Below are 42,996 nucleotides of genomic sequence, written 5' to 3'. Positions count from 1 at the left end.
CGGCAGGAGCCGTCGAGTGCGGCCAGGAAGGCGCGCTCGCAAGCCAGCGCCTGTCCGGTCGGCACGTCATGGATCGCCACCAGCATCTTTTCGACATCGCGGTCGCCGATGCGGGTCTCGATGCCGATCGCGCCTTGTCCGGGTGCCGGCGGAAAGATGTCGAGCGGCATCAAATCGGTGGCGACATGCTCCAGCCCCAGCCGCTTCAGCCCGGCATAGGCGAGGATGGTGCCGGCGGCGATCCCTTCGTCCAGCTTGCGCAGTCGCGTCTGCACATTGCCGCGGAACATCACCACGTCGAGATCCGGCCGCATCCGGCGGATCAGCGCCTGCCGCCTGAGCGAAGACGAGCCGATTTTKGTCCCGTGCGGCAAKTCGGCGATYGTCTTCACCGCCTTGCCGACAAAGGCATCGCGCGCATCCTCGCGCGGCAGGAAGGCGGWRAGCTCCAGGCCGTCGGGCAGCTGCGTCGACATGTCCTTCGACGAATGCACGGCGATGTCGATCCCGCCGGCGAGCAGCGCTTCCTCGATCTCCTTGGTGAACAGGCCCTTGCCGCCGGCTTCCGACAGCGGTCGGTCCTGGATGCGGTCGCCGCTGGTCGAGATGACGACGACCTCGAACGCTTCCGCCGGCAGGCCATGCGCGGCCATCAGCCGCGCCTGTGTTTCGTGCGCCTGCGCCAATGCCAGCGGGCTGCCGCGTGTTCCGATTTTCAAGGTTGTTTGCATGGCGCGCCGTCCGTGATAACCCCCGGCAAGCGAGGCGTTCGGGGCTTTCTCCTAAAGGGGAAAGCTTCGCGATACAATCTTCGGGAATAGCGACGAATTGATCCGCGTTCTGGGTATTGAGACGAGTTGTGACGAGACCGCCGCCAGCGTCGTGGCGTTGGAGGGCGATGCCGCGCCAAGAATCCTGTCCAACGTCGTGCTTTCCCAGATCGAGGAACATGCCGCCTTCGGCGGTGTCGTGCCGGAGATCGCCGCGCGTGCCCATGTCGAGGCGCTGGACGGCATCATCGAGGCGGCACTCGCCGATTCGGGCACAGAACTTGCCGATATCGATGCGATCGCCGCCACCGCCGGGCCAGGTCTGGTCGGCGGCCTGATCGTCGGGCTGATGACGGCCAAGGCGATTGCCGCGGCGGCCGGCAAGCCGCTGATCGCCATCAACCACCTCGAAGGCCATGCCTTGACCGCAAGGCTGACCGACGGGCTCGATTTCCCCTATCTGCTGCTGCTGGTCTCCGGCGGCCACACGCAGATCCTGGCCGTGCGCGGCGTCGGCGACTATCAGCGCTGGGCCACCACCATCGACGACGCGCTCGGCGAAGCCTTCGACAAGACCGCCAAGATGCTCGGCCTGCCCTATCCCGGCGGGCCGAATGTCGAGAACGCGGCACAGACGGGCAATGCCACGCGCTTCGCCTTCCCGCGCCCCATGAAAGGCTCGGCTCAGCCCGATTTCTCCTTCTCCGGTTTGAAGACCGCCGTGCGCCAGGCAGCAACGGCGATCGAGCCGCTGAGCGACCAGGATGTCGCCGACATCTGCGCCTCATTCCAGGCGGCGGTCGCCGATGCGCTGGCCGACCGCGTTTCACGCGCGCTGGCACGATTCAGCCAGACATTCCCCGGCACGAAAAAGCCCGCGCTGGTGGTTGCCGGCGGCGTCGCCGCCAACCGCACCATCAAGGCAACGCTGGAACGGCTCTGCACCGACGCCGGTTTCACCTTCGTCGCGCCGCCGCTGAAACTTTGCACCGACAATGCGGCGATGATCGCCTGGGCCGGCATCGAGCGGTTGCGTGAAGGCATGGCGCAGGAGAACGGCTTCGATTTCGTGCCGCGCTCGCGCTGGCCGCTGGACAGCATCTCGGCGCCGATGGTCGGCTCCGGCCGGCGCGGAGCCAAGGCATGACCGGTCTAGCCAAGAACACCCCAGACAAAAGCGGCTGGCGCGTCACCGTGCTCGGCGGCGGTGCCTGGGGCACGGCGCTGGCGCTGGCCATGCTGCGCGCCGGCCATGCGGTGCGGTTGTTCGCGCGCGACCCGGAAACCGTTGCCGCGATCGGCCGTGGCGAGAACCCGCGCTATCTGCCCGGCATTGCGATTGCGCCCGGCATCGAGGCGACATCAGACATTAAGGCAGCGCTCGCGGGCGCCGATTGCGTGCTGGCGGTGACCCCGGCGCAGTCCTTGCGGGCGACGCTAACAGCCGCGAAAGACCATATGCCTCCTGGCATCCCGCTTGTCCTTTGCGCCAAGGGCATCGAGCGCGACACYGGCGCSYTGCTGTCGGCAATCGCTAGGGAGATCCTGCCGCAAAATCCGATCGCCGCGCTGTCCGGCCCGAGCTTCGCCACCGATGTTGCCCGGGGCTTGCCGACAGCGGTCGTGGTCGCCGCCGGCGACGAGGCGCTTGCCGCCGACCTTGCCGCCCGCTTTTCCGCGGAGAACCTGCGCTGCTATTCGAGCGACGACCTGATCGGCGTCGARATCGGCGGCGCCTTGAAGAATGTCTTTGCCATYGCCGCGGGYGCCGTCACCGGCGCCGGGCTCGGCGCCAGCGCCCAGGCCGCCATGGTGACGCGCGGCTTTGTCGAGCTGCGCCGCATCGGTGCCGCCTTCGGCGCCAGGCCCGAGACCTTGATGGGGCTTTCCGGCCTCGGCGACCTTTTATTGACCTGCTCGTCGGCGCAATCGCGCAATTTCGCTTATGGGCTGGCGCTCGGGCAAGGCAAGGCGCTTGCCGGACTGCCGCTGGCCGAGGGCGTGCCGACGGCGGCGATCGCCGCCCGCATCGCAGCCGAGCGCGGCATCGATGCGCCGATCATCGCCGCCGTGGCAGCCATACTGGACGGCACCATCACCATCCGCCAGGCCGTGACCGCCTTGATGACCCGGCCGCTGAAAACCGAAACCAACGATTGATCCGCAATCTCAATCCCAAGACCAGGAGAAAGACGATGCTGTTTGCTTTTGTTTGCAAGGACAAGCCCGGAAGCCTGCAGGTGCGCCTCGACACGCGGCCCGTGCATGTCGCCTTCCTCGAAGGACTGAATGCAGAGAAGAAACTGGCCTTCGCCGGCCCCTTCCTCGATGCCGATGGCAAGCCCAATGGCAGCCTGGTGGTCGTCGAGGCGCCTGACCTGGCGGCGGCGCAGGCCCTGTCGGCCGCTGACCCCTATGCCAAGGCCGGCCTGTTCGAAAGCGTCGAAATCCGCCAGTGGAACTGGACGTTCAACAAGCCGGCGGCTAGTTAATTTCCGATAGCCCGCAATTGGCTCGCAAGGAGGAGAAAAAATGAACTACTGGCTGTTCAAATCGGAGCCGTTCAAGTTCTCCTTCGAGATGCTGAAGGCCAAGGGCAAGGCCGGCACGCAATGGGACGGCGTGCGCAACTACGCCGCCCGCAACAACATGAAGGCCATGCAGATCGGCGATCTCGGCTTCTTCTACCACTCCAATGAGGGGCTGAACGTGGTCGGCATCGCTGAAGTCTGCGCGCTCGCCCACCCCGACACCACGWCCGACGACCCGCGCTGGGAATGCGTCGACATCCGCGCGGTTCGCGATGTGCCGACCCCGCCGACGCTGGAACACGTAAAAGCCAATCCAAAGCTTGCCGAGATGGCGCTGGTGCGGCTTGGACGGCTTTCCGTGCAGCCGGTCACTCCGGCCGAATGGAAGGAAGTCTGCCGCATGGGCGGCCTTTCACCTGCTCCGTGACGGCCCTTACGCCGAACAGCGCGCAAAAATTCATTCTCGACAACACGGCGCTGATAGCGCCGCCGCATGTGCCTGAGATTGTTCTGCGCCTCGCCGATGAAGCGCACGATCTTTGGCAGCGGACCGAGGACGAACTGGTCGAGATCGGCCTGCCGCCGCCTTTCTGGGCCTTYGCCTGGGCSGGCGGCCARGGCCTYGCCCGCTATGTCCTGGACAATCCCGATACGGTGCGMGGMAAGCGCGTGCTCGACTTCGCCTCGGGCTCCGGCCTCGTCGCCATCGCCGCCGCCAAGGCGGGTGCTGCTCAAGTGACCGCCGCCGACATCGACCCTTTCTGCGCCACCGCGATCCGCCTCAACAGTGAGGCCAATGGCATCGGCATCGATTTCCTCGGCACGGACTGCATCGGCAGCGATGCGGGCTGGGACGTGATACTCGCCGGTGACGTTTTCTACGACAAATCCTTCGCCGATAGCCTGATGCCGTGGTTCGCGACGCTCAAGGCGCGCGGCGCAGAGATCTTCGTCGGCGATCCCGGCCGGTCGTATATGCCCAAAGCGGGCCTGGAGCCGCTTGCGGTCTATGAGGTCGTTGTCACCCGGGCACTGGAGGATTCCCTGGTCAAGCGCACCACCGTCTGGCGCTTTGCTTGACGCCATCGCCGAAGCGCTTGATACAACGGGCATGCAGTTCGTCCGACCTGCATCTGGAGGGGGAAGCTCATGGATTTTTCAGCAGTGAACTGGCTGGCGGTGATCGCCGCCGCCGTCGTCGCCTGGCTGTTCGGCGCCGCCTGGTACATGGCGTTGAGCAAGCCGTGGCTGAAGGCCGCCAGGCTCGATCCGGCAACGATGAAGAAGTCACCGCTGCCTTTCGTCATCAGCTTCATCGCCGAACTGCTCATGGCCACCATCATGGCGCTGGTTGTCGGCGCGATGACCGGCGGTGAGCCGACATGGCTTGCCGGGCTCATCTTCGGCTTCGTGCTTTGGCTGGGTTTTGTCGCCACGACGCTGTCGGTCAACCATCGCTACGAGAATTTCGGCTGGGACCTGACCCTCATCGATGGCGGCCACTGGCTGGGTGTCCTGCTGATCATCGGCGCGGTGATCGGCTGGTTCGGCGCGGCAGCAAGCTGAGACGGTGCGTTGACGATGGCAGCCGGATTTCCACGCGACCTGGTGTTCACCCGGATCTGCCACGTCAAGCAAGGCTATGACGACCGGCGCCGCCACATCGTCCGCGAATTCGAGCGGCGTGGCGTGCCGGTCTATTTCTACACGGATTGGGATCAGGCCGACATTACGCCAGAAATCCGCAACGAGCTGATCGCGCCCGCCTTTACATACCCGGCGGCTGTCTCGCTGGCGCTGAAACATGTCGGCATCTGGCGCGATTTCCTCGAAACCGACCTGCCCTATTGCCTGGTGTTCGAGGATGACGTCTTCCTAGCCCGCGACTTTGTCGCCAAGTTCCAGCAAGGGCTGGCCGAACTCGGCAGTCCCACGCGCAAGGCCGTCATCTATCTGGGCAATGGCAGCAACTACTACACGCCGAGCTGGAAATTGCGGAAGGGCCAAAAGCTTTACCCGGCACTGCATGCAAGATGCGCCGATTCCTATCTTATTACCCGCCCGGTTGCCGAGGCTCGTTGCGCCTGGATCGCGCAAAACAGGATCTCAACGGCGATAGACCACCAGATCGAGCAGATGGACGAGAAGCTCGGGATTGAAATGCTTTGGTTCGAGCGGCCGATTGCCGAGCAGGGCAGCGAGAATGGAGCATTTCACACCTCCGTCGCCAGCAAAAAGCAGCCACTTTTCTACAAAAAGCTGAAATGGAACCTGAAGAAGTACCGCCGCATGATCTTCGGTCACAACGCCCGGTCGTGACCGAAAGACCGGGCTCGGCGCTGCCGGCTCATGCCTCCGTGCTGTGCGTCTTTGCCGCCTCCTCGAGAAGCCATTCGCGAAACGCGACGATGCGCGCGTCGTCCTTCACGGTTTGCGGATAGACCAGGAAATAGGCGAACTCCGGCGCGACCTTGATGCCGAGCTCGAAGGGACGGACAAGCCGCCCTTGCGACAGGTCGTTGGCGACCATGGCGAAGTCGGCGAGCGCCACGGCGTTGCCGTCGAGGGCCGCCTGCGTGGCATCGGTCGAGGAGCCGAAGACGAGGGTGCGGCTGTCGTCGAAATCGTCGACGCCGGCTGCCTGCATCCACATGCTCCAGTTCGGCCAGGTGACGCCTTGCCGCGACCATTCGATATGCGCCAGCGTGTGCTGGAAGAGGTCGCGCGGTTCATTGAGCGGCGGCCCTGACGCCAGCAGCGCCGGGCTGCACACCGGGATGATGATGTTGTCGAACAGCCGGTGCGCGCAAAGCCCCGCATATTTGCCGGTGCCGAACCGAATGCCGATATCGACGTCGTCGCGCTCGAAGTCCCTGACATCGTAGGTGATGTCGAAGCGCAGCTCGATGCCCGGCTTTTGACGGCGGAAATCGTCGATGCGCCGCATCAGCCATTTTGTCGCGAACTGCGCGTCGAGCGTCACTTTCAGCAGCGCCGTGCCGCGCGTCAGCTTGCGGGCCCGAGACACAGCCCGGTTGAGCAGGTCGAGCGCGTCGATCGACGCCTCGAACAGCACGTTTCCCGCCTCCGTCAGCCGCATGGTGCGGCTGGTGCGCGTGAACAGCACCAGCTCGAGCTGCTCCTCGATTTCCTTGACCTGGTGGCTGACCGCGGCTGGCGTCAGCCCAAGCTCGTCGGCGGCGCGGGTGAAATTGAGATGACGCGCCGCCGCCTCGAAGGTCCTCAGCGCACGCGTTCCGGGCAGCAGGCGGGCCATCAGCGCATAAATTCGAAAGAGCGGATCATGGCGTCTCGATCCTCAAACAAAACTTGATGATTGAGCAAAAACTACTCGTTTCCTCCCAAGATTTCAATCAGGCATGGTGTGAGCATCGAAGTACCATTAAACCGGATTTGAAGTCCGGAGAGAAACGGATCGCATCATGTCTCACATCGCTCTTCACCCCGCATACACCGCCCGGCCGGCCTGGCTTTCGGCAGTCCGCGATTGGCTGCGTCAGGCCAGGGTCGCGGTCAATCTTCCGCACCAGAACGTCGAGGACCTGTCTGAACGGCAGCTGCGCGATATCGGCGCTGGCCGCAAGGATATAGGCCGGGCCATGGACCGCGAGATCGGCCGGCTGGGCCTGCTCGACATCGGCTGGCAGCAGCCGCACCGGAGGGGAATAGGGGAGTAAGGCAATACGGCACTAGGGGAAGTCAGGCAGCTACGGACGACACATCCTACTGCCCTACTGCCCTACTGCCCTACTGCCCTACTGCCCTACTGCCCTACTGCCCTACTGCCCTACTGCCCTACTGCCCTACTGCCCTACTGCCCTACTGCCCTACTGCCCTACTGCCTACTGCCTACCTCACCACCCTCACCACCGTCCGGTCCGACAGCAGCGGCAACAGCCGCGCCATCGTGCGCGCGGTCACCGCGACGCAGCCTTGCGTCGGTGTGAAGCCGGGACGCGCCAGGTGGAAGAAGATGGCGCTGCCGCGTCCCCTGCGGCGTGGCGAAATGTTCCAGTCGAGCACCAGGCAGGCGTCGTAGAGCCGGTCGTCGCGCCGCATGCGTTCATGGCTGGCGCCATAGGGAATCTTGACCGGCCTGTTGTAGTTGCGGTCGTCCGGCACTTCGCACCAGCCGAGATCGGGCCCGATCGGCGTCATCGCCAGCCGCGTCCGGCGGCCACCGGCAAACTGATCTCCCCGAAAATAACCCGACAGGATCCGCATCGAGCCAAGCGGCGTGGCGCCGTCGCCCTCGCGCTTGGCGGCCGAGATGCCGCCGCGCCCCAGCGCGCAGGCAAACACCGCATTTCCTGCCTGCAGCAGGCCCTGGCTGGGGTGGCCGGGCCTTGCCCGCACGGTCAGCACACGCAGCCGTTTCAGCAAAATTGCGCCGGCTGCATTGCGATCGCGTTTTTTCTTGTATGATCGTGCCACGGAACAAATCACTGTGATCGGCTATTGTGTCGGCCAGCTTCMGCATAAATRCGSRGCGGTCAAMTGAATWYWCTTTTCAAAACAACGGATTGATCCATGACWTCACGCACCATTCTGATCGTCGACGACGATGACGACCTGCGCGGCACACTGGTCGAGCAACTCGCCCTCTATGRGGAATTCGACGTGCTGCAGGAAGCGACTGCGGCAAAAGGCGTCACCGCGGCACGCGGCGGCCTCATCGACCTGCTCATCATGGATGTCGGCCTGCCCGACATGGATGGTCGCGAGGCGGTGAAAATCTTGCGCAAGGGCGGCTACAAGGCGCCCATCATCATGCTGACCGGCCATGACACCGATTCGGACACCATTCTGGGTCTYGAGGCCGGCGCCAACGACTATGTCAYCAAGCCGTTCCGCTTCGCGGTGCTKCTYGCSCGCATCCGCGCGCAGCTGCGCCAGCATGAGCAGAGTGAGGACGCTACCTTCTCGGTCGGCCCCTACACCTTCAAGCCCAGCCAGAAGCTGCTCATCGACCCGCGCGGCGGCAAGGTGCGGCTGACGGAGAAGGAAGCCTCGATCATCAAATATCTCTACCGCGCCGACCAGAAGGTGGTGACGCGCGACGTGCTGCTGGAGGAGGTCTGGGGCTACAATTCCGGCGTCACCACGCACACGCTGGAAACCCATGTCTACCGGCTGCGCCAGAAGATCGAGCGCGATCCTTCCAATGCGGAAATTCTTGTGACAGAAAGCGGCGGCTACAAGCTGGTTCCTTAAACATTTCATTATCCAATAAGCGGTCTGGGCGGGGCCGCGTTCGGGTGCGATCCTGTTGGAGGAGATTCAGGATCGGCCCCGCGCATCGGCCCAAAAATCGGATTCGATTTTTGGAAAGCACGATGCGCAGATTGAAGATGTTAGAGCGTCCTTTGCGCGTCCAAGAGGACGCGCGGCGCTCTAAAGGAGGGATTGGACTGACCGTTCGGGGACGCAGCTAGAGATGGCGTTGGATGACGACATCCGCATCCTGTCCGCCGTGAAGCTCTTCCAGGGCTTCACGCAGGAACAGCTGCGCCTGCTCGCCTTCGGCGCCGAGAACACCCTGTTGCAGGCCAACCACAAGCTTTACCGCGAGGACGACGAGGCCGATTCGGCCTATGTCGTGGTCAGCGGACGCATCGTGCTCTATCGCGAGCAGACTGGCGAGCGCATCCCGATCGGCACCGCCGGCCCCGGCACCATCCTGAGCGAACTGGCATTGATCGCCGACAGCAACCGGCTGACCAGCGCGTCGGCCGAAATCGATTCGGAAGTGATCCGGCTGAGCCGCAAGATGTTCCGTCGCATCCTGGAGGAATATCCCGAAGTCGCGGTGAAACTCCACGAGCGCATTTCCGAGGAATTCCAGACCATGATCCGCCGCATCGAGAAACTGGCGCCGCGGTTTTCCGGGTAAATCTAATTGCCGTCTCGAACGGGTTTTGGCCTGAACAGGCACCAGAATGGCTTCCCGGGCGCAAGTTCACCTTGGCCGAGGAGTTGAAACCCCCAACGCTCATAGAAAGCCAAATTCTTGCGTTGAGCGGTTTCGAGAAACGTTCCTGCCGAGACAGGATCTCTTTCGGCAAGATCGCAATAGGCCTTGATGAGCGCGCCGCCAGCCCCCTTTCCCTGCATCGAGGGGTGAACGCCCAGGACGCCAAGGTAGAAATGCGGTTCCTGCGGCTTGTATTCTTCACTGATGGCGTCTGCCCTCTCGAAGCGCGAAGCTATCGATGCCTGCCTTTGCTGAAGCAAAGCCCATCTCTGCTGGTGCGCCGGAGGCCATTCAGGCCGCTGCGTATCATAGCCCATCACCGCACCAAGGATGCGACCCTCGCTCTTTAACAGCAGCACAGGCATTCCAAGCGCCAGGCGCGCCGCCATCAGGATCGAGAAGAACTCCGTCACCAGGTCCTGACGCCGCGGAGGATCGCCCGAGAAGAAAAACGCCATCTGCGGATCATTGGCAAAGGCAGCCGCCAGACAGTCGGCCGCCGATGTAACATCCGGCTCTCGTGCTGCCACTATCTCCATTCAACGACCCCTTCGGCCTGCGACCTAATCCAGATCGAACCGCGCAATCACCGGCACATGGTCCGACGGCCGGTCCCAGCCGCGCGCCGCCCTCAGGATCTCATAGCCGGCGAAATCAGGCACCAGGTTCGGCGACGACCAGACATGGTCGAGCCGTCGGCCGCGATTGGACAGCTCCCAATCCTGCGCGCGATAGCTCCACCAGGTGTAGAGCTTCTGATCAAGCGGCACGTTGAGCCGCATCAAGTCGATCCAGTCGCCGGCGAGCCGCATCGCCTCGAAATTTTCGGTCTCGACCGGCGTGTGGCTGACCACGTTGAGCAATTGCTTGTGCGACCAGACGTCGTGCTCGAGCGGCGCGATGTTAAGGTCGCCGACCAGCACCGAGGCGGACACCTCGCTGTGCTCGGCGCGGATGGCGTTCATCTCGGCGACGAAATCGAGCTTGTGCCTGAACTTCTTGTTGATCTCGGGATCCGGTTCGTCGCCACCCGCCGGAACGTAGAAATTGTGCACCAGGATCGTCTTGCCGCCGGCGCGCACCGTCACCGACAGATGCCGGCTGTCCTCGATCTCGCAGAAACGGCGCTTTTCGACCACCTCGATCGGCCGCCGCGCCACCGTCGCCACGCCGTGATAGCCCTTCTGGCCATGGAAGGCGATGTGCTGGTAGCCGAGCCTGCGGAATGCTTTTTCGGGAAACAGCTCGTCGGGAACCTTGGTTTCCTGCAGGCAGAGCACATCGGGGGCATRCTCRWCGAGCAGCCGCTCGACGATCGGCATGCGCAGGCGMACGGAGTTGATGTTCCAGGTGGCGATGGAAAAGGGCATTTGGCAATCCGGGACAGCGTGCTTCCGGCCAGGATCGATAGGCCTGACGGAGAAGACACCTTTTGAGGGAGTCAGTCCTGAAATTGCCAGCCGGGCGCCGCAAAGACAAGCCGGGCTATGCTTGGAACCTGCTCAGGCTGGGCCTAAGGTGCGTAACTTACCGCGTCTTCGTATTCAGCTCGCGGTTGGCCGTATAGTCGATGGCAAACGTGTCCGGCGCGAAGCTGACGCCTTCCTTGGTGTTGAAGATCATCACCGTCGTATCCTTGCCTTGCGCGTCGGTGATCGTCCACTGGCGCAGATCATAGGTTTTCGGATCGAACATCATGGTGATCATCGCATTGCCGAACACCGACTTGTCGGCGAGCTTGATGGTGGTGAGATCGTCTTCTTCCTTGACGCTCTTGACGCGGTCGCCGGAGAGGTCGATGCGGTCGTCGAGCAGCAGCTTCAGTGGCGTCTTCGACAGCGGATAAAGGTCCGAAGTGTTCATTTTCTTGTTGAGGATGACCACCGACTTGCCATCCGAAATCACCTTGAAATTCGACGCCCCGTCATAATTGAAGCGGATCTTGCCCGGCCGTTCCAGGAAGAACTTGCCGCCGGTCTGCTCGCCCTTGGGGCCGAACTGGACGAATTCACCGCTCATCGATTTGACCGAGGAAAAATGGTCGGCGATCTTTTGCGCGGCCGGCGGCACGGCCGCCTGCGCCGAGGCCAGCAATTCGAAGCCGGGCACCACATTGAGTGCGGCGGCGCCCGCGGCGACAAGGCCGAGGCCAAGCAGTTGGCGGCGGGTCGGGGCGAGTGCTGAAAGATCGTTTTTCATAGCGGTCACTCTCGTGATGATTCCTGTATCTGTCGTTGTCCTGAGCCCCCAGTTGGGCTGAAGTTTGGCGGACAGAAGGTGCTCCTCGCTTCAACGCGCCGCAAGGTTCAAGGTTGCGGCCGACTTCCCATCAGAACTTATCATCTTCGGTCGGCACCAGGATTTCACGTTTTCCGGCATGGTTGGCCGGGCCGACAATGCCTTCCTTCTCCATCTTCTCGATGATCGAGGCGGCGCGGTTGTAGCCGATGCCGAGACGGCGCTGGATGTAGCTGGTCGACGCCTTGCCGTCGCGCAACACCACGGCGACGGCCTGATCGTAGGGATCGTCGGAATCATCCAGATTGCTGTTGCCGCTACCGCCACCGGAGCCGCCACCCTTGCCGGACGGTTCGTCGTCGTCCTCGCCGTCATCCTCGGTGATGGCGTCGAGATATTCAGGCACGCCCTGCAGCTTCAGGTGCSCGACGATCTTCTCGACCTCGTCGTCAGAGACGAACGGGCCGTGCACGCGCTGGATGCGGCCGCCGCCGGCCATGTAGAGCATATCGCCCATGCCGAGCAGCTGCTCGGCGCCCTGCTCGCCCAGAATGGTGCGGCTGTCGATCTTCGACGTCACCTGGAAGGAAATGCGGGTCGGGAAGTTGGCCTTGATGGTGCCGGTGATGACGTCGACCGACGGACGCTGCGTCGCCATGATGACATGGATGCCGGCGGCGCGCGCCATCTGCGCCAGGCGCTGCACCGCGCCTTCGATGTCCTTGCCGGCGACCATCATCAGGTCGGCCATTTCGTCGATGATGACGACGATATAGGGCATCGGCTCGAGATCGAGATTCTCGGTCTCGTAGATCGCCTCGCCGGTCTGGCGGTCGAAGCCGGTCTGCACGGTGCGCGAGATTTTCTCGCCTTTTTTCTCAGCCAGCTGGACCCGCGCGTTGAAGCCGTCGATGTTGCGCACGCCGACCTTGGACATCTTGCGGTAGCGGTCCTCCATCTCGCGCACGGTCCATTTCAGCGCCACCACCGCCTTCTTTGGATCGGTGACGACGGGTGTCAAAAGATGAGGGATGCCGTCATAGACGGACAGTTCCAGCATCTTCGGATCGATCATGATCAGCCGGCATTCCTGCGGCGTCAGCTTGTAGAGCAGCGACAGGATCATGGTGTTGATGGCGACGGATTTGCCGGAGCCGGTGGTGCCGGCGACCAGAACGTGCGGCATCTTGGCGATGTCGACGATGACCGCTTCGCCATTGATGCTCTTGCCCAGCGCCAGCGCCAGCTTGGACTTGGTCGTCTCGAAATCGCGGCTGGCCAGTATCTCCCGGAGGTAGACGGTTTCGCGCTTGGCATTCGGCAGTTCGATGCCGATGGCGTTGCGGCCGGGAACCACGGCGACGCGGCAGGCGATAGCGCTCATCGAGCGCGCGATGTCGTCGGACAGGCCGATGACGCGCGACGATTTTATGCCGGGCGCCGGTTCGAGCTCATAAAGGGTGACCACCGGACCGGGTCGCACGGCGATGATCTCGCCCTTGACACCGAAATCCTCCAGCACGCCTTCGAGCAGGCGCGCATTCTGCTCCAGCGCATCCTTCGACAGGCTTGCGTCCTTGGCGACGTTCTTCGGTTCCGACAAGAAATGCAGCGATGGCATTTCGAACGTGTCCGAGCCGATCAGCGAGGTCTGCGCCTCGCGCTGGACGCGCGCGCCCGGCACGGGGCGCGCCGCCGGCGCCTCGACGCGGGTAGCGGCGTCGGAGCGGAACTGCTGCACTTTGGCCGTTGGCGCCGCACGGCGCTGGGTGACGGGCTCCTCGTCGAAATCCATATCCTCGTCATCGCGCTCGAAGATATCGTCATCGTCCGGGTCGACGGAAACGCTGCGRTCGTTGACCATGGCGGCGAAGAATTCCGGYTCGACRCGGGCGCGGCCGTCCTGGCTCATCCGTGACTCGGCGAACTCGGCCGATTCGACCCGTTCGGCGGCCCGGCGCCAGGCGGTGGAGCGCTGCTCCATCTGTGGCTCGTATTCGTCCCGTTCCTGCCTACGGCGCACGGCGCGGCGATGCATCCACGCGCGCAGCGAGAGCCACCAATGGGTGATGGCGCCGAGCGCCAATATGCCCTCGTCGCCCTCATCCTCGTCATTGTCGAACAGAAGATCATCTTCGCGTGGATCGGCGACAGCAGGCTCTTCCATGACGGCGAAGCCGTTCTTGCGCCCGATCAGCGCCGCGCCATAGGCGAACAGCCAGAGCGTCGGCGCGGCCAGCAAAACGGCAAGCACGCTGGCGATCAGCCCGGTCGGGTAGCCGCCGATGAGGACGCCGGGAATCTTGAGCACCATGTCGCCGAGCACGCCACCGAGGCCGGTAGGCAGCGGCCAGGTCTTGGGCGGAACGATGCAGCCGGCGATCGCGGCGGCGAGCAGCGCGAAACCGAACCAGAACAGCCCGCGCTTGGGCAGCCTGTCGACGCCGCGTGCCGAAAACAGGAGGTATCCCCAGATGACGGCCGGGACCAGCGCGGCAACCGCGGCGAGGCCGAAGAACTGCATGGCGAGRTCGGAGAASACGGCACCGGCATAGCCCATGGCGTTGGTGACGGTGTTGTTGGTGGCGTGCGAGAAGCTTGGATCGGCAACGTTCCATGTGGCGAGGCTGGCGACCCCGAAGGCGACAGCCAGGAACAGGCCGGCGCCGACCAGCCGCCCGACCTGGCGCCGTGCGAAAGCCTGGATGCCGTGCCCCGTATCGGCCAGCGCGAGCGGTGCTGAAGCCCCTGAACGCATGCTCTTCCCCGTCAGATTGCCTGGCCCGAGCGCATGACGCACTCCGGCAGATTCGGGGGTCAGACTAGCCGTGGGAAGGTTAAGGGCGCATTAACCATGGCTTTTTACCAACGCCTCATCCAGACAAAGATGGCGGGCCGTGAAGCCCGCCATCCCTGTCTTGAAACGCCGGAGCGATCGGGCCCTTCCGGACCCGATCTCGCGCAATCACTTGTGACCGGCATACATCATCAGGTTGGCGCAGAATTCGGCATGAGGCTTGCTCATCGCCGCGTCCTGGCATTCCTTCATCATCGTGTCCTGCTTGTCCTTGGCCGTCGAGGCCCAGGCTGCCTTGAAGTCCGCCTCCGACTTCATGGTCTTCATGCCGGCATCGGTGAAGAACGGCGCCATGTTGTCAGGTTCGTCGAGGGCGCCCGCCAATGCAACGCCGCTGACCATGGAAAGAGCGAGTGCCCCGAGGCAGATATTCTTGAGCTTCATGAGAAAATTCCTTCCCTGTGTTTTCAAAACACGAGCGTCAGAACGACGATCGCATTCACAGTTCGGAGCCAGGATGGTCGATGTTTCCTCGAAAATCTTGTTCACGCGAACGTGATTGCGCAGAACCGATCTCGGTCAGGATGAGTTTGCCAAAAAAGAGGCCCGGATCGCTCCGGGCCTCAATGCGTGAGCCTCTTTCGAGAACGTCACGACGGGATCTCTTGAGAAACTATGGGGCCGGCGGGAGGAGGGTTCCGCCGGCCCCTTGGCGAGGCTGGCCTTACGGCACCACTTCGCCATGCTGGGAGATGTCGAGGCCTTCGACCTCTTCCTGAGTCGTCGGACGCAAGCCGACCAGCGCCTTGACGATGTAGAGGATCACGAAGGTGGCAACCGCCGTCCACAGGATGGTGAAGGCGATGCCATAGAGCTGCTTGAAAATCGAAGCGTCTTTGCCGAGCGCATTGATCGCCGGATCGGCGAGCACGCCGGTCAGCAACGCACCGACCACACCGCCGACGCCATGGACGCCGAAGGCATCGAGCGAGTCGTCATAGCCGAACATGTGCTTCACCTTGACCGCCGAGATGTAGCAGACCACGCCGGCGACGATGCCGACGATGAAGGCGCCGGTCGGGTTGACGAAGCCGGAAGCCGGCGTCACCGCCACCAGGCCGGCGACGGCACCCGAGATGATGCCGAGCACGGAAGGCTTCTTGGCGACGATCCATTCGGCGAACATCCAGGCCAGTGCCGCAGCGGCGGTGGCGACCTGGGTGTTGAGCATGGCAGCACCGGCAAGGCCGTCAGCCGCGAGTTCCGAACCGGCGTTGAAGCCGAACCAGCCGACCCACAGCAGCGAGGCGCCGATCACCGAATAGACCAGGTTGTGCGGCGCCATGTTGGTGGTGCCGTAGCCTTCGCGCTTGCCGAGAACCAGCGCGCAGACGAGACCGGCGACACCGGCATTGATGTGGACGACCGTGCCGCCGGCGAAGTCGAGCACGCCAGCCGCGCCAAGGAAGCCGCCGCCCCAGACCCAATGCGCTATCGGCGCATAGACGAACACCAGCCACAGCGCCATGAAGATCAGCATCGCCGAGAACTTCATGCGCTCGGCGAAGGCGCCGGCGATCAGCGCTGGCGTGATGATGGCGAAGGTCATCTGGAACATCGAGAAGACGAATTCAGGAATGTTCGCCACCCCCGGCAGCCACAGCGTCGAAACGGTGATGCCGTGATGGAAGAACCTCGAGAAGCCGCCGATATATTGGTTCAGGCTGGCGGAATCATTGGTGGTGAAGGCGAGCGAATAGCCGAACATGAACCACAGCACCGTCACCAGGCAGGTGATGGCAAAGCTCTGCATGATGGTGGCGAGCACGTTCTTCTTGCGCACCATGCCGCCGTAGAACAGCGCCAGGCCCGGAATGGTCATCATCAGCACCAGCGCCGTCGAGGTCAGCATCCAGGCGGTGTTGCCGGTGTCGAGCACCGGGGTCGGAGCGGCTGCCGGTGCGGCAGCGGCAACGGCCGGAGCGGCTTCCTGCGCGAAGGCGGCGACGCTGCCCAATGCTGCGAGAGCAAGCGAGCCCAGCAGGGCCGCCCGTCCCGTCGTCTTCAAGGTGGAAGGAATATTCATTGAACTCTCCATTGGAATACGTGTTCGCCGCTCAGAGCGCGTCGGTGTCTGTTTCGCCGGTGCGGATGCGCACCGCCTGGTCGATGCCGAAAACGAAAATCTTGCCGTCGCCGATCTGGCCGGTCTTGGCCGCGGCAGTGATGGCTTCGACGGCCTTGTCGACCGTGTCGGCACTGACCGCGACCTCGATCTTGATCTTCGGCAGGAAGCTGACCGCGTATTCCGCCCCGCGATAGATTTCCGTATGCCCTTTCTGACGCCCGTAGCCTTTGACTTCGGTGACGGTCAGGCCCTGGATGCCGACGGCGGTAAGCGCTTCGCGTACCTCGTCCAGCTTGAACGGCTTGATGATTGCCATCACGATTTTCATAAGGTTTCACCCTTTGCTGTTGCGGTCCCCCGCGTTTGCACGACTTCACCGATCCCAAAGAGCCGGAGAGTGCTCCCAAGAATTCAAGCTTCGTGCCAAGTGCCGAAGCAGCATGTTAACCTGTTGCAAACAAAGGGAATGGGATGGCCGATGCCATCTGGTGCCGGTGCCTGTGGCACGTCACATGCTTAAAATTTATGCAATTTTTCGATTTTGCCTATTTTGCCGGCTTTGAGCGTGACGCCGAAAAGGCGAGCCGGGTTTTCTCGGACAAAAGGTTTTCGTTTGTCCAGAGATCCTGCTCAAACATGACTCGCAATGCTCAACGCTTGAGCCGGATCAAGCCTTCCTGGGCCATCGAGGCGACCAGCGTGCCGTCGCGGGCATAGAGCGTGCCGCGGCTGAAGCCGCGCGATCCCGAGCTCGACGGGCTGTCCTGCGCGTAGAGCAACCAGCCGTCGAGCGAATGCGGCCGGTGGAACCACATCGAATGGTCGAGGCTCGCCGCCTGGATGTCGGGATCGAACAGGCCGCGCCCATGCGCGAAGGTCGAGGTGTCGAGCAATGTCATGTCGGAGAGATAGGCGAGCAGCACCGACTGCAGCGCGCGGTCGTCGGGAACTGGCCCGGCAAGCCGGATCCAGACATTTTGCCGGGGCGGCAGCTTGTCGCGGCTTTCATAGTGCTGGAGATTGACCGGCCTGAGCTCCAGCGGCCGCTCGCGCGCCCAGAAGCGGCGCACCGCTTCCGGCACCCGCTCGGCCCTTTCGAGCAGCTGCCGCTGCGTCTCCAGCCCTTCCGGCGGCGGCACGTCATCGGGCAGCGCGAACTGATGCTCCAGCCCCTTCTCGTCGACCTGGAACGAGGCCTCCAGCGAAAAGATCGCCTGTCCGTGCTGGATCGCCAGCACGCGGCGGGTGGTGAAGGAGCCACCGTCACGGATGCGGTCGACCTCGTAGAYGATCGGCACCCTGATGTCACCCGGCCGCATGAAATAGCCGTGCAGCGAATGCACGAAGCGGTCCGGCTCCACCGTCCGCTGCGCCGCCACCAGCGCCTGGGCGATGGTCTGGCCGCCGAACACGCGCTGCCACTCCACCTGGGGGCTGCGACCACGATACAGATTGTGTTCCAGCCTCTCGAGGTCGAGAATGCTCAGAAGCTCGTCCATGGCCGCCGTCATGTTTTGTGACCTCGCCGCAAAATTGCTATGGCGGTTTCCGACAGGAAGAACGAGCCGTCAAGGGCGCAGGCCCGGGCCGGCGCGCAAGGAGCCAAGACAATGGAAAGCAAGGCGGACGCCAAGACCAGATCAGGGCTCGATGTCCTCGTCGCCGGCGCCGGCTATGTCGGGCTGGCCACCGCCGTCTCGCTGAAGCAGGCACGACCCCATTTGGCCGTGGCGCTGGTCGATGCCGCGCCCGCCGGTGCCTGGCAACGGGACGGCCGCGCCTCGGCCATTGCCGCTGCCGCCTGCCGCATGCTCGACCAGCTCGGCGTCTGGGCCGAGATCGCGCCGCAGGCGCAGGCGATCACCGAGATGATCATCACCGATTCGCGCAGCGCCGATCCGGTGCGCCCGGTCTTCCTGACCTTCGGCGGTGAAGTGGCGGCGGGCGAGCCCTTCGCGCATATGGTCGCAAACCGGGCGCTGAACGGCGCCTTGCGCGCCAGGGCCGAGACGCTCGGCATCGACATCATCGAAGGTGTCGCGGTGCAGGGTTTTGAGACCAATGGCGCCGGCATCACGGTGCATCTGGCCGACGGTGCCGCGCTGACCGCACGGCTGCTGGTCGCCGCCGACGGCGTCAATTCGAAGCTGCGCGACATGGCCGGCATCAAGACGGTGAAGTGGGACTACGGCCAGTCCGGCATCGTCTGCACAGTGGCGCATGAACGCCCGCACAATGGCCGCGCCGAGGAGCACTTTTTGCCCGCCGGCCCCTTCGCCACCTTGCCGCTGAAACCCGACGCGGACGGCACCAACCGCTCGTCGATCGTCTGGGTCGAACGCGCGGAAGATGCGAAAGCGCTGGTGGAAGGCGACGATCTCGTCTTCGAGCACGAACTCGAACAGCGTTTCAGCCTGAAGCTCGGCGAAATCCGCGTTGCCGACAAGCCGCGCGCCTGGCCGCTCGGCCTGACCATCGCGCGCGCCTTCGTCGCACCGCGCGTGGCGCTTGCCGGCGACGCCGCCCACGGCATCCATCCGATCGCCGGCCAAGGCCTCAATCTCGGCTTCAAGGATGTGGCGGCACTTGCCGAAGTGATCGTCGAGGCCGACCGGCTCGGCCAGGACATCGGCGCGCTCGACGTGCTCGAGCGCTACCAGCAATGGCGTCGCTTCGACACGGTGCAGATGGGCATCACGACGGATGTGCTGAACCGGCTGTTTTCCAACGACATCACCCCGCTGCGCACCGTCCGCGACATCGGCCTTGGCCTCGTCGAGCGCATGCCGCGCCTGAAGGAGTTTTTCATCCGGCAGGCATCGGGGCTGTCGGCCGGCACGCCGAGGCTGTTGAAGGGCGAGGCGATCTAGTTTTTTGTATAGTCAGGTCCAACACGTGTCGGCAGGCCGTCGGCGAGTTTCAACCAAGGGAGCTTCTCCTCAAAAGCAACATGCAGCGTTGGAGCAAATTTTTCCGGCTCCTCCATCGCCGCGGCAAAAAAATGCATGACACCGGACATGTTCTTTGAGCGGAAGGACAGCGGCGAGCCACAATGATCGCAAAATGTTCTTTCCACACCGGGAGAAGAGTTGAATACCTTCGGTGGCTTGCCCAGCCATCGCCATTGGCTGTCCAAAACGCCAATGTAGGTGGTCATCGGCGCGGAACATTGCCGCCGACAACTTTCACAATGACAGCTCACGCATGCTTGTGCCGGCCCATCGACTTCAAAAGCAATAGCGCCACATAAACAATGACCACGCATKCAAAGTCTCCTTGGGTCGGCCGACCGGACCGATAGTTTATACCGGTCGTAATAAGGGAGCCGGCATGAAATGCGCTGAGCTGGCGCTCAATTCCGACACCGGGTCGAGAACGGTAGTTTTTGAGAACGGAGCGGGGCGTACACAAAGTACGGGAGCATTGGCCTGCGCCGGCCGTAGCCTTGACCGCAACGCCACTCATGAGTGCTTCGGCCGGCGAAGGCCGGAAGCGCAGGAAGCCGTCGTTTGCAGGCCGGCCTCACCTGAATATCAGCACAGCCTAGTTGACCTCGAAACCCAGCTTCTGCCGCAGCCGAAGCATGCGCTGGTCGGCGATCTCAAGGCGCTTCTCGCCGCCTTGTGCGGCTCGGTTGACCATCTGCAGCAGATCGTTTCGCTCGGCCACATCGAGACGCTCGCGCAGGAACGGCGCCAGCTTGTCGATGACGACAGTGGTGTCGTCGATCTGTGACGCTGCCMATTTGGCGTAGATCACCGCCTCGTCGGTCTTCTTCTTGTCGGCGATCTCGGAAATGACCGCGCGGATGACGGCCTCGCGCTGCGGCAGGATCGGCCCGCTCTCGGAGACGATCGATGTGATCAGCGTCGCGGCGGCCACCACCGGATCGTCGATCGCCGTCAGCGGCGACAGCGCCGCCTGCTTGCGCAGCTTCTTGCGCCTGATGTTGCCTTGCACGCGCCCGACGACATCGGCGACCTCGCGCGCAGCGTCGTTCATGGCCTTCATCCGGTACCACCAGAACGCCGCCGCTCCGAGCACGCCAAGGATAGCAATCAGAAAAGGCATGTCGACATCCCCCAGGAATCCGGCGGACGATAGGAGAACTGTCGCGCTGCTTCAACACGCAAGAGTTGCTTCTGATGAAGAAAACTCAATTTGCGGCTGGTGAAGCTTAGGCGATTGAACAAGCCGATCTGCGACCCCAACCGCCAAAGCCAGGCTCCGCCTATGATCCCGGTATGTCGTAGATCGCCCGTACCTCGATCGTGCCGAGTTCGGCCAGCGGGATGCCGGCGGCGATGTCCAGCGCTTCGTCGAGAGTGCCCGCTTCGACCATCACGAAGCCAAGCAACTGCTCCTTGGTTTCGGCGAAGGGGCCGTCGATGACAAGGCGCTTGCCCTCACGCCGTCGCACCGTCTTCGATGTCCTCACCGATTGCAGCGCCTGCGCGATGATCAGCTTTCCCTCTTGGTCCAGGGACCTGTCATAGGCCAGCGAATCGGCGTCGAGCTTGGCCCCCCGTTCGACGGTGAGCGCGTAAAGGTCTTTCTCCTCGCCATAGACCAGGCAGACATATTTCATTTCCAGCTCCCTTGCTGCGATGAACCATAAGATGCGGTGACGAACGTGTCAGCCTTGCCTTCGACCGCGGCCGCATGGTCGAGAAGGCATGCCGCGACACCGATGATGGCAAGAGCCGCCAGCAGCCTGCCGAGGATGGGCGCTGGCGGATCCAGCCAGAAGTCTTCCTGTCGCTCAGGCCTATCGCCTGGGCTCTTCCACAATGCGAAAAACAGATTGTCCATGTGAACCTCCATCCGGCCAAGAATCCCATGGCCGCCCGCAGGACGGCCGGGCCGGATGGAAGTCGACATTTTTGCTCGAACATTTTTTCGGAGAGCCCGAATATTTTCCCGCAAGGAATGAACCGTCATCGCACCGTGGTCCAAACAGCGCAGTGGTCTTCGCGCCCGCCCGCGCTATAGTTGAGGTGATGCCGGGGCTCACCCAGGCCAAGTTCAAGACAAACCAAGGAGGACTTCATGGAYCGCACCGCAAMMGCCRTCTGGAAAGGCRATCTGAARGRRGGCAAAGGCACGCTCGACAGCCAGAGCGGKACSCTSAAGGGCACGCCCTATTCGTTCAAGGCGCGCTTCGAGGAYGAAAGCGGCAAATCCGGCACCAAYCCGGAAGAGCTGATCGCSGCRGCGCAYGCYGGCTGCTWYGCCATGCAGTTCTCGCATTTTCTGGCCGAAAACGGCACGCCCGCAGCCGAACTCGACGCCAAGGCCGTGGTGACGCTGGTTCCAGGCACCGGCATCACCGGCAGCGCCATCACGGTGGTCGGCAAGGTGCCCGGCATCGATGCGGCGAAGTTCAAGGAACTGGCCGAGAAGGCCAAGGCCGAATGCCCCGTCTCCAAGGCGCTCGGCGCGATCAAGGTGTCGCTCGACGCCAGGCTCGGCTGAGCAATTCCAGGAAAAGTGTGAAACGGTTTTCCGTCCGGAATTGCGTTAAAACAAAGAGATAGAGCAGGGTGACCTGAAGTGACAAACGCCGGCCTTCGGGCCGGCGTTTTCATGACGGACAATGGCGGCCTAAGCGCCCAACGCGTCAAGCCGGGCGCGAAGGGCTGCGACTTCCTGCTCCAGCGCTTCCAATCTCGCTTCCAGGTCGGAGTGTGGCACGGCCGGCGCGCTGCGTTGCGCCGATAGCGCTGCAATATCCACCGGTCCGGCGAGAAGATGCACGTAGCGGTCCTCGCGCTGGCCTGGCCCGCGCGGGATTTCCTGGATCAACGGCGGCCGGCGGCCGATCAACATGTCGAGTTCAGCGCGCAGGTCTTCGATCGACGAAAACCGCGCCATGCGCTCAGCGCGCGCCAAGAGCTCATGCGCCGTCTGCGGCCCGCGCAACAGGAGCAGGCCGAGCAAAGCGGTCTGCGGCGTGGTCAGCGAGAAGCGCTGCGCCATCTGATGCTCATAGCGCTCGACGCGCGAGCCGAACATCTGCCGCACCAGCCCCTTCTGCTCGAGCAGCTTCAGACCCCGGTGCACCTCTGTCTGCTCCAGCGCCATGACAGGCTCGCGCGCCGTCTTCTGGTTGGCGGCGGCAAGGGCTGCGTTGAGCGTCAGCGGGTAGACATCCGGCGTCAGTTCCTTCTTCTCGATCAGGCAGCCGAGCACGCGCGCTTCGACGGGATTGAGGATGGGAAGGTCTTCGCTCATTGGATTACAATCCTTTCTGAGGCTGGCGGGACAGCGCCCCCCTCTGTCCTGCCGGACATCTCCCCCACAAGGGGGGAGATCGGCAGCTTCGCCGACAGCGCGCTATCCTTCAACCTTGGAGATTGGCGAAAGCCGCAATCACAGCCAATCTCCCCACCCGTGGGGGAGATGTCCGGCAGGACAGAGGGGGGCGCCAAGGATCGCTACGTCCGAGGTTGCAGCAAGCCTGCTCCGCCTAGACCCGCCGCTCCACCATCATCTTCTTGATCTCGGCGATCGCCTTGGCCGGGTTCAGCCCCTTGGGACAGGTCTGCGCGCAGTTCATGATGGTGTGGCAGCGGTAGAGCCGGAACGGGTCTTCGAGATTGTCGAGCCGCTCGCCCTTGGCTTCGTCGCGGCTGTCGATCAGCCAGCGATAGGCTTGCAAGAGGGTTGCCGGCCCGAGATAGCGGTCGCCGTTCCACCAGTAGCTCGGGCACGAGGTCGAGCAGCAGGCGCACAATATGCATTCGTAGAGTCCGTCGAGCTTCTCGCGGTCCTCATGGCTCTGCAGCCATTCCTTGGCCGGCTGCGGCGACACCGTCTTCAGCCATGGTTCGATCGAGGCGTGCTGGGCGTAGAAATTGGTGAGGTCGGGCACCAAGTCCTTGACCACCTGCATATGCGGCAGCGGATAGACTTTCACCGCGCCGGAAATGTCGTCGCAGCCCTTGGTGCAGGCCAGCGTGTTGGAGCCGTCGATGTTCATGGCGCAGGAGCCGCAAATGCCTTCGCGGCAGGAGCGGCGCAAGGTCAGCGTCGGGTCGATCTTGTTCTTGATCCACAGCAGCGCGTCGAGCACCATCGGCCCGCAATCGTCCATGTCGACGAAATAGGTGTCGATGCGCGGGTTTTCGTCATCGTCCGGCGACCAGCGGTAGATGCGGTACTCCCGCAGATTGGTGGCACCTTCCGGCTTCGGCCAGGTCTTCCCCGCCTGGATCTTCGAGTTCTTRGGGAGCGTCAGTTCRACCATTACCTCAGGTCCTTTCGGATGACGAGCTTCAGCCCGGACCAGATWTCRTTSACRGCGGCGACTTTSACRTCGACRAGGTCRAGCTTCAGCGCYTCRGWGCGGAYGACGCCCTCRGTGACRTCGGTYGGCACTTTCGAKGCTTTYTTCGGCCAGGAMACCCAGACCATGCCGTTACGCTTGATAGCTGCCTCGACATCACCGAGGYGATCCTCGATCTCGGCGCGCTGTTTGGTGAAGGCATGGACGGCGTCGTATTTGAGAGCGGCACCCGCGATGGCAGACCAATCGGCCAGCCGATCGACTCCGGCAAAAGCCACGGCGTCAGCAAGGTCGTCGAGCTCCGGCGGCAGCGCGATGAAGGCCGCGACCATGCCGTCCTTCAAGCCGAGCTTGGCCGGAAGGGTGCCGGAATAGCCTGAGCCCGCCAGCGCCATCATCAGTATACCCTGGCCTTGGGCGCGATCTTGGCGAGGCTGATGCCGCCGTCCTTTTCGGCCAACAGCGGCTCGGTGTGCACCGGCCGGTAGCTGAGCGTCACCTTGCCGTCCTCGCTCAGCTTGGCCAGCGTGTGCTTGCGCCAAACCGCGTCATCGCGCGACGCAAAATCTTCCCGCGCATGCGCGCCACGGCTCTCCTTGCGCGCCTCGGCGCTGTAGACGGTGGTGATGGCGTTGGCCATCAGGTTTTCCAGCTCCAGCGTCTCGACCAGGTCGGAGTTCCAGATCATCGAGCGGTCGGAGACTTTGATGTCCTTGAGCTCGCTCCAGATCTGCGAAATGCGCTTGCAGCCGTTTTCCAGCGATTCCTGCGTGCGGAACACGGCAGCGTCTTCCTGCATCGCCTTCTGCATCTTTTCGCGCAGCACCGCGGTCGGCGTCGAGCCATTGGCGTGGCGCAGCCCGTCGAAGCGATCCATGATCTTTTCAACCGAGGCTTCATTGGGCGAAGGGATCGCCGACTTGCGATCGATGACCTGGCCGGCGCGGATCGCCGCGGCGCGGCCGAACACCACCAGATCGATCAGCGAGTTCGAGCCCAGCCGGTTGGCGCCATGCACCGAGGCGCAGCCGGCTTCGCCGACCGCCATCAGGCCGGGCGACACCTTGTCGGGGCTTTTGGCGGTGGGATTGAGCACCTCGCCCCAATAATTGGTCGGCACGCCACCCATATTGTAGTGCACCGTCGGCAGCACCGGGATGGGCTCCTTGGTCAGGTCGACGCCGGCGAAGATTTTTGCCGATTCCGAAATGCCCGGGAGCCTTTCGTGCAAGACCGCCGGGTCAAGATGGTCGAGATGAAGGAATATATGATCCTTCTTCTTGCCGACGCCACGGCCCTCGCGGATTTCCAGCGTCATGCAGCGCGAAACAACGTCGCGCGAGGCAAGGTCCTTGGCCGATGGCGCATAGCGCTCCATGAAGCGCTCGCCCTCGGAGTTGACGAGATAGCCGCCCTCGCCGCGCGCGCCCTCGGTGATCAGGCAGCCGGCGCCATAGATGCCGGTCGGGTGGAACTGGACGAACTCCATGTCCTGCAATGGGAACCCAGCCCGAGCTGCCATGCCGCCACCGTCGCCGGTGCAGGTGTGCGCCGAGGTCGCCGAGAAATAGGCGCGGCCATAGCCGCCGGTCGCCAACACCACCATCTTGGCCGAAAAGCGGTGGATGGTGCCGTCATCGAGGTTCCAGGCGACGACGCCGGTGCAGGTGCCATCCGGCTCCATGATCAGGTCGAGGGCGAAATACTCGATGAAGAACTGCGCGTTGTTCTTCAGCGACTGGCCGTAGAGCGTGTGCAGGATGGCGTGGCCGGTGCGGTCGGCGGCAGCACAGGTGCGCTGCACCGGCGGGCCTTCGCCGTAATTCATCATGTGGCCGCCGAACGGCCGCTGGTAGATCTTGCCCTCTTCGGTGCGCGAGAACGGCACGCCATAGTGCTCGAGCTCGTAGACCGCGGCCGGCGCTTCGCGCACCAGATATTCCATGGCGTCGACATCGCCCAGCCAGTCCGAGCCCTTGACGGTGTCGTACATGTGCCACTGCCAGGAATCGGGGCCCATATTGGACAGCGAGGCGGCAATGCCACCTTGCGCGGCCACCGTATGCGAGCGGGTCGGGAACACCTTGGTGATGCAGGCGGTGCGCAGGCCCTGTTCGGCCATGCCAAGCGTGGCGCGCAGACCCGCGCCGCCGGCGCCGACGACCACCACGTCGAATTTGTGGTCGACAAAAGTGTGGCCTGCCGTGTTGGCTGATTTCGCGTCCTTGGCCAAATCAGCCTCCGAATGCAAGTTTAAGCAGGGCGAAGATCGAGGCGACGCCAACCGCTATGGTGAAAAATGTGTTCAGCGCTATCGTCGCCAGCTTCAGGCCTTCGCCGGTTATATAATCCTCGATGATCACCTGCATGCCGAGCCGCATATGGTAGAGCCCGGAGATCAGGAAAAGCATCATCACCAGCGCCACGAACGGATTGGCGAGCGCGGCCCGCACCTCCGCATAACCGGCACCATTGAGTGCGATCAGGAACCCGACGAAGAACAGCGTCAGCGGAATGTTGGCGAGCGCCGTCAGCCGCTGGCGCCAGAAATGCTGTGTACCCTCATGCGACGAGCCGAGGCCGCGCACCTTGGCCATCGGCGTGCGCATATCGTTGCTTTTGTTGCTGCTCATCACGAGGCTCCCCGCGCCATATAGCCGGCGACCCAGATCAGCAGCGTCAGCACAATCGACCCGGCAAGCGTCGCCCAGGCGATCTTCGATGCAGTGTGCTTCTCGAGCCCGGCACCGGTGTCCCAGATGAAGTGGCGGACGCCGCCCAGCATGTGGTGCATCAGCGCCCAGGTGTACCCGAACAGGATGAGCCGGCCGAGCCAGGTGCCGAAAGCCCAGTTGACCCAGTCGAAGACGCCTTGCGAGCTTGCCGCCGCCATCAGCCAGACGGCGACCAGMAGCGTGCCGAMATARAGCGCCCCGCCGGTGATGCGATGGATGATCGACATCGTCATSGTKATCGGCGGCCGRTAGAYSGTCAGATGCGGCGAGAGCGGCCGTTCACGTCTGGCGAATTCGCGGGTGGCTGGTGATTTGCTCATGGCTCCCCCAGGTTCGGCGTCTCTGGAGCCGCAGGTGAAAATGCGGCATTGCCGCTTCCGGTTGCGACTTCGGACAGCCGGTTTCTAATGCTCTTTTTGCACCGCGTCAAAGCCAGAAAATCGTTTTGGAAACGTCATTTAGTCTGACAAAAAGGCAGGTTCCGGCTTCAATCGATTAGGGGCTGATGGCCTGCAGCCGGCTCTATATCGCTGCAGTGCAGCATATGTGGTCCAGAGCTCGGCTGTGTCAGGATTCGAACTACCGCTTGCAGGTCTGCGGCGTCGAGCCCCTCTTCATCACCAGCGCCTCACGCCCGTCGATCACGATTGCGTTATGCGTCGCGGCCTCCTGGTAGCGGCTGGACTGGTTGGCGGGCRACGCCAAAAACTCTTCGGTCGTGCCATTCGGCTCGATCACACGCAACGACGAGCCGAGATTCTGAATGGTGATGGCACTGCCATTGCCGCATCCATAGGTCGCTGTACCCACAGTGGACCGCGGCGCGGTGAGATCGGTGGTGATCTTGGTTGCCGGTGCTGGAGGCGCGGATGCCGGGGGCGCCGCGGCTGCTATCGACTGCTGAGCCGGCGCGGGCGAGACGGTATTGGCCGCCTTCGGCCCGCCATCCTGCGGCACACAGGCCGCTACGATGACGAGCAACGGGAAAACGGACACCCAAACCGTCCGGCGTAACGCCATATGCTGTCCTCCCATGCGACAAGCTAGCCGCGATGCTTTGCCTAGATCAAGGGCACCCACCGCTGTCGCATTCGGAGCCAGCCACGATGGTGCGGCCAAGCATGGCCGAATGATGGCCATCGGGTTTTCCCCCCAGTCGGAAATTAACCATGTTTGACGAGACATCGCCGCACAACGCGCCAGCCTCTTAACAAAGGTTAATAAAAGGTTAATTTCTGATTCGAGGAGGCTCCTCGAAAAGGAAGACACCATGCGTTCGAACTCTGGCAAATCGCGCCTAGCGGCGCTCATTGTGGCGGCCGCAGTCGCCGGGCTGGCTGCACCCGCACTTGCCGGCGCGCGCCATCAGGATCGCGTCTACGCCGATTCCTTCGGCAATCTCGTCATCGACAGCGCCGCCGGCTACAAGCGCATCATCGTGGGCGAAGGCAAGCTGGCCAAGCAGCTGTCCGACTACACCAGCGCCGGTCAGCCCAAGGTGATCTACCAGAACGAATCCGACGAGATTTCGGGCTACAGCGATTGCTACCGGCCGCCGGTCTTCGTCAAAGGCCGCAGCTACATGTACGGGCTGTCCGACGGCGAAATGCCCGAACTCAGCCCTTGCCGCTAGAGCAATTCCAGGAAAAGTGGGAAGCGGTTTTCTCGGACAAACGGGTTCCCGTTTGTCCGGAGATCATCCTGATCTGGAGCTCATGACGACCGCGTTGGACGACCATTCGCCCCCCGGCCCGGCCGAGACACGTACGCAGTCGCGCCCGGCATTCTTCGCCAGATAAAGCGCCTCGTCCGCGCGCCGCATGAGATCGGCAATGGTTTCGCTGGGATGAAGTTCGGCGACCCCGAAACTCGCCGTGCAGCTGATGTCCGCAGGCAGCCCGTCGATGGGCAGCGTGCCGAACGCGCTGCGCGTGCCCTCGGCGAACAGCCGGGCGCCGGCAAGGTTGGTTCCCGGCAGGATGATGGCGAATTCCTCGCCRCCGATACGGCCCGCGACATGGTGGCCGGCGGCGGCCTCGCGCAGGAAACCGGCGAAGGTCTCGATCACCCGGTCGCCGGAGGCATGGCCGAAATTGTCGTTGATGCCTTTGAAATGGTCGAGATCGGCGATGACCAGCGTGACCGGAACGCCTTGCCGCACGGCGCCGAGCAAGGCCTGCTCGGCCTGACGCGTGAAGGCACCACGATTGAGCAGTCCTGACAGCGTGTCGGTCTCCGACCTCGACGTCACTTCGGCAAGCACCTCACGAACCAGGATGGCCAGTATCAGCAGCGCCAGCGCCAGGGCAAAGACGGTGCCGAGCGATTGCGATACCAGCGCGTAGTTGCTTTGCAGATAGGCCTGCGGATTGGCGCCCCAGCCACCGAGCGCATGGGCGATGAACGGCTTTGACGCGAACTGCACGGCGCTGGCGGCGAGCACCGCCATGAGGATGCGATCGAGCCGGCCTCGCCCTTGCCTGGACGACCAGACGATGGCCAGGCCGACGAATTGCATGACGGCATAGGGAAGCTGGTAGGCCATCATGCGGGCCAGCGACTGGCGCGGCAGGTCCTGGACGAAATAGACGGCAATGGTGGCGGCGACCAGGAAGAACAGCATCGGCGGCCATGGCGGCGCAACGCCGTATTTTCGGGCCAGTCCGGCATTGAAGGCCATGGTAGCGCCAAGGAAGACAGCGAAGGCGGTGACCACCGGGATGCGGGCATCGGTGAAGGCGGGAATACTGAATTCGATCGCCGAATAGGCCATGCCCAGGACATAGCCAAAGGCAAACCGGCGCGCCGGGGCGCGGCCGACATCGTGGAACGCGACCGCCATGAAGGATGCCGCCAGCAGGCCGGCAACCGACAGATTGATCAACAGGATGAAGTTCGCGCCGCTCATCTCTTTCGCACCCGTGCCTCAGCTAAGCATCGACGGGCGAAAAAGACGTTAACGTCAGGCTGGGACGTGCGGCGTCAGCCGGTCTTGGACGGCTCCGGCACGAACACCRTTTCSGGCCGYTCGTAGGACAGGCGCACGCTGTCGCGGCCRTTTTTCTTGGCYTTGTAGAGCGCCTCGTCGGCACGRCGCATCARSGGCTCCAGCSCYTCGTCGCCGSTGCGGGCSGCSACGCCGAAACTGGCGGTGACCTTGGTGCCGGGGGGCAGCCCGTCGACGCCGCCTGCCGAGTAGAGCGTGCGTACAGCCTCGGCGAACAGCCGCGCGGCCGCCAGATCGCTCAACGGCAGGAGCACGGCGAACTCCTCGCCGCCGATGCGCCCGGCAGCCCCGCGCGCGCCTGTGGCCGCGCGCAGCTTGGCGGCGAAATCGGCGATCACCCGGTCACCGGCGGCATGGCCGTGCACATCGTTGAGCGCCTTGAAATGATCGAGGTCGGCCAGCACCAGCGCCACCGGGAACCTGGCCATCGCGCAGTGTTGCAGCAGCTGGGCCGCGCGCTCCTCGAAGCCGCGCCGGTTGAGCAGGCCCGACAGCGGATCGGTGTGCGTCTCGGCCTTCAGCGCCTTCATGACGTCGAGAGCCGCGGCGGTGAACAGGCAAAGCGCGATCAGCAGCGACAGCAGCGCATGCGACAGCAGCGCCGTCGTCCAGTAGGAGGAGCCGTAGAACCCGTCATAGCTGGTGAAGGGGCCGTGGGCGATGACGACGACAAGCGTGCGCACGAAGAAGTTGAGGCCCGACAGCAGCGACAGCACGAACAGGATCTTCTCGGTCGGGCCGTTGTTGCGCACTGGACGCAATTCGGCGGCGACCAGAAGGCTGATGCCGCCGAAAGCAAAATTCATCGCCAGGATACGCCAGGTGAGATCCGGCGCGACGAACAGGAACCAGCACAGCGACGCCAGCCCGCCGCCACCGAGGATGCCGATCGCCAAATAGGGCACCTTGCGGCCGTAGCGGGCGACGATGGCGCCCGACAGGCAACAGCCGGCGATGGTGAAGCAGATGTTCGACACCAGCTTGGTCAGCGCCATGCCAAGCGGCAAGGTGAAATACTGGAACAGAAAGCCGGGCGCCGAAAGACAGTAGCTGAGCGCCAGCACCGCTAGGTAGGGCCGGTGGCGCTGATAGGTCCACAGCACGAAGAAGGCCGCGCCGAGGGCCAGCGCGATCGTCGGATTGAGCAGCGCTATGAACAGACCGGTGTCCAAAGGACGGTGACTTCCCCTCGCTTGACGTCAGGGACGAGCTTAGAGCGCAAGCCCAAACAAGCGGTTAAGCTCCGGCGAATATGTCGGCCGCACGGACGAAAAAGACCCCGGAAGCGCACAGCAATCCGGGGTCTGGCAATCAATAAACCGTGTAGACGCGACGTTATTTCCAGTCGCGGATGTCGACGAAGTGGCCGGCGATTGCCGCAGCAGCCGCCATCGCCGGCGACACCAGATGGGTCCGGCCCTTGAAGCCTTGCCGTCCCTCGAAATTGCGGTTCGAGGTCGAGGCGCAGCGTTCATGCGGCTTCAGCCGGTCGTCGTTCATGGCCAGACACATCGAGCAGCCAGGCTCGCGCCAGTCGAAACCGGCGGCGAGGAAGATCTTGTCGAGGCCCTCGGCTTCAGCCTGTTCCTTGACCAGGCCCGAGCCCGGCACGATCATGGCGTTGACGCGCGGATTGACGGTCTTGCCCTCGATCACCTTGGCGGCGGCGCGCAGATCCTCGATGYGGCCATTGGTGCAGGAGCCGATGAAGACGCGGTCGAGCGCGATATCGGTGATCTTCGTGCCTGGCGTCAGGCCCATATAGTCGAGCGCGCGCTGCTTGGAGGTGCGCTTGTTCTCGTCGGTGATGTCGTCCGGGTTGGGCACGATGCCTTGCACGGAGACGACATCCTCGGGCGAGGAGCCCCAGGAGACGATCGGCGGCAGTTTCGCCGCGTCGAGCACGATCACCTTGTCGAAATGCGCGCCTTCGTCGGACTGCAGCGTCTTCCAGTATTCGAGCGCCGCATCCCAGGCCGCGCCCTTCGGCGCGCGCGGCTTGTCCTTGACATAGGCGAAGGTGGTCTCGTCGGCGGCGATCAGGCCGGCGCGCGCGCCGCCCTCGATCGACATGTTGCAGATCGTCATGCGGCCTTCCATCGACAGCGCACGGATCGCCTCGCCGGCATACTCGATGACATAGCCGGTACCGCCGGCAGTGCCGATCTCGCCGATGATGGCGAGGATGATATCCTTGGCGGTGACGCCTTCCGGCAACTGGCCGTCGACGCGCACCAGCATGTTCTTGGCCTTGCGCTGGATCAGCGTTTGCGTCGCCAGCACATGCTCGACTTCGGAGGTGCCGATGCCATGCGCCAGCGCGCCGAAAGCACCGTGGGTCGAGGTGTGGCTGTCGCCGCAGACGATGGTCATGCCGGGCAGCGTAAAGCCCTGCTCCGGGCCGATGATGTGGACGATGCCCTGGCGGATATCGTTCTCGGAATAATATTCGACGCCGAAATCCTTGGCGTTCTTGGCCAGCGCCTCGACCTGGATGCGGCTTTCCTCGTTCTTGATGCCGAACTTGCGCTCGGGCGATGTCGAGACATTGTGATCGACCACGGCCAGCGTCTTTTCCGGATGCCGGACTTTGCGGCCGCTCAGGCGCAGGCCTTCGAAGGCCTGCGGGCTGGTCACTTCATGGACGAGGTGGCGGTCGATGTAGAGCAGGCAGGTTCCGTCGTCCTGGCGGTCGACGACGTGGTCTTCGAAAATCTTGTCGTAGAGGGTGCGCGGTGCGCTCATGTGCGTAAATCCGTCGATATGAGAATGGGAAAGAGCAGAAGCCGGCAATCGCGGGCCGGCCAACGACCTGGACAGGTCGGCCTAGCTAAGTCGGCTGGTCAGCGCACCGCTGACGCGCGCGGAAAAGCGCGACGGCAGGCGTTTTCTGTCCTGCAGCACGAAACCCTTGTAAGCCGGATCGCCAAAAAGCTCTTCCATGGCGTGGCTCATACCAATGTTTTGGCTTTTCGGCAATTGCGGCGTGTGAGGCCGGACTTGAGTTCCTCGCCCCACGAAGTGGGGAGAGGTGGCCCGGCGAAGCCGGGACGGAGAGGGGCCTGCGCGGCGTCTGGAATTTGTTGGCTCCCGATACCTTCGATCCTGGCCCGTCTCGCGCTTCGTCTTTCACTGGGTTCTGGCTTCGCGTAGGTCGTCCCCCTCTCCGTCCCGGCTTCGCCGGGCCACCTCTCCCCCGCTTCACGGGGGCGAGGAACCAGCGCCAAGCTTACCGGCTCAAACCACTTCAAACACAAACGTCTTCACCAGTGCATCAGGCTCTGCGATCGCATAGCAGCGAAACCACGGGCTTTGCTCGACCAGACGCCATTTCTTCGCCTGCTCCAGTTCATCGAACACCGCCTGAAAGCCGCCGCTCTCAAAAACCTGGTCGCGCACGGTGAAGATGGCGTGGCCGCCTTTCCCGGTGATGCGCACCAGTTCATGCAGGCCCGACGCCGGCGCGTGGCTGATGGTGAAGACGCCGGTCGAGAAGAAGGCGCGGAAATGGCCGTCCGGCCATGGCAATGGCCCGCCCAGCATCGCCTGTTTCAGCTCGCTATAGGCGTTGCGGCTGCCGGCGATCTTCAGCATGTCGTCCGAGAGATCGAGCCCGGCAATGTCGCCGTAACCCAGCGCCTTCAGCGACGGCCCCGAAAGGCCGGTGCCGCAGCCGGCATCGAGCAATGGTCCATCGCCAGCCGGCACGTAGCGCGCCACCCAGGCGGTGATCAGGAACGGCAGCAAATAGCCGAGCGAGGCGGTCTCGCTGTCATAGGTCGCGGCCCATGCGGCATAGGCTTGCGCCAGCGTTTCCGGCGTATCGGCGCCGTAGACGGAATCCAGCGCCGCATTGGCCTTGTCGACGATCATGAGACCTCCTCAACAGATATGCCGGGGATCGTAGCGCCGTCTTCGCCGGAAAACTATTCCTGATGCTGGTTTCGCAGCCGCCGTTCCAGCGCCCGCAAGGCCAGCGACAGGCTGACGGTCAGGATGAGATAGATATAGGCKGTKATCGAATAGGTCTCGAAGAAGCGGAACGAGCCGGCGGCRTAGACCTTGCCCATCTGSGTGATGTCGGCGACGCCGAGCACCGAGACCAGCGAGGAATCCTTGACCAAAGCGACGAAATCATTGCCGAGCGGCGGCAGGATGGTGCGGATCGCCTGCGGAAACACGATCAGCCGGAAGCGCTGCGCGCGGCTGAGGCCGAGCGCCTTGGCCGCCTCGATCTGGCCCTTCTCGACCGCCTGGATRCCGGCCCGRAAAACCTCYGAGATGAAGGCSGARTAGCCGATGGTCAGCGCCATGATGGCWCGCCACAACAGCGACACGTCGCGCACCAGCAATTCACCGAGATAGCCGGCGCTTTGCAGCGGCGCGGTCAGCGCGTTCCASGCCGCGACGAAGGCCGGCGCRCCGGCAAAGGCGATCCAGAACAGCAGCACCAGGATCGGCACGCCRCGGATGATCTCGACATAGAAGCGGGCGATCTGGCGCAGCCAGGGCGAACCGGAGAGGCCCATCAGCGCAATGCCGAGACCGATGATCGACGCCAGCGCGAAGGCCACCACGGTGACGAAGACGGTGACGCCGATACCCTTGGCGACAGTGGCGAAGACCTGGGCATAGAGGTTGCTGGTGGCGATCGACAGTGCCGCGACCAGTGCAAGCGCTGCGGCAACGGCAAGCCACCATGGGAAGTCAGATTTGGGGGAGGAGGCGGGCATCAAAAGGATCGCGCCAAGGCACCCCCCTCTGGCCTGCCGGCCAWCTCCCCCGCAGGGGGGGAGATCGGCGGCTTTGTCGACGGCACTCTTCTTGCAACGGTGGTGATTGGCGAAAGCGGAAGAAACAGCCGATCTCCCCACTTGCGGGGGAGATGTCCGGCAGGACAGAGGGGGGTGCCTAGGCGCAATGTCAGCGCGCTATCAACCGAGACCCCACCAAGATGGCTCACTGCCCCATCTTGTAATCAAGAAACCACTTCTTGTTCAGCGCATCCAGCGTCCCATCCGCCTTCAGCGCGGCGATTGCGGCGTTGACCGGCTTCACCAGGTCCGAKCCCTTCGGGAAGATRAAGCCAAAATCCTCGGTGCCGAGCGGTCCGCCGATCAGCTTCAGCTTGCCCTCGGAAGCATCGACATAGCCCTTGCCGGCGGTGCCGTCGGTCAGCACGACGTCGACATCGCCGGACTTCAATGCCTGCACCGTGGCGCCGAAGGTCTCGAACAGCTTGATGCGCGGGTTCTGCTCATTGCCGTCGAGCACGCTGTAGACGGCGGTGTAGAACGGCGTGGTACCGGCCTGCGCGCCGATCAGCCCGTCCTTGAAGGCACCAAAAGTCTTGGCGTCGGTGAAGCGGCTTTCGTCGCCGCGCACCAGCATGAATTGCTCCGAGCGCATATAGGGGTCGGAGAAATCGACCTTCTCCTTGCGGTCGTCCTTGATGGTGATGCCGGTCATGCCGATGTTGTACTGGTTGTCGGAAACCGCCTGGATCATCGCGTCCCAGGAGGTGTTCTGGTACTCGACCTTGAAGTTCAGCCGCTTGGCGATCTCGTTCATCGCGTCATATTCCCAGCCGATCTGTTTTCCCGTCTTGGGATCGATGAACTGCAGCGGCGGATAGGCGTTTTCGGTCACCACCACCACCTTTTTGCCGGCGAGATCGGGTAGCGCATCGGCCGCCCATGCGGCGACGGGCGCAAGCACGAGGGCAAGCAGGCCGGCCAGCAGCAGTTTCGACTTGGTCATGACACACTCCCGAAAATTGAAAGCGCCCGGATGGGCTTACAGGAAAATCCGGCGCCGACTTTAGCTTTCCGCATGCGTCATGCAAGACGGTCCGCTGCGTCAGCCCGCGCGAAAAGGGATTCGGATGCCCTCAATTCAGGGATTTCGGGATGATCTGGTTATGTCGAGCCAGAAACCAACGCTTCAGCATCCGCCGATGCGTCTTCCGTTACGGCGTTGCGCATCCTGGCGACAAGATGGGTGAGTGTCGCGTGCAGGGCCTTCACTTCGCCCGGCTCCAGCGGCACGCTGCAGGCAAGTCCCGATGACACATCCTTCATGTGAGCGCGCAGCGCCTGGCCCTTGGCGGTCGGCTCGACCAGCACCCGGCGTTCGTCGGCGGCATCGCGGCGGCGGGTAACGAGGCCGCCTGCCTCCATCCGCTTGAGCAGCGGCGTCAGCGTCGCGGAATCCAGGCCAAGCGCCTGGCCAAGCGTGCCCACCGTGCTCGGCGCGTGCTCCCATAGTRCCAGCATGGCCAGATATTGCGGATAGGTCAGGCCRAGCGGMTCGAGCAGMGGCCGGTAGAGCTTCGTCATCAGYCCGCTCGCCGAATAGAGCGCGAAGCAGAGCTGCTGGTCGAGCCGCGGGACCCGGATCGTCCCGGCGGCCTCCGCCGGAACGTCGCTGGTGCTCTTTGTGGTCTTTTCCGTCATGCCGCCTTTACCGAAAGCGCCACCTCGACATTGCCCCTGATGGCGTTGGAATAGGGGCAGATCTKGTGTGCCTCCGATACAAGCGCTTCCGCCGCCGCCTGATCAAGGCCTTTCGTTTCCGCCGCGAGCGCGACGCCGAGCTTGAAGCCTTCGCCATTGGGAAGCAGGCTGACGGTCGAGGTTACCCCGGCATCCGTCAGCGGCAGCTTCTGTTTGCGCGCGACGAAGCGGATGGCGCTTTCGAAGCAGGCGGCGTAGCCGATGGCGAAAAGCTGCTCGGGATTGGTGGCGCCACCCGGCCCGCCGAGTTCCTTGGGCATCGCCAGATCGACCTTGAGCAGACCGTCGCTGGTCTCGCCATGGCCGGCGCGGCCGCCGGTGACGTGAGCCTGTGTGGTGTAGAGTGCCATATCAAATCTCCAATTATCTTGTGCACGATTATTTAGTACACAATATAATATGCCGTCAACACCCTGATCCAGTTTCCGGAGCTGAAAGCGTTCACAGTCTGGTGAAACGAAAAAAGGCGGCCGAAGCCGCCTTTTTGAATGGGATTGCCGAAATCTTATTCGGCCGGGGTCGCTTCAGCGGCCTTGGCAGCCTCAGCCTCGGCGGCGGCCTTCTTCTCGGCGGCTTCCTTGGCGGCCGTTTCGGCGGCGAGCGCCTGGGCAGCGGCGACCTTCTCGGCCTCGATGCGGGCCTTCTCGGCGTTCAGCGCGTCACGCTCCTCATCGTTGAGCTTGCGGGCGCGCACGCCCGTGTTTTCCGAAATACGGGCCGACTTGCCGCGACGATCGCGCAGGTAATAGAGCTTGGCGCGACGCACCTTGCCGCGACGCACGATCTCGACGCCTTCGACCATCGGCGAGTAGACCGGGAACACGCGCTCGACGCCTTCGCCGTAGGAGATCTTGCGGACGGTGAAATTTTCCTGGAAGCCGGAACCGGCACGGGCGATGACGACGCCCTCATAGGCCTGGACGCGGGTGCGGGTGCCTTCGGTCACGCGGACCTGGACGCGCACGGTGTCGCCGGGCTGGAATTCGGGAAGCTTGCGCTTGGCTTCGATCTTGGCGGCCTGCTCGGCCTCGAGCTGACGGATGATATCCATCTCAATAGTCCACTTCTTGTTCTTCCGACAGTCAGAGCGYCCKACRCTCGCCTTGCAGTTCCWWWGACCGCTCGGCTATGTCCTTTGTCTCTGAGACAGCTTTGTCTCCAAGGCATCGGACAGGGGCGACTACACCGTCATTGTTGACGGGTCCGGCAGATTCTTCTGTCCGGTACGGGCGGGCACATACAGCTATTTCAGCGCTTTGTCACGCCTCACACCGAGTCTTTTTTGCCGGCATGGCACCATCGTATTCGCTTCGTGCCGGGTTGCGCCGCTGCCTGGGGCTTTCTAAGCCTGACATAACACAGTTTTCCACGGCGGCATTTCATGTCTGTCTTCGACGCCATCCTGCTTTTCCTGGCAGGCTTTCTGTCCGGCGCCGCCAACGCGGTCGCCGGCGGCGGCACCTTCATCACTTTCGGCGCCATGACACTGGTCGGCGTGCCGCCTATCGTCGCCAACGCCACCTCGTCTGTTACCCAATTCCCGGGCTACATCACCTCGACATTGGCTTATTGGGACGACATCAGGCATTTCTGGCGCGGCGCCCTTCTTCTTTGCCTGATCTCGGCAATCGGCGCGCTGGCCGGCGCGCTGATCCTGCTGGCGCTCGACAACCCGTCCTTTCGCGTCCTGGTGCCGTGGCTGTTGTTGGCCGCAACCGCCCTGTTTGCCGCCGGGCCGTGGCTGAAGCCAGCGCCAATGCCCGGGCAGGAAGCGGCGGTCGGCTCGCTCGCCGGTTCGCTGGCACAGTTCGTCACCGCCATCTATGGCGGCTTCTTCGGCGCCGGCATGGGCGTGATGATGCTGGCGACGCTCGGCCTGACACAGGCCGGCGACTATCACCGGCTGAACGCGCTGAAGAACATGCTGGCCGTGGTCATCGCCGCGGTGGCGATCACCGTCTTCGTCTCGGGTGGCGTCGTCGCCTGGCCGCAGGCGATCGTCATGATCCCGGGCGGGGCGCTCGGCGGCTATGCCGGCGTGTGGATCGCCAAACGCGTGCCGCAAAACGTGGTGCGCGGCTTTGTCATCGCGGTTGGTCTTTTTCTGGCTTTTTACTATTTCAGCAAGGGTTGAGGACAGATCACTCCGAACCATCATCATCGGCATCTGCCGTCGGTGGCTCATAGTAGATGTCGAGCTCCAGCTTTACACCGCGTTCGCCCAGCAGGTGCAGCGTCTGTGGCATCAGTGCCAGCCCTTGATTTCCCTCATCGAGCCAAACACCGCAAAACATGTCGACCTTGAACCGCCGCACAAGATCGACCCAGACCGCGAGATCTGATGTGAGCGTTTTCAAGATGTCCGTGATCTGACGATCGAGCTGATCGCGCTTTTCGTATTCCGACGACAGCCTCCAGAGTCCTTTCAGCGCTACACGAGGTGGTTGGTTCGGGGGATACGTATGAAGGTCCCCTTTCCGAACCGCATAGGTCGGTTGTCCAGCTAAGAGGTTAGTGAGCTCAGCAGGGTCCAGATCGTCGCCAAAGAATCTTAGACTTGCCGAGCTTTGAGCGATCTCAGCCATTGTCGGTCTTGCCGTTCTCCAACAAGTCCGGCCGTCTCTCCCTAGTCAGCCGCTCGGACTGCTCCCGCCGCCATGCCGCGATCTTCTTGTGATTGCCCGAAATCAGCACCTCGGGGATCTCCCAGCCTTCGAACTCCTGCGGCCGCGTGTAGTGGGGATGTTCGAGCAGGCCGTTTTCAAAGCTCTCTTCCTCGCCGGACACGGCGTTTCCCATGACACCAGGCAAAAGCCGAACCACCGCGTCGAGCAGCACCAGCGCTGCCGGCTCGCCCCCCGAGAGAATAAAATCGCCGATCGAGACTTCCTCCAACCCTCGCGCCTCGATCAGCCGCTGGTCGACGCCCTCGAAACGGCCGCACAGGATGACGGTGCCCGGCCCGGCGGCAAGCTCGCGCACGCGTGCCTGGGTCAGCGGTTTTCCACGCGGGCTCATCAGCAGGCGCGGACGCGTGTCACCCGGCGGCGAGGCATGGTCGATCGCCCTGGCCAGCACATCCGCACGCATCACCATGCCGGCGCCGCCGCCGGCCGGCGTGTCGTCGACGGTACGGTGCTTGTCGGTGGCGAAATCGCGGATCTGGATCGCTTCCAGCGACCATGTGCCGGCCTCGAGCGCGCGGCCCGCCAGCGACAGGCCAAGCGCGCCCGGAAACATCTCGGGATAGAGCGTCAGCACGCTAGCCGAGAAACTCAACGGTTGCCCCCGGCGTCGCGCGGTCCGCGCGGCCTGCCCTTCGGGTCGAAATTGTCGTCCCGCGGCGCATCGCCATCCTCGTCCTCGATAAGTCCGGCCGCCGCCGGGTCGACACGGACAAAGCCATCGGCGATCGACACTTGAGGCACGGCGGCCTGGGTGAACGGGATCAGCACGCCCTTGCGGCCGGCAAGCGTCACGTCGAGAATGTCGCCGCCGCCGAAATTATGCACGGCGACGACCTTGCCGAGCGCGGCACCCGTATCGTCCCGAACCTCCAGTCCAACGAGGTCGGCATGATAGAATTCATCCTCCTCGCCATCGTCGGGCAGCATCGACCGGTCGACGAACAGTTCCGTACCGGCGAGCGCCTCGGCGGCATTGCGGTCAGCAATGCCTTTGAAGCGCACCACGACAACCGTGTTGGCGGGACGGATATCGATGATCTGGAAGACGCGGCCGTCTCTGGCATAGAGCGGCCCATAGTCGGCCAGCGCCAGCGGCTCGCCGGTGAAGGTTTTCACCCTGAGTTCGCCCTTGATGCCATGGGCGGCGCCGATCACGGCCATCTGGACAGGGTTTTGCGGCTTGCTCATCGCGAAATATCCTTTGGCCTGCTCTAACCCCAGCCCGGCGTCATTTCAATGATCGCCCCTTGTCATTTCAATGACGGGCTCTTCACCGCTTCCTAACCCGAATACCCGAAAATGCCGCCATGCAGGAATTCCTCATCCCGGCGAAACCCGATCTCCAGGCGGCGCGCGAAAGCTGGCTGAAGATGCTGGCGCGTGAGCGCCGGCTGTCGCCGGAAACGGTCGAGGCGTATGAGCGCGACACGCGCCAGTTCCTGCATTTCCTCACCGGCCATTGCGGCGGCTCGCCCGGCATTTCGGATATCGCCAATCTGCGCCCGGCCGATCTGCGCGGCTTCCTCGCCGCCCGGCGAAACGCCGGCGCCGGCGCCCGCACGCTCGGCCGAGGTCTGGCCGGCATCCGCTCGCTGTTGCGTTTTCTCGAGCGGCGCGGTCTCGCCAATGCTGCCGGTGCCGCCGCACTTCGCGCACCGCGCCAGCCGAAATCGCTGCCAAAACCGCTGACCGCGAGCGACGCCAAGCATGTCGTCTCCGTCGAGGGTCAATTGGCGGAAGAACCCTGGATCGCCGCCCGCAATGCCGCCGTGCTGACGCTGCTTTACGGCTCCGGCCTGCGCATCTCGGAAGCACTTGGTCTCGCCGGCGCCGATCTGGCCTCGGAGGCCGACACTGTGCTGCGCGTCACCGGCAAGGGCGGCAAGACGCGGCTGGTGCCGGTGCTGCCGGTGGCGCTCAGGGCAATCGCCGCATACCGCCGGCTTTGCCCCTACCATCTCGATCCGAAAGGCCTGTTGTTTCGCGGCGCACGCGGCGGCCCGCTCAACCCGGCCATTATCCAGCGCGACATGGCCAGGCTGCGCTCGGCGCTCAATCTGCCCGATACCGCGACGCCGCACGCGCTACGCCATTCCTTCGCCACGCATTTGCTCGGCCGAGGCGGCGATTTGCGCACCATCCAGGAACTGCTTGGCCACGCCAGCCTGTCGACGACGCAGATCTACACCGGCGTCGACACAGCAAGGCTGCTCGAAATCTACGAATCGGCCCATCCGAGGGCGTGAAGCCTTCAATTTCGCGGTACCAATTAACCGTTTTGCCGCTTTTCGGTCCTAGGAATAGGATCATGAAACGTGTCATCGCCATCGCCGATCGTGCAGCTTCCCTGTCGCTGAAGCTGCTTGTCGCGCTCAACGTGCTGTTTTTCCTGTCCTTTCTTGCCGTCCTGTTGTTCGCGGCCGGCAGGGCGCATGCGGAAGTCCCGACCTGCGCCGGCGCCGACATGCTGTCGGCCCTGCAGAAGAGCAATCCCGCCACCTACAGCAAGATCGAGGCGGAAGCCGCCGCCACGCTCAATGGCAAGGGCCTGCTGTGGAAGCTGGAAAAGCCGGGCGAACAGCCATCCTATTTGTTCGGCACCATGCACATGACCGACCCGCGCGTCACCACGCTGACGCCGGAAGCTCAGAAGGCCTTTGACGCTGCCGGCACCCTCATCATCGAAACCACCGATGTGCTCGACAAGCAGAAGATGATGACGGCGATGCTGAAAGAGCCGGACCTGATGATGTTCACCGACTCCACGACGCTGTCGTCCTTGCTGACCCCGGACGAAGCGGCGGCGATGAATGCAGCACTCGACGCTCGTGGCATCCCGCCGGCAACGGTCGCCAAGATGAAGCCATGGATGCTGTCGGCGATGATGGCGCTTCCGGCTTGCGAACTCGCCCGCCAGTCCGGCGGAGCGCCAGTGCTCGACGTCAAGCTCGCCGAGAGTGCCAAAGCTGCCGGCAAGCCGGTGGAAGGTCTGGAAACGGCCGAGAGCCAGTTGCGCGCCATGGCCTCGCTGCCGCTCGCCTTTCACATGAAGGGCCTGGTCGACACTCTGAAGCTGGGCGACAAGGTCAACGACATCAACGAGACCATGATCATCCTCTACCAGCGCGGCGACACCGGCATGTTCTGGCCGCTGTTCCGCGCCGCCATGCCCGAAGAGCAGAACGATCCCGCCGGCTATGCGGCCTTCGAGGAAACCATGATCACCAGCCGCAACAAGGTGATGGTCGATCATGCCGAGCCGATCCTGGCCAAAGGAAATGCCTTCATGGCGGTCGGCGCGCTCCACCTTCCCGGTCCGCAGGGACTGGTCGAGGATTTCCGCAAAGCCGGCTATACTGTCACCGCCGTCAATTGAGTCGGATGGCAGTGGGGGGACCAAAACGCCGCGTTTCCGGCGGTTTCCTTCGCTAGCGTGAAACCCATTCAACGGTTGCGCGTTGATGGCTGTTGATTGATCATTTTCATCCACGGAGGACACTTTTATGGCGAATCCATCAAACGACACTCCCAGGCCAAGCGGCGGTGGCGGGAGCCCTTGGCTGATCGCGCTGGTCGTTGTTATCCTGGCGATTGTCGCGTATTACGTTTTCGGCAGAAGCGGCGAACATCCGGCACCCGCCGAGCCGCCAGCGGCCAGCACACCGGCCCCGGCGCCCGCGCCGGCAGAGCCGATGAAGCCAGCTGAACCGGCCAAGCCAGCCGAACCAGCTCCGGCGCCTGCACCGGCGCCTGCGCCTGCGCCTGCACCGGCCCCCGCGCCAGCTCCGGCACCCGCGCCAGCACCGGCTCCTGCTCCGGCCAACTGATCGGCTCGATATCAAATACGAACGGCCCGCTGAAGAGCGGGCCGTTTTGCATTTGGACGATAGCGCCAAGCACCAACGCCTTCCTCATCCTCGGGCTCGACCCGAGGATCCATGCCGCGACATCAGCCAAGGAATGCAGCGGAGCAGAAGCCTGCACCGCTGCAACGCCTTGAAGTCGCGGCATGGATCCTATGGTCTGCGCCGCGTCGCTCCGCTCCTTGCTTCGCCATAGGATTGTTTGAGAAGGATCGGGTAGTTTGGCGGCCGGGACTGCGGCCCATCACAGCCAGCAGTCCCGGCGGCAGGCGACCGCCCTTAGGACCGGGTAACACCCGACGTCATCATGGTCCCTGCCGTCTTTGTCCGCCATCGCTTGGAGAGTTGATTGGCCGCTGGCTTGCGCCACGCCCGCAAACAATCCGAAGCCTTAGAAGGATACCACCAGCATGGCCTTCTTGCATCAACAACCGCAAATGTG

At 63.4% G+C, this 42,996-nt stretch carries 51 protein-coding genes; 16 read left to right on the top strand and 35 right to left on the bottom strand.

All coding sequences use genetic code 11. The features are described 5' to 3' along the window. The coding region (gene hemC / locus AC1DX0_RS05665) for a hydroxymethylbilane synthase (protein ID WP_477354578.1) at positions 1-731 on the bottom strand (731 nt) is incomplete at its 3' end. 100 nt (positions 732-831) lie between these two features. Between hemC and tsaD the strand changes: the two genes are divergently transcribed. From tsaD to AC1DX0_RS05630, 7 genes are all read left to right on the top strand, one after another. After that, positions 832-1,917 carry a tRNA (adenosine(37)-N6)-threonylcarbamoyltransferase complex transferase subunit TsaD gene (tsaD, locus tag AC1DX0_RS05660; protein WP_477221810.1) on the top strand — a complete coding sequence of 362 codons (1,086 nt, stop codon included), beginning with the start codon at positions 832-834 and terminating at the stop codon, positions 1,915-1,917. Further along, the gene (locus AC1DX0_RS05655; RefSeq protein ID WP_477221516.1) at positions 1,914-2,930 is read left to right on the top strand and encodes an NAD(P)H-dependent glycerol-3-phosphate dehydrogenase; all 1,017 of its coding nucleotides are present in this window, start codon (positions 1,914-1,916) and stop codon (positions 2,928-2,930) included. Before tsaD ends, AC1DX0_RS05655 begins: the two co-directional genes overlap by 4 nt. 35 nt (positions 2,931-2,965) lie before the next feature. After that, entirely contained in the window at positions 2,966-3,262 is a 297-nt protein-coding gene (locus AC1DX0_RS05650; RefSeq protein ID WP_027042903.1) for a YciI-like protein, read from the top strand. A gap of 40 nt (positions 3,263-3,302) precedes the next feature. After that, a complete protein-coding gene (locus AC1DX0_RS05645) occupies positions 3,303-3,728 on the top strand; it encodes an EVE domain-containing protein (protein ID WP_477354575.1) in 426 nt (141 codons plus the stop codon). Next, entirely contained in the window at positions 3,683-4,381 is a 699-nt protein-coding gene (locus tag AC1DX0_RS05640) for a class I SAM-dependent methyltransferase (RefSeq protein WP_477221514.1), read from the top strand. Before AC1DX0_RS05645 ends, AC1DX0_RS05640 begins: the two co-directional genes overlap by 46 nt. A gap of 69 nt (positions 4,382-4,450) precedes the next feature. Further along, the gene (locus AC1DX0_RS05635) at positions 4,451-4,867 is read left to right on the top strand and encodes a DUF1761 domain-containing protein (protein ID WP_477221513.1); all 417 of its coding nucleotides are present in this window, start codon (positions 4,451-4,453) and stop codon (positions 4,865-4,867) included. Between the two features lie 15 nt (positions 4,868-4,882). Further along, positions 4,883-5,620, top strand: a complete 738-nt coding sequence (locus tag AC1DX0_RS05630) for a glycosyltransferase family 25 protein (protein ID WP_477221512.1) — start codon at positions 4,883-4,885, stop codon at positions 5,618-5,620. A 28-nt stretch (positions 5,621-5,648) separates the two neighbouring features. Here AC1DX0_RS05630 and gcvA read toward each other — a convergent pair whose 3' ends face one another. Further along, a complete protein-coding gene (gcvA, locus tag AC1DX0_RS05625) occupies positions 5,649-6,578 on the bottom strand; it encodes a transcriptional regulator GcvA (protein ID WP_477221511.1) in 930 nt (309 codons plus the stop codon). Between the two features lie 166 nt (positions 6,579-6,744). Here gcvA and AC1DX0_RS05620 point away from each other — a divergent pair, with 166 nt between their 5' ends. Continuing rightward, entirely contained in the window at positions 6,745-6,999 is a 255-nt protein-coding gene (locus AC1DX0_RS05620) for a hypothetical protein (RefSeq protein WP_477221510.1), read from the top strand. A 172-nt stretch (positions 7,000-7,171) separates the two neighbouring features. Here AC1DX0_RS05620 and AC1DX0_RS05615 read toward each other — a convergent pair whose 3' ends face one another. After that, complete coding sequence (locus AC1DX0_RS05615; RefSeq protein WP_477221809.1) at positions 7,172-7,708, bottom strand: L,D-transpeptidase family protein; 537 nt, start codon at positions 7,706-7,708, stop codon at positions 7,172-7,174. 144 nt (positions 7,709-7,852) lie between these two features. On the opposite strand from AC1DX0_RS05615, the gene AC1DX0_RS05610 reads away from it, so the two are divergent. Together AC1DX0_RS05610 and AC1DX0_RS05605 are read left to right on the top strand one after the other, a co-directional pair. Next, on the top strand, positions 7,853-8,536 hold the full coding sequence (locus tag AC1DX0_RS05610; RefSeq protein WP_477354572.1) for a response regulator transcription factor: 684 nt from the start codon (positions 7,853-7,855) through the stop codon (positions 8,534-8,536). 223 nt (positions 8,537-8,759) lie between these two features. Beyond that, positions 8,760-9,215 carry a cyclic nucleotide-binding domain-containing protein gene (locus AC1DX0_RS05605; RefSeq protein WP_027031869.1) on the top strand — a complete coding sequence of 152 codons (456 nt, stop codon included), beginning with the start codon at positions 8,760-8,762 and terminating at the stop codon, positions 9,213-9,215. A 2-nt stretch (positions 9,216-9,217) separates the two neighbouring features. Here AC1DX0_RS05605 and AC1DX0_RS05600 read toward each other — a convergent pair whose 3' ends face one another. The 8 genes from AC1DX0_RS05600 to tesB form a co-directional block, all read right to left on the bottom strand. After that, positions 9,218-9,835, bottom strand: a complete 618-nt coding sequence (locus tag AC1DX0_RS05600) for a GNAT family N-acetyltransferase (RefSeq protein WP_477354569.1) — start codon at positions 9,833-9,835, stop codon at positions 9,218-9,220. Between the two features lie 24 nt (positions 9,836-9,859). Next, on the bottom strand, positions 9,860-10,666 hold the full coding sequence (locus AC1DX0_RS05595) for an exodeoxyribonuclease III (protein ID WP_477354566.1): 807 nt from the start codon (positions 10,664-10,666) through the stop codon (positions 9,860-9,862). Positions 10,667-10,823: 157 nt separating this feature from the next. Continuing rightward, positions 10,824-11,495: an outer-membrane lipoprotein carrier protein LolA gene (locus AC1DX0_RS05590; protein WP_477221506.1), complete on the bottom strand. Its 672-nt coding sequence runs from the start codon at positions 11,493-11,495 to the stop codon at positions 10,824-10,826. A gap of 130 nt (positions 11,496-11,625) precedes the next feature. Next, complete coding sequence (locus tag AC1DX0_RS05585; protein WP_477354563.1) at positions 11,626-14,292, bottom strand: DNA translocase FtsK; 2,667 nt, start codon at positions 14,290-14,292, stop codon at positions 11,626-11,628. Positions 14,293-14,499: 207 nt separating this feature from the next. Continuing rightward, positions 14,500-14,775, bottom strand: coding sequence for a hypothetical protein (locus AC1DX0_RS05580; RefSeq protein WP_477221504.1), 276 nt, complete (start codon positions 14,773-14,775; stop codon positions 14,500-14,502). Positions 14,776-15,055: 280 nt separating this feature from the next. After that, positions 15,056-16,417 carry an ammonium transporter gene (locus AC1DX0_RS05575; RefSeq protein WP_477221503.1) on the bottom strand — a complete coding sequence of 454 codons (1,362 nt, stop codon included), beginning with the start codon at positions 16,415-16,417 and terminating at the stop codon, positions 15,056-15,058. Positions 16,418-16,448: 31 nt separating this feature from the next. Next, positions 16,449-16,787: a P-II family nitrogen regulator gene (locus AC1DX0_RS05570; RefSeq protein ID WP_010912291.1), complete on the bottom strand. Its 339-nt coding sequence runs from the start codon at positions 16,785-16,787 to the stop codon at positions 16,449-16,451. 322 nt (positions 16,788-17,109) lie between these two features. Beyond that, a complete protein-coding gene (gene tesB, locus AC1DX0_RS05565) occupies positions 17,110-17,970 on the bottom strand; it encodes an acyl-CoA thioesterase II (protein ID WP_477354560.1) in 861 nt (286 codons plus the stop codon). Positions 17,971-18,069: 99 nt separating this feature from the next. Here tesB and AC1DX0_RS05560 point away from each other — a divergent pair, with 99 nt between their 5' ends. Next, complete coding sequence (locus AC1DX0_RS05560; protein WP_477221501.1) at positions 18,070-19,329, top strand: ubiquinone biosynthesis hydroxylase; 1,260 nt, start codon at positions 18,070-18,072, stop codon at positions 19,327-19,329. Here the strand turns inward: AC1DX0_RS05560 and AC1DX0_RS05555 are convergent. The 4 genes from AC1DX0_RS05555 to AC1DX0_RS05540 all read right to left on the bottom strand — a co-directional run bounded on the left by AC1DX0_RS05555 (position 19,326) and on the right by AC1DX0_RS05540 (position 21,400). Then, positions 19,326-19,724 (bottom strand): GFA family protein, encoded by a 399-nt coding sequence (locus AC1DX0_RS05555; protein WP_477221500.1) that lies wholly within the window; start codon positions 19,722-19,724, stop codon positions 19,326-19,328. The two genes, AC1DX0_RS05560 and AC1DX0_RS05555, sit on opposite strands and share 4 nt — an antisense overlap. Before the next feature lie 278 nt (positions 19,725-20,002). Beyond that, positions 20,003-20,530 carry a hypothetical protein gene (locus AC1DX0_RS05550; protein ID WP_477354557.1) on the bottom strand — a complete coding sequence of 176 codons (528 nt, stop codon included), beginning with the start codon at positions 20,528-20,530 and terminating at the stop codon, positions 20,003-20,005. A 160-nt stretch (positions 20,531-20,690) separates the two neighbouring features. Next, complete coding sequence (locus tag AC1DX0_RS05545) at positions 20,691-21,047, bottom strand: YciI family protein (RefSeq protein WP_477221498.1); 357 nt, start codon at positions 21,045-21,047, stop codon at positions 20,691-20,693. Continuing rightward, entirely contained in the window at positions 21,044-21,400 is a 357-nt protein-coding gene (locus AC1DX0_RS05540; RefSeq protein ID WP_477221497.1) for a hypothetical protein, read from the bottom strand. Before AC1DX0_RS05540 ends, AC1DX0_RS05545 begins: the two co-directional genes overlap by 4 nt. 108 nt (positions 21,401-21,508) lie before the next feature. On the opposite strand from AC1DX0_RS05540, the gene AC1DX0_RS05535 reads away from it, so the two are divergent. After that, complete coding sequence (locus AC1DX0_RS05535) at positions 21,509-21,934, top strand: OsmC family protein (RefSeq protein WP_477354554.1); 426 nt, start codon at positions 21,509-21,511, stop codon at positions 21,932-21,934. A gap of 129 nt (positions 21,935-22,063) precedes the next feature. On the opposite strand, the gene AC1DX0_RS05530 is transcribed toward AC1DX0_RS05535, so the two are convergent. From AC1DX0_RS05530 to AC1DX0_RS05500, 7 genes are all read right to left on the bottom strand, one after another. Then, positions 22,064-22,693 carry a YceH family protein gene (locus tag AC1DX0_RS05530; RefSeq protein WP_477221495.1) on the bottom strand — a complete coding sequence of 210 codons (630 nt, stop codon included), beginning with the start codon at positions 22,691-22,693 and terminating at the stop codon, positions 22,064-22,066. A 235-nt stretch (positions 22,694-22,928) separates the two neighbouring features. Further along, entirely contained in the window at positions 22,929-23,708 is a 780-nt protein-coding gene (locus tag AC1DX0_RS05525; protein WP_477221494.1) for a succinate dehydrogenase iron-sulfur subunit, read from the bottom strand. Beyond that, positions 23,708-24,142 (bottom strand): DUF3052 domain-containing protein, encoded by a 435-nt coding sequence (locus tag AC1DX0_RS05520; protein WP_477354581.1) that lies wholly within the window; start codon positions 24,140-24,142, stop codon positions 23,708-23,710. Before AC1DX0_RS05520 ends, AC1DX0_RS05525 begins: the two co-directional genes overlap by 1 nt. Positions 24,143-24,144: 2 nt before the next feature. Further along, complete coding sequence (sdhA, locus tag AC1DX0_RS05515) at positions 24,145-25,980, bottom strand: succinate dehydrogenase flavoprotein subunit (RefSeq protein WP_477221493.1); 1,836 nt, start codon at positions 25,978-25,980, stop codon at positions 24,145-24,147. Between the two features lies 1 nt (position 25,981). Then, entirely contained in the window at positions 25,982-26,380 is a 399-nt protein-coding gene (gene sdhD / locus AC1DX0_RS05510; RefSeq protein ID WP_477221492.1) for a succinate dehydrogenase, hydrophobic membrane anchor protein, read from the bottom strand. After that, positions 26,380-26,802 (bottom strand): succinate dehydrogenase, cytochrome b556 subunit, encoded by a 423-nt coding sequence (sdhC, locus tag AC1DX0_RS05505; RefSeq protein WP_477354551.1) that lies wholly within the window; start codon positions 26,800-26,802, stop codon positions 26,380-26,382. Before sdhC ends, sdhD begins: the two co-directional genes overlap by 1 nt. A 259-nt stretch (positions 26,803-27,061) precedes the next feature. Continuing rightward, positions 27,062-27,502: a hypothetical protein gene (locus AC1DX0_RS05500; RefSeq protein ID WP_477354548.1), complete on the bottom strand. Its 441-nt coding sequence runs from the start codon at positions 27,500-27,502 to the stop codon at positions 27,062-27,064. Positions 27,503-27,752: 250 nt separating this feature from the next. Here AC1DX0_RS05500 and AC1DX0_RS05495 point away from each other — a divergent pair, with 250 nt between their 5' ends. Then, positions 27,753-28,115, top strand: a complete 363-nt coding sequence (locus AC1DX0_RS05495; RefSeq protein WP_477221489.1) for a hypothetical protein — start codon at positions 27,753-27,755, stop codon at positions 28,113-28,115. A 63-nt stretch (positions 28,116-28,178) separates the two neighbouring features. Here AC1DX0_RS05495 and AC1DX0_RS05490 read toward each other — a convergent pair whose 3' ends face one another. From AC1DX0_RS05490 to rplS, 9 genes are all read right to left on the bottom strand, one after another. Further along, entirely contained in the window at positions 28,179-29,390 is a 1,212-nt protein-coding gene (locus AC1DX0_RS05490; protein WP_477221488.1) for a GGDEF domain-containing protein, read from the bottom strand. Positions 29,391-29,464: 74 nt separating this feature from the next. Then, positions 29,465-30,661, bottom strand: a complete 1,197-nt coding sequence (locus AC1DX0_RS05485; RefSeq protein ID WP_477354545.1) for a GGDEF domain-containing protein — start codon at positions 30,659-30,661, stop codon at positions 29,465-29,467. A 163-nt stretch (positions 30,662-30,824) separates the two neighbouring features. After that, a complete protein-coding gene (gene leuC, locus AC1DX0_RS05480; protein WP_477354542.1) occupies positions 30,825-32,234 on the bottom strand; it encodes a 3-isopropylmalate dehydratase large subunit in 1,410 nt (469 codons plus the stop codon). A gap of 492 nt (positions 32,235-32,726) precedes the next feature. Then, on the bottom strand, positions 32,727-33,362 hold the full coding sequence (locus AC1DX0_RS05475; RefSeq protein WP_477221485.1) for a class I SAM-dependent DNA methyltransferase: 636 nt from the start codon (positions 33,360-33,362) through the stop codon (positions 32,727-32,729). 53 nt (positions 33,363-33,415) lie between these two features. After that, complete coding sequence (locus tag AC1DX0_RS05470) at positions 33,416-34,222, bottom strand: amino acid ABC transporter permease (protein WP_477221484.1); 807 nt, start codon at positions 34,220-34,222, stop codon at positions 33,416-33,418. 226 nt (positions 34,223-34,448) lie between these two features. After that, positions 34,449-35,249 (bottom strand): transporter substrate-binding domain-containing protein, encoded by an 801-nt coding sequence (locus AC1DX0_RS05465; RefSeq protein WP_477221483.1) that lies wholly within the window; start codon positions 35,247-35,249, stop codon positions 34,449-34,451. A gap of 158 nt (positions 35,250-35,407) precedes the next feature. Continuing rightward, positions 35,408-35,944 (bottom strand): MarR family winged helix-turn-helix transcriptional regulator, encoded by a 537-nt coding sequence (locus AC1DX0_RS05460; RefSeq protein WP_477354539.1) that lies wholly within the window; start codon positions 35,942-35,944, stop codon positions 35,408-35,410. Beyond that, positions 35,941-36,354, bottom strand: a complete 414-nt coding sequence (locus tag AC1DX0_RS05455) for an organic hydroperoxide resistance protein (RefSeq protein WP_477354536.1) — start codon at positions 36,352-36,354, stop codon at positions 35,941-35,943. Before AC1DX0_RS05455 ends, AC1DX0_RS05460 begins: the two co-directional genes overlap by 4 nt. Positions 36,355-36,509: 155 nt before the next feature. Then, positions 36,510-37,055 carry a 50S ribosomal protein L19 gene (gene rplS / locus AC1DX0_RS05450; RefSeq protein WP_477221481.1) on the bottom strand — a complete coding sequence of 182 codons (546 nt, stop codon included), beginning with the start codon at positions 37,053-37,055 and terminating at the stop codon, positions 36,510-36,512. Positions 37,056-37,385: 330 nt separating this feature from the next. Here rplS and AC1DX0_RS05445 point away from each other — a divergent pair, with 330 nt between their 5' ends. Then, positions 37,386-38,138, top strand: coding sequence for a sulfite exporter TauE/SafE family protein (locus AC1DX0_RS05445; protein WP_477221480.1), 753 nt, complete (start codon positions 37,386-37,388; stop codon positions 38,136-38,138). Positions 38,139-38,145: 7 nt separating this feature from the next. Here the strand turns inward: AC1DX0_RS05445 and AC1DX0_RS05440 are convergent, their stop codons facing one another. From AC1DX0_RS05440 to rimM, 3 genes are read right to left on the bottom strand one after another with little or no spacing between them, the layout of a single operon-like run. Continuing rightward, the gene (locus tag AC1DX0_RS05440) at positions 38,146-38,589 is read right to left on the bottom strand and encodes a DUF4279 domain-containing protein (protein ID WP_477221479.1); all 444 of its coding nucleotides are present in this window, start codon (positions 38,587-38,589) and stop codon (positions 38,146-38,148) included. After that, the gene (gene trmD / locus AC1DX0_RS05435; RefSeq protein WP_477221478.1) at positions 38,582-39,283 is read right to left on the bottom strand and encodes a tRNA (guanosine(37)-N1)-methyltransferase TrmD; all 702 of its coding nucleotides are present in this window, start codon (positions 39,281-39,283) and stop codon (positions 38,582-38,584) included. The genes AC1DX0_RS05440 and trmD overlap by 8 nt, the downstream gene beginning before the upstream one ends. Further along, the gene (rimM, locus tag AC1DX0_RS05430; protein ID WP_477221477.1) at positions 39,280-39,879 is read right to left on the bottom strand and encodes a ribosome maturation factor RimM; all 600 of its coding nucleotides are present in this window, start codon (positions 39,877-39,879) and stop codon (positions 39,280-39,282) included. The genes trmD and rimM overlap by 4 nt, the downstream gene beginning before the upstream one ends. Before the next feature lie 119 nt (positions 39,880-39,998). Here rimM and AC1DX0_RS05425 point away from each other — a divergent pair, with 119 nt between their 5' ends. Both AC1DX0_RS05425 and AC1DX0_RS05420 read left to right on the top strand, forming a co-directional pair. Then, positions 39,999-40,937 carry a tyrosine recombinase XerC gene (locus tag AC1DX0_RS05425; RefSeq protein WP_477221476.1) on the top strand — a complete coding sequence of 313 codons (939 nt, stop codon included), beginning with the start codon at positions 39,999-40,001 and terminating at the stop codon, positions 40,935-40,937. 62 nt (positions 40,938-40,999) lie between these two features. Beyond that, positions 41,000-42,067 carry a TraB/GumN family protein gene (locus AC1DX0_RS05420; protein WP_477221475.1) on the top strand — a complete coding sequence of 356 codons (1,068 nt, stop codon included), beginning with the start codon at positions 41,000-41,002 and terminating at the stop codon, positions 42,065-42,067. A 203-nt stretch (positions 42,068-42,270) separates the two neighbouring features. Here AC1DX0_RS05420 and AC1DX0_RS05415 read toward each other — a convergent pair whose 3' ends face one another. After that, complete coding sequence (locus AC1DX0_RS05415) at positions 42,271-42,702, bottom strand: hypothetical protein (RefSeq protein ID WP_477221474.1); 432 nt, start codon at positions 42,700-42,702, stop codon at positions 42,271-42,273. Between the last annotated feature and the right edge of the window lie 294 nt (positions 42,703-42,996).

Source organism: Mesorhizobium sp. P3_A9 (assembly GCF_056402975.1).
Note: the sequence above shows the minus strand (reverse complement) of the source record. Positions and strands in the feature narration are given on the sequence as shown.

Excerpts from the sequence above, each read along its gene's own strand:
- AC1DX0_RS05630 (WP_477221512.1), top strand. The coding sequence starts at position 4,883 with ATGGCAGCCGGATTTCCACGCGACCTGGTGTTCACCCGGATCTGCCAC.
- AC1DX0_RS05590 (WP_477221506.1), bottom strand. The coding sequence starts at position 11,495 with ATGAAAAACGATCTTTCAGCACTCGCCCCGACCCGCCGCCAACTGCTT.
- AC1DX0_RS05530 (WP_477221495.1), bottom strand. The coding sequence starts at position 22,693 with ATGAGCGAAGACCTTCCCATCCTCAATCCCGTCGAAGCGCGCGTGCTC.
- AC1DX0_RS05560 (WP_477221501.1), top strand. The coding sequence starts at position 18,070 with ATGGAAAGCAAGGCGGACGCCAAGACCAGATCAGGGCTCGATGTCCTC.
- AC1DX0_RS05440 (WP_477221479.1), bottom strand. The coding sequence starts at position 38,589 with ATGGCTGAGATCGCTCAAAGCTCGGCAAGTCTAAGATTCTTTGGCGAC.
- AC1DX0_RS05545 (WP_477221498.1), bottom strand. The coding sequence starts at position 21,047 with ATGAAATATGTCTGCCTGGTCTATGGCGAGGAGAAAGACCTTTACGCG.
- AC1DX0_RS05425 (WP_477221476.1), top strand. The coding sequence starts at position 39,999 with ATGCAGGAATTCCTCATCCCGGCGAAACCCGATCTCCAGGCGGCGCGC.
- AC1DX0_RS05600 (WP_477354569.1), bottom strand. The coding sequence starts at position 9,835 with ATGGAGATAGTGGCAGCACGAGAGCCGGATGTTACATCGGCGGCCGAC.
- AC1DX0_RS05635 (WP_477221513.1), top strand. The coding sequence starts at position 4,451 with ATGGATTTTTCAGCAGTGAACTGGCTGGCGGTGATCGCCGCCGCCGTC.
- gcvA (WP_477221511.1), bottom strand. The coding sequence starts at position 6,578 with ATGGCCCGCCTGCTGCCCGGAACGCGTGCGCTGAGGACCTTCGAGGCG.
- rplS (WP_477221481.1), bottom strand. The coding sequence starts at position 37,055 with ATGGATATCATCCGTCAGCTCGAGGCCGAGCAGGCCGCCAAGATCGAA.
- AC1DX0_RS05445 (WP_477221480.1), top strand. The coding sequence starts at position 37,386 with ATGTCTGTCTTCGACGCCATCCTGCTTTTCCTGGCAGGCTTTCTGTCC.
- AC1DX0_RS05540 (WP_477221497.1), bottom strand. The coding sequence starts at position 21,400 with ATGACGGTTCATTCCTTGCGGGAAAATATTCGGGCTCTCCGAAAAAAT.
- AC1DX0_RS05620 (WP_477221510.1), top strand. The coding sequence starts at position 6,745 with ATGTCTCACATCGCTCTTCACCCCGCATACACCGCCCGGCCGGCCTGG.
- AC1DX0_RS05415 (WP_477221474.1), bottom strand. The coding sequence starts at position 42,702 with ATGCCGCGACTTCAAGGCGTTGCAGCGGTGCAGGCTTCTGCTCCGCTG.
- AC1DX0_RS05605 (WP_027031869.1), top strand. The coding sequence starts at position 8,760 with ATGGCGTTGGATGACGACATCCGCATCCTGTCCGCCGTGAAGCTCTTC.
- AC1DX0_RS05650 (WP_027042903.1), top strand. The coding sequence starts at position 2,966 with ATGCTGTTTGCTTTTGTTTGCAAGGACAAGCCCGGAAGCCTGCAGGTG.
- AC1DX0_RS05475 (WP_477221485.1), bottom strand. The coding sequence starts at position 33,362 with ATGATCGTCGACAAGGCCAATGCGGCGCTGGATTCCGTCTACGGCGCC.
- AC1DX0_RS05570 (WP_010912291.1), bottom strand. The coding sequence starts at position 16,787 with ATGAAAATCGTGATGGCAATCATCAAGCCGTTCAAGCTGGACGAGGTA.
- AC1DX0_RS05580 (WP_477221504.1), bottom strand. The coding sequence starts at position 14,775 with ATGAAGCTCAAGAATATCTGCCTCGGGGCACTCGCTCTTTCCATGGTC.
- AC1DX0_RS05555 (WP_477221500.1), bottom strand. The coding sequence starts at position 19,724 with ATGCGTGGTCATTGTTTATGTGGCGCTATTGCTTTTGAAGTCGATGGG.
- AC1DX0_RS05495 (WP_477221489.1), top strand. The coding sequence starts at position 27,753 with ATGCGTTCGAACTCTGGCAAATCGCGCCTAGCGGCGCTCATTGTGGCG.
- AC1DX0_RS05420 (WP_477221475.1), top strand. The coding sequence starts at position 41,000 with ATGAAACGTGTCATCGCCATCGCCGATCGTGCAGCTTCCCTGTCGCTG.
- sdhD (WP_477221492.1), bottom strand. The coding sequence starts at position 26,380 with ATGAGCAGCAACAAAAGCAACGATATGCGCACGCCGATGGCCAAGGTG.
- AC1DX0_RS05575 (WP_477221503.1), bottom strand. The coding sequence starts at position 16,417 with ATGAATATTCCTTCCACCTTGAAGACGACGGGACGGGCGGCCCTGCTG.
- rimM (WP_477221477.1), bottom strand. The coding sequence starts at position 39,879 with ATGAGCAAGCCGCAAAACCCTGTCCAGATGGCCGTGATCGGCGCCGCC.